General features: G+C 70.0%; 57 protein-coding genes (1 of these 57 only partly in view). 6 read left to right on the top strand and 51 right to left on the bottom strand.

What is annotated here, in order from left to right; all coding sequences use genetic code 11:
• The 9 genes from recA to thyX form a co-directional block, all read right to left on the bottom strand.
• A protein-coding gene (gene recA, locus FHX50_RS00285; RefSeq protein WP_183373489.1) for a recombinase RecA crosses the window boundary here: on the bottom strand, positions 1-310 show its 5' portion. The gene continues 773 nt to the left of window position 1, outside the view; only the first 310 of its 1,083 coding nucleotides appear in the window; the start codon lies at positions 308-310; its stop codon lies beyond the left edge, outside the window.
• Positions 311-535: 225 nt separating this feature from the next.
• Positions 536-763: a DUF3046 domain-containing protein gene (locus FHX50_RS00280; protein WP_183373488.1), complete on the bottom strand. Its 228-nt coding sequence runs from the start codon at positions 761-763 to the stop codon at positions 536-538.
• Positions 764-766: 3 nt separating this feature from the next.
• Positions 767-1,087 carry a helix-turn-helix domain-containing protein gene (locus FHX50_RS00275; RefSeq protein ID WP_183373487.1) on the bottom strand — a complete coding sequence of 107 codons (321 nt, stop codon included), beginning with the start codon at positions 1,085-1,087 and terminating at the stop codon, positions 767-769.
• A gap of 262 nt (positions 1,088-1,349) precedes the next feature.
• Positions 1,350-1,862 (bottom strand): CinA family protein, encoded by a 513-nt coding sequence (locus FHX50_RS00270; RefSeq protein WP_183373486.1) that lies wholly within the window; start codon positions 1,860-1,862, stop codon positions 1,350-1,352.
• A gap of 4 nt (positions 1,863-1,866) precedes the next feature.
• Complete coding sequence (gene pgsA, locus FHX50_RS00265) at positions 1,867-2,499, bottom strand: CDP-diacylglycerol--glycerol-3-phosphate 3-phosphatidyltransferase (protein ID WP_246370618.1); 633 nt, start codon at positions 2,497-2,499, stop codon at positions 1,867-1,869.
• A 9-nt stretch (positions 2,500-2,508) separates the two neighbouring features.
• Complete coding sequence (locus FHX50_RS00260; protein ID WP_183373485.1) at positions 2,509-5,382, bottom strand: FtsK/SpoIIIE family DNA translocase; 2,874 nt, start codon at positions 5,380-5,382, stop codon at positions 2,509-2,511.
• 81 nt (positions 5,383-5,463) lie between these two features.
• Positions 5,464-7,158, bottom strand: a complete 1,695-nt coding sequence (locus FHX50_RS00255; protein ID WP_183373484.1) for an RNase J family beta-CASP ribonuclease — start codon at positions 7,156-7,158, stop codon at positions 5,464-5,466.
• Positions 7,155-8,093, bottom strand: a complete 939-nt coding sequence (dapA, locus tag FHX50_RS00250; protein WP_183373483.1) for a 4-hydroxy-tetrahydrodipicolinate synthase — start codon at positions 8,091-8,093, stop codon at positions 7,155-7,157. The genes FHX50_RS00255 and dapA overlap by 4 nt, the downstream gene beginning before the upstream one ends.
• A gap of 100 nt (positions 8,094-8,193) precedes the next feature.
• A complete protein-coding gene (gene thyX / locus FHX50_RS00245; protein WP_183373482.1) occupies positions 8,194-8,913 on the bottom strand; it encodes an FAD-dependent thymidylate synthase in 720 nt (239 codons plus the stop codon).
• Positions 8,914-9,059: 146 nt separating this feature from the next.
• On the opposite strand from thyX, the gene FHX50_RS00240 reads away from it, so the two are divergent.
• Together FHX50_RS00240 and FHX50_RS00235 are read left to right on the top strand one after the other, a co-directional pair.
• Positions 9,060-9,797 (top strand): AzlC family ABC transporter permease, encoded by a 738-nt coding sequence (locus FHX50_RS00240; protein WP_183373481.1) that lies wholly within the window; start codon positions 9,060-9,062, stop codon positions 9,795-9,797.
• Positions 9,794-10,114, top strand: coding sequence for an AzlD domain-containing protein (locus FHX50_RS00235; protein WP_183373480.1), 321 nt, complete (start codon positions 9,794-9,796; stop codon positions 10,112-10,114). The genes FHX50_RS00240 and FHX50_RS00235 overlap by 4 nt, the downstream gene beginning before the upstream one ends.
• Positions 10,115-10,170: 56 nt before the next feature.
• On the opposite strand, the gene FHX50_RS00230 is transcribed toward FHX50_RS00235, so the two are convergent.
• The 6 genes from FHX50_RS00230 to FHX50_RS00205 form a co-directional block, all read right to left on the bottom strand.
• Entirely contained in the window at positions 10,171-10,575 is a 405-nt protein-coding gene (locus FHX50_RS00230) for a hypothetical protein (RefSeq protein WP_183373479.1), read from the bottom strand.
• Positions 10,576-10,583: 8 nt separating this feature from the next.
• Positions 10,584-11,348, bottom strand: a complete 765-nt coding sequence (gene dapB / locus FHX50_RS00225) for a 4-hydroxy-tetrahydrodipicolinate reductase (protein WP_183373478.1) — start codon at positions 11,346-11,348, stop codon at positions 10,584-10,586.
• Positions 11,345-12,712, bottom strand: a complete 1,368-nt coding sequence (locus tag FHX50_RS00220) for an insulinase family protein (protein ID WP_183373477.1) — start codon at positions 12,710-12,712, stop codon at positions 11,345-11,347. Before FHX50_RS00220 ends, dapB begins: the two co-directional genes overlap by 4 nt.
• A gap of 140 nt (positions 12,713-12,852) precedes the next feature.
• Positions 12,853-15,084: a polyribonucleotide nucleotidyltransferase gene (locus tag FHX50_RS00215; protein ID WP_183373476.1), complete on the bottom strand. Its 2,232-nt coding sequence runs from the start codon at positions 15,082-15,084 to the stop codon at positions 12,853-12,855.
• A gap of 200 nt (positions 15,085-15,284) precedes the next feature.
• Positions 15,285-15,554 carry a 30S ribosomal protein S15 gene (gene rpsO / locus FHX50_RS00210; protein ID WP_183373475.1) on the bottom strand — a complete coding sequence of 90 codons (270 nt, stop codon included), beginning with the start codon at positions 15,552-15,554 and terminating at the stop codon, positions 15,285-15,287.
• 107 nt (positions 15,555-15,661) lie between these two features.
• Positions 15,662-16,657 (bottom strand): bifunctional riboflavin kinase/FAD synthetase, encoded by a 996-nt coding sequence (locus FHX50_RS00205; protein ID WP_183373474.1) that lies wholly within the window; start codon positions 16,655-16,657, stop codon positions 15,662-15,664.
• A gap of 213 nt (positions 16,658-16,870) precedes the next feature.
• On the opposite strand from FHX50_RS00205, the gene FHX50_RS00200 reads away from it, so the two are divergent.
• Positions 16,871-18,469 carry a L,D-transpeptidase family protein gene (locus tag FHX50_RS00200; protein ID WP_183373473.1) on the top strand — a complete coding sequence of 533 codons (1,599 nt, stop codon included), beginning with the start codon at positions 16,871-16,873 and terminating at the stop codon, positions 18,467-18,469.
• Positions 18,470-18,566: 97 nt separating this feature from the next.
• Here FHX50_RS00200 and truB read toward each other — a convergent pair whose 3' ends face one another.
• From truB to FHX50_RS00165, 7 genes are all read right to left on the bottom strand, one after another.
• The gene (truB, locus tag FHX50_RS00195) at positions 18,567-19,499 is read right to left on the bottom strand and encodes a tRNA pseudouridine(55) synthase TruB (protein ID WP_343064014.1); all 933 of its coding nucleotides are present in this window, start codon (positions 19,497-19,499) and stop codon (positions 18,567-18,569) included.
• A complete protein-coding gene (gene rbfA, locus FHX50_RS00190) occupies positions 19,496-20,026 on the bottom strand; it encodes a 30S ribosome-binding factor RbfA (protein WP_183373472.1) in 531 nt (176 codons plus the stop codon). Before rbfA ends, truB begins: the two co-directional genes overlap by 4 nt.
• A complete protein-coding gene (locus FHX50_RS00185; protein ID WP_183373471.1) occupies positions 20,023-21,312 on the bottom strand; it encodes a TRM11 family SAM-dependent methyltransferase in 1,290 nt (429 codons plus the stop codon). Before FHX50_RS00185 ends, rbfA begins: the two co-directional genes overlap by 4 nt.
• A gap of 92 nt (positions 21,313-21,404) precedes the next feature.
• Entirely contained in the window at positions 21,405-24,329 is a 2,925-nt protein-coding gene (gene infB, locus FHX50_RS00180; protein ID WP_183373470.1) for a translation initiation factor IF-2, read from the bottom strand.
• A 79-nt stretch (positions 24,330-24,408) separates the two neighbouring features.
• Positions 24,409-24,750 carry a YlxR family protein gene (locus FHX50_RS00175; RefSeq protein ID WP_183373469.1) on the bottom strand — a complete coding sequence of 114 codons (342 nt, stop codon included), beginning with the start codon at positions 24,748-24,750 and terminating at the stop codon, positions 24,409-24,411.
• A gap of 133 nt (positions 24,751-24,883) precedes the next feature.
• Entirely contained in the window at positions 24,884-25,957 is a 1,074-nt protein-coding gene (gene nusA, locus FHX50_RS00170; protein WP_183373468.1) for a transcription termination factor NusA, read from the bottom strand.
• Between the two features lie 42 nt (positions 25,958-25,999).
• The gene (locus FHX50_RS00165; RefSeq protein ID WP_183373467.1) at positions 26,000-26,542 is read right to left on the bottom strand and encodes an LSm family protein; all 543 of its coding nucleotides are present in this window, start codon (positions 26,540-26,542) and stop codon (positions 26,000-26,002) included.
• 158 nt (positions 26,543-26,700) lie between these two features.
• Between FHX50_RS00165 and FHX50_RS00160 the strand changes: the two genes are divergently transcribed.
• Positions 26,701-27,750 carry a DUF4439 domain-containing protein gene (locus FHX50_RS00160; protein WP_183373466.1) on the top strand — a complete coding sequence of 350 codons (1,050 nt, stop codon included), beginning with the start codon at positions 26,701-26,703 and terminating at the stop codon, positions 27,748-27,750.
• Between the two features lie 36 nt (positions 27,751-27,786).
• On the opposite strand, the gene FHX50_RS00155 is transcribed toward FHX50_RS00160, so the two are convergent.
• Positions 27,787-29,568 carry a proline--tRNA ligase gene (locus FHX50_RS00155; protein ID WP_183373465.1) on the bottom strand — a complete coding sequence of 594 codons (1,782 nt, stop codon included), beginning with the start codon at positions 29,566-29,568 and terminating at the stop codon, positions 27,787-27,789.
• A gap of 119 nt (positions 29,569-29,687) precedes the next feature.
• Here FHX50_RS00155 and FHX50_RS00150 point away from each other — a divergent pair, with 119 nt between their 5' ends.
• Positions 29,688-30,425 carry a GTP pyrophosphokinase gene (locus tag FHX50_RS00150; protein ID WP_183373464.1) on the top strand — a complete coding sequence of 246 codons (738 nt, stop codon included), beginning with the start codon at positions 29,688-29,690 and terminating at the stop codon, positions 30,423-30,425.
• Here the strand turns inward: FHX50_RS00150 and FHX50_RS00145 are convergent.
• The 11 genes from FHX50_RS00145 to rpsB form a co-directional block, all read right to left on the bottom strand.
• Positions 30,422-31,249 (bottom strand): GNAT family N-acetyltransferase, encoded by an 828-nt coding sequence (locus tag FHX50_RS00145; protein WP_239376314.1) that lies wholly within the window; start codon positions 31,247-31,249, stop codon positions 30,422-30,424. The genes FHX50_RS00150 and FHX50_RS00145 overlap by 4 nt on opposite strands.
• Before the next feature lie 81 nt (positions 31,250-31,330).
• Positions 31,331-32,488 carry a flavodoxin-dependent (E)-4-hydroxy-3-methylbut-2-enyl-diphosphate synthase gene (gene ispG / locus FHX50_RS00140; RefSeq protein ID WP_183373463.1) on the bottom strand — a complete coding sequence of 386 codons (1,158 nt, stop codon included), beginning with the start codon at positions 32,486-32,488 and terminating at the stop codon, positions 31,331-31,333.
• A 36-nt stretch (positions 32,489-32,524) separates the two neighbouring features.
• The gene (locus FHX50_RS00135) at positions 32,525-33,868 is read right to left on the bottom strand and encodes a M50 family metallopeptidase (RefSeq protein WP_183373462.1); all 1,344 of its coding nucleotides are present in this window, start codon (positions 33,866-33,868) and stop codon (positions 32,525-32,527) included.
• Complete coding sequence (gene dxr / locus FHX50_RS00130) at positions 33,865-35,061, bottom strand: 1-deoxy-D-xylulose-5-phosphate reductoisomerase (RefSeq protein WP_183373461.1); 1,197 nt, start codon at positions 35,059-35,061, stop codon at positions 33,865-33,867. The genes FHX50_RS00135 and dxr overlap by 4 nt, the downstream gene beginning before the upstream one ends.
• Positions 35,058-35,606, bottom strand: coding sequence for a hypothetical protein (locus FHX50_RS00125; protein WP_183373460.1), 549 nt, complete (start codon positions 35,604-35,606; stop codon positions 35,058-35,060). The genes dxr and FHX50_RS00125 overlap by 4 nt, the downstream gene beginning before the upstream one ends.
• Positions 35,607-36,818: a dual-specificity RNA methyltransferase RlmN gene (rlmN, locus tag FHX50_RS00120; RefSeq protein WP_239376344.1), complete on the bottom strand. Its 1,212-nt coding sequence runs from the start codon at positions 36,816-36,818 to the stop codon at positions 35,607-35,609.
• 124 nt (positions 36,819-36,942) lie between these two features.
• Positions 36,943-37,818 (bottom strand): phosphatidate cytidylyltransferase, encoded by an 876-nt coding sequence (locus FHX50_RS00115; protein ID WP_183373458.1) that lies wholly within the window; start codon positions 37,816-37,818, stop codon positions 36,943-36,945.
• Between the two features lie 61 nt (positions 37,819-37,879).
• Positions 37,880-38,446, bottom strand: a complete 567-nt coding sequence (gene frr, locus FHX50_RS00110) for a ribosome recycling factor (RefSeq protein WP_183373457.1) — start codon at positions 38,444-38,446, stop codon at positions 37,880-37,882.
• 38 nt (positions 38,447-38,484) lie between these two features.
• Positions 38,485-39,249 carry a UMP kinase gene (gene pyrH / locus FHX50_RS00105; RefSeq protein WP_183373456.1) on the bottom strand — a complete coding sequence of 255 codons (765 nt, stop codon included), beginning with the start codon at positions 39,247-39,249 and terminating at the stop codon, positions 38,485-38,487.
• 228 nt (positions 39,250-39,477) lie between these two features.
• Complete coding sequence (gene tsf, locus FHX50_RS00100; RefSeq protein WP_183373455.1) at positions 39,478-40,302, bottom strand: translation elongation factor Ts; 825 nt, start codon at positions 40,300-40,302, stop codon at positions 39,478-39,480.
• Between the two features lie 3 nt (positions 40,303-40,305).
• A complete protein-coding gene (gene rpsB / locus FHX50_RS00095) occupies positions 40,306-41,199 on the bottom strand; it encodes a 30S ribosomal protein S2 (protein WP_183373454.1) in 894 nt (297 codons plus the stop codon).
• Positions 41,200-41,529: 330 nt separating this feature from the next.
• Between rpsB and FHX50_RS00090 the strand changes: the two genes are divergently transcribed.
• Positions 41,530-42,162, top strand: coding sequence for a M23 family metallopeptidase (locus FHX50_RS00090; protein ID WP_183373453.1), 633 nt, complete (start codon positions 41,530-41,532; stop codon positions 42,160-42,162).
• Here the strand turns inward: FHX50_RS00090 and FHX50_RS00085 are convergent.
• The 17 genes from FHX50_RS00085 to ffh form a co-directional block, all read right to left on the bottom strand.
• Positions 42,110-43,051, bottom strand: a complete 942-nt coding sequence (locus FHX50_RS00085) for a tyrosine recombinase XerC (RefSeq protein ID WP_183373452.1) — start codon at positions 43,049-43,051, stop codon at positions 42,110-42,112. The genes FHX50_RS00090 and FHX50_RS00085 overlap by 53 nt on opposite strands.
• Complete coding sequence (locus FHX50_RS00080) at positions 43,048-43,581, bottom strand: DUF2087 domain-containing protein (RefSeq protein WP_183373451.1); 534 nt, start codon at positions 43,579-43,581, stop codon at positions 43,048-43,050. Before FHX50_RS00080 ends, FHX50_RS00085 begins: the two co-directional genes overlap by 4 nt.
• Positions 43,582-43,590: 9 nt before the next feature.
• Positions 43,591-44,790, bottom strand: a complete 1,200-nt coding sequence (gene dprA, locus FHX50_RS00075; RefSeq protein WP_183373450.1) for a DNA-processing protein DprA — start codon at positions 44,788-44,790, stop codon at positions 43,591-43,593.
• Positions 44,790-46,325: a YifB family Mg chelatase-like AAA ATPase gene (locus FHX50_RS00070; protein ID WP_183373449.1), complete on the bottom strand. Its 1,536-nt coding sequence runs from the start codon at positions 46,323-46,325 to the stop codon at positions 44,790-44,792. The genes dprA and FHX50_RS00070 overlap by 1 nt, the downstream gene beginning before the upstream one ends.
• Entirely contained in the window at positions 46,322-46,720 is a 399-nt protein-coding gene (locus FHX50_RS00065; RefSeq protein ID WP_239376328.1) for a YraN family protein, read from the bottom strand. The genes FHX50_RS00070 and FHX50_RS00065 overlap by 4 nt, the downstream gene beginning before the upstream one ends.
• Positions 46,721-46,824: 104 nt before the next feature.
• Positions 46,825-47,127: a DUF2469 domain-containing protein gene (locus tag FHX50_RS11950; RefSeq protein WP_183373448.1), complete on the bottom strand. Its 303-nt coding sequence runs from the start codon at positions 47,125-47,127 to the stop codon at positions 46,825-46,827.
• 10 nt (positions 47,128-47,137) lie between these two features.
• A complete protein-coding gene (locus FHX50_RS00055; RefSeq protein ID WP_183373447.1) occupies positions 47,138-47,833 on the bottom strand; it encodes a ribonuclease HII in 696 nt (231 codons plus the stop codon).
• 1 nt (position 47,834) lies between these two features.
• Positions 47,835-48,635: a signal peptidase I gene (gene lepB / locus FHX50_RS00050; protein ID WP_183373446.1), complete on the bottom strand. Its 801-nt coding sequence runs from the start codon at positions 48,633-48,635 to the stop codon at positions 47,835-47,837.
• Between the two features lie 5 nt (positions 48,636-48,640).
• Positions 48,641-49,180: a signal peptidase I gene (gene lepB / locus FHX50_RS00045; RefSeq protein ID WP_311199377.1), complete on the bottom strand. Its 540-nt coding sequence runs from the start codon at positions 49,178-49,180 to the stop codon at positions 48,641-48,643.
• Between the two features lie 41 nt (positions 49,181-49,221).
• Positions 49,222-49,572 carry a 50S ribosomal protein L19 gene (gene rplS / locus FHX50_RS00040; RefSeq protein ID WP_183373445.1) on the bottom strand — a complete coding sequence of 117 codons (351 nt, stop codon included), beginning with the start codon at positions 49,570-49,572 and terminating at the stop codon, positions 49,222-49,224.
• A gap of 295 nt (positions 49,573-49,867) precedes the next feature.
• Positions 49,868-50,596: a tRNA (guanosine(37)-N1)-methyltransferase TrmD gene (gene trmD, locus FHX50_RS00035; RefSeq protein WP_183373444.1), complete on the bottom strand. Its 729-nt coding sequence runs from the start codon at positions 50,594-50,596 to the stop codon at positions 49,868-49,870.
• Position 50,597: 1 nt separating this feature from the next.
• Positions 50,598-51,179: a ribosome maturation factor RimM gene (rimM, locus tag FHX50_RS00030; protein ID WP_183373443.1), complete on the bottom strand. Its 582-nt coding sequence runs from the start codon at positions 51,177-51,179 to the stop codon at positions 50,598-50,600.
• A 15-nt stretch (positions 51,180-51,194) separates the two neighbouring features.
• Positions 51,195-52,070: a hypothetical protein gene (locus FHX50_RS00025; RefSeq protein ID WP_183373442.1), complete on the bottom strand. Its 876-nt coding sequence runs from the start codon at positions 52,068-52,070 to the stop codon at positions 51,195-51,197.
• A gap of 96 nt (positions 52,071-52,166) precedes the next feature.
• The gene (locus FHX50_RS00020; protein ID WP_183373441.1) at positions 52,167-52,409 is read right to left on the bottom strand and encodes an RNA-binding protein; all 243 of its coding nucleotides are present in this window, start codon (positions 52,407-52,409) and stop codon (positions 52,167-52,169) included.
• A gap of 2 nt (positions 52,410-52,411) precedes the next feature.
• Positions 52,412-52,888, bottom strand: coding sequence for a 30S ribosomal protein S16 (gene rpsP / locus FHX50_RS00015; RefSeq protein ID WP_183373440.1), 477 nt, complete (start codon positions 52,886-52,888; stop codon positions 52,412-52,414).
• A 427-nt stretch (positions 52,889-53,315) separates the two neighbouring features.
• Positions 53,316-54,431 carry an amidohydrolase family protein gene (locus FHX50_RS00010; protein ID WP_343064013.1) on the bottom strand — a complete coding sequence of 372 codons (1,116 nt, stop codon included), beginning with the start codon at positions 54,429-54,431 and terminating at the stop codon, positions 53,316-53,318.
• The coding region (gene ffh / locus FHX50_RS00005) for a signal recognition particle protein (protein WP_183373439.1) at positions 54,428-55,830 on the bottom strand (1,403 nt) is incomplete at its 5' end. The genes ffh and FHX50_RS00010, both read right to left, overlap by 4 nt.

Here is a 55,830-nt window from a genome sequence, read left to right as displayed (position 1 = left end):
CGGGGTCGAGGGCGTGCTCGGCGTCCACGAAAGCGGCGATGCCGCCGTTGCGTTGGGCATTGGCGACGGCGTGGAGGGCAACGGTGGTCTTACCGCTGGACTCCGGGCCGTAGACCTCCACGATGCGGCCGCGGGGCAGACCACCGATGCCGAGCGCGACATCCAGAGCGACCGAGCCGGTGGGCACGACCTCGACCGGCGGACGGGTGTCATCGCCCAGGCGCATGACCGAGCCCTTGCCGAACTGGCGGTCGATCTGTGCGAGCGCTGCATCCAGCGACTTGTCTCGGTCCTTCGGGGCTGCTGCCATGACAGGTTCCTTTCCTCACGTCTCTTCGTGGTTCGGTCCCACTCTAGAGAGGGGGTGCGACATTTAAAGTCCGGCAGCCGTCCGGTGCGCAAGTGCAGGCGTGGACAACCGCTGGACCCAGCATAGACGAACAGGCGTTCGAGATCGAGTCGAACACCGAAGCGCTTCGAACAGGATGAGACGCGCGCCTCATCGGATGCCGCCAGTGCCCCGGCGCCGCCCATCTCAGCGGCGCGGCCGCGCTTCGATCGGCACTTCCCACCGGTCGCGGTCGGGCACATCCATCGCATCGCACAGCGAGGTCCAGACCTTGCGCACGGGTGCGCCCTGCTCGATCGCTTCACGGGCGGTGACGGAGCCGAGGTCCGGCAGCACCATCTCCTCGACATAGGTGCGGGCCAGAGCGGGCCCGAAGACATGCTCGGCGAGCTCGGTGAATTCGCTGAGCTTCACGGATCAGCGGGTGCCCACCAGGGCGCGGTCCTCGCGGCCGCCCTCGGAGCAGTCCAGATCGGCCGGGACGGTGTCCGGCACGAGGATCCCCTCCTGCAGGGCGACCCGTTCGGCCACTTCGCGCAGGATCAGGGACAGGGGGTAGCCCAGTGCCTGGGTGATGGATGCCAGGAGCTCCGACGAGGCCTCCTTCTGGCCGCGCTCGATCTCGCTGAGGTAGCCCAAGGAGACGCGTGCATCTGCGGAGACCTGGCGCAGAGTCCTCCTCTGGTGGAGCCGGGCAGCGCGCAGCACATCGCCCAGTTCGCGGCGGAAGAGCACCATGTCTCGTCGTCCTTTCCTCTCCTCGTCCGGCGACGTGCTCGGGGGGAGTGCAAGAAGGCTCCTGCGGCCGGCACCGGATGCGCTGAGGCGGCGCTCTTCGCGCTGCACGCCTGCGACATCGGCCCGACTGCGGTTCATGTGGGAGGTGTTCATGCCTCTCACAACGGATGGGGAGCCGGATTTGTTCCCATGATTCTACGGGTCACACTCGGGGAAAAGCGCCGTTGCGGACAACTGGCAGGACGCACGTCACCACAGTCCGTCACATCTCCACAACCCGCAGCGCCAGATCCAGCGCCCGCTGCGCCACAGCGGCCCGGACCGCGGGGCGGTCCCCGTCGGCCCGCACCTCCTCCACCACCAGCTCCTCCCCCGCGCTCACGGCGATGAACGCGGTGCCGGCGGGCACGCCGTAGTCGTCGGGGCCCGGGCCCGCGGCACCCGTGGTGGCGATCGCGATGTCGCAGTCGTAGAGGCGGCGGGCCGCGAGCGCCATCGCGCGCGCGACGGACCCGCGCACTGCCCCGTGCTCCTCGAGGTCGGCGAGGTCGAGGCCGAGCACGCGGTGCTTCGCCTCGAACGAATAGGTGCAGGCGCCGCCGGCCATGCAGGCGGAGGCGCCGGGAACGTCGATCAGGCGGGAGGCCAGCATCCCGCCGGTGAGGGACTCCGCAGTCGCGATCCACAGACCGCGCTGCTGGGCGGCGGCGAGGAGGCGGCCGGCGGCGCCGTGGCCGACGGGGTCGATCGCGCCGCCTGCTGCGGGCCCGGCCATCGGCTCAGGCTCCGGAGGCGAGGGCTTCGCGGCGCAGACGGATGCCGTCCTTCACGTTGAGCCAGCCCGACCACATCGTGAGGACGAACGCGATGGCGACCAGGACGATGCCCACCCACTTCAGCTGCGGCATCAGCAGTTCGAACGGGGCGAGGCAGAACGCGATGGCGATGGACTGCATCATGGTCTTCGCCTTGCCGGCGAAGTTCGCGGGCAGCGCGCCGTGCTTGAGGATCGTGAAGCGCATGATGGTGATGCCCCATTCGCGCAGCAGGATCAGCAGCGTCATCCACCACGGGATGTAGTCCCAGATGCTGAGGATGATGAAAGCGGCGCCGGTGATCAGCTTGTCCGCGATCGGGTCCATCAGCTTGCCGAAGTCCGTGATGAGGTTGCGCGAGCGCGCCAGGTGCCCGTCCACGAAGTCGGTGATCATGGCGAGGGCGAAGATCCCCAGCACCGCCCACCGCATCGGGGCGTTCTCGTGGTAGACGACAGCGGCGATGACGAAGAGGGGCACCATGACGATCCGCAGCATCGTCAGGATGTTCGCGATGTTCCACAGCGGTGCCTGCGGCGCCGCCTGGTCCCCTGCCCCGGGTGCGCCCTCGGGGATGGGTGCGCTGCTGCTCATCATGGTCCTTCCTCAGCGTCCGGTCAGCTGCCAGGCGTCATCGGAGCCGCCCTCGTCGTCGTCATAGTAGTCCTCGGCGACCGGCACCGAGTCCATCATCTCCTCCGGTGACCCGGTTCCCATGGCGGCACCGGCCGGTTCGGCGGAGTCCTCGTACAGGTCGGTGTCCTCGCCCTTGATGCGGGCGATCGCACGGCCGAGGTCCTCCGGGCGCACCAGGACGTCGCGGGCCTTCGACCCCTCGGAGGGGCCGACGATCTCGCGGGACTCCAGCAGGTCCATCAGACGGCCCGCCTTCGCGAACCCGACCCGCAGCTTGCGCTGCAGCATCGAGGTGGAGCCGAACTGGGTGGTGACCACCAGCTCCGTGGCCTGCAGCAGCACCTCGAGGTCGTCGCCGATGTCATCGTCGATCTGCTTCTTCGCCGCGACCTGGGCGACGTCCTCGCGGTACGTCGGCTTCATCTGCGACTTCACATGGTCCACGACCTTGTGGATCTCCGACTCGTTCACCCACGCGCCCTGCACACGCATCGGCTTCGCCTTGCCCATCGGGTGGAACAGGGCATCGCCCTGCCCGATCAGCTTCTCCGCGCCCGGGCTGTCGAGGATCACGCGGGAGTCCTGCAGTGACGAGGTGGAGAACGCGAGCCTGCTGGGCACATTCGCCTTGATGATGCCGGTGACGACATCGACCGACGGACGCTGCGTGGCCAGCACCAGGTGGATGCCGGCGGCGCGCGCCAGCTGCGTGATCCGCTGGATGGAGCCCTCCACGTCGCGCGGCGCCACCATCATCAGGTCCGCCAGCTCATCCACGACCACCAGCAGGTACGGGTAGGGCGCGACCGTGCGCTCACTGCCCGGCGGCGGCGTCACCTGACCGGCGCGCACCGCCTTGTTGTAGTCGTCGATGTGCTTGAACCCGTAGTGGGCGAGGTCGTCGTACCGGTGGTCCATCTCCTTCACCACCCATTCGAGGGCCTCGGCGGCCTTCTTCGGGTTGGTGATGATCGGAGTGATGAGGTGCGGGATGCCCTCATAGATGGTGAGCTCCACACGCTTGGGGTCCACCAGCACCATGCGCACGTCCTCCGGGGTGGCGCGCATCAGCAGGGAGGTGATCAGCGAGTTGATGAAGCCGGACTTACCGGCACCGGTGGCGCCGGCGACCAGCAGGTGCGGCATCTTCGCGAGGTTCGCGACCACGTAGCCGCCCTCCACGTCCTTGCCGACGCCCATCACCATCGGGTGGGACTGGCCGCGCGCCACACCGGAGCGCAGCACGTCGCCGAGCGCGACGATCTCGCGGTCCGTGTTCGGGATCTCGATGCCGATCGCCTTCTTACCCGGGATCGGCGAAAGGATCCGCACATCGGCGCTGGCGACGGCGTACGCGATGTTGTTGGACAGCGCCGTCACCTTCTCCACCTTCGTGCCCGCGCCGAGCTCCACTTCGTAGCGGGTGACGGTGGGGCCGCGGGAGAAGCCGACGACCTCCGCGTTCACCTTGAACTGCTCGAACACCTCGCCGAGCGCCTCGACCACGCGATCGTTGGCCTCGCTGCGGGACTTCGACGGCGGGCCCTCCGCGAGGAAGTCGGACTCGGGGAGCATGTAGACGATGTCGCCGTCGAGCTCCAGCTGCTCCCCGGCGCGGGGCAGATCCCCGGCCGGCGGCGGGATCAGCTCCGCGTCCTTCTCCTCGGGGGCCGACGGATCCTGCCCGACGGCGGTGCTGCCGCCCTCAGCCGGCTGCTGGCCGGGGAACTGCTTCTGGCGGGCGGTCTCCTCGGCGAGGACGTCGTACACCTCGTCGCCGTCGTCCACGGGGGGCAGCTTCTCGGTCGCCCCGGACCCGTGGGACCCGGAGGCGCCGCCGGCGGGCAGAACAGCCGTGGCGCCCTGGGCATCGGCCTGTGTCACACCGGTCTCGTACGGAGTGTCGCCGCTGTAGCCGAACTCGTCGTGCCCCGCGCCGTCGGACATCACCTCGGTATCGGGCTCCTGGCCGCGCTTGCGGCGGCGCAGCAGCGAGCTGGCGCGCTTGGACGGCTTCGGCTCGTCGTCATCGCGGTCCCCGTCGGCCCCTCCCCCGGCGCGGACAGCGCCGGTGCGACGAGCGATCCGCTCCTCCCGGGTGGGGCGGGCCTCCAGCCCGAACGCGGCGCGCTCATCGGCTTCGTTCTGGCCGTGGCCCACGAGCGCGAGGTACACCTCGTGCAGCTTCGGCACGATCGCATTCAGCGGGGTCGCCGTCATGATCAGGACCGCGAAGAACGCGGCGACGAGCGCGAGGATCACCACCACCCAGGTGGGGACCAGCGCAGCGAGCGGGGCCGCCACCAGGTACCCGAGCACACCGCCGCCGAGGCTGAGGGCGGTGACTCCGTCGGCGGGGGCGGGCAGGCGGGCGCTGACCGAGGCGATTGCGCAGAGGGAGCCGATGAGCACGGCGATGCCGATGCCGATGCGGGTGTTGGCGTGGACGAAGTCGGGGCGGCGGAACATGCGCACCGACCAGCCGCCCAGCAGCAGCGGCAGCACCACGCTCATGATGCCGAACGTGGACGCGGAGACGGTGTGCACGGCGCCGAACACGGGGCCGCGCGCCTGGAACCAGTCCGGGATCGCGATCAGCAGCGCCAGCAGCAGCAGGAACAGCGCGAAGCCGTCGCGCCGCTGCTCATAGGCGACGTCCCAGCGGGCGAAGCCGATGCCGCGGATGAAGCCGCCGACGGCGCGGGCCACGCCGAGGTAGCCCGCTCGGGCAGCCCGAATGGGAAGGGGGAGCGTCGAGGAACCGTCCTGCTTCGCGGTTCGCGATGAGCCCTTGCGAGCAGAGCCTTTCGACGCACGTGCGGGGGAAGACGTCCGTGCAGCCATGCCCCCAATCTACCCCGACGCCCCCGCCGCGCCTCGAAGCGGGGCGCCGGACGGGGGCGGGGATGTCGGGAAGTTCTCGGCTCAGGCCTTCACAACCACCGGGATGATCATGGGGCGGCGGCGCAGACGCTGCGAGGCGAAGCGGCCCACCACGCGGCGCATCGCCTGCTGCAGCTGCACGGTGTCGTGTCCCTTCTCCTCCTCGATGGCACGCACCAGCGCCTTCTTGATCTGCGGCTTGAGCTTCTCGAACACGTCGTCGTCCTCCGCGATGCCGCGGGCGTGGATTTCCGGGCCGGTCACCAGCTCCCCCGTTTCGGAGGACACCACGGCGAACAGGGAGATGAAGCCCTCTTCGGAGAGGATGCGGCGGTCCTTCAGATCGGACTCGCTGACCTCGCCGACGGAGGAGCCGTCCACGTACACGTAGCCGCATTCGACTTCGCCGACGACCTTCGCCACACCGTCCTTCAGGTCCACGACGCCGCCGTCGCGGGTGAGGATGATGTTCTCGCGCGGCACACCGGAGGAGTGCGCGATGTCGCCGTTGGCGATGAGGTGGCGGACCTCGCCGTGCACCGGCATCACGTTCTTCGGCTGGAGGATGTTGTAGCAGTACAGCAGCTCACCGGCGCTGGCGTGACCGGACACGTGCACCCGCGCGTTCGCCTGGTGCACCACGTTCGCGCCGAGCGCGAGCAGGCCGTTGACCACCCGGAACACGTCGGTCTCGTTGCCGGGGATGAGGGAGGAGGCGAGGATGATGGTGTCGCCCTCCCCCACCTCGATGCGGTGGTTGCGGTTGGCGATGCGGCCCAGCGCCGCCATCGGCTCACCCTGGGAGCCGGTGCACATGAACACGACCTTGTCATCCGGCATGGAGTCGGTCTTCCGGACGTCGATGAGGGTGTTCTTGGGGATGTTCAGGTAGCCCATCTCCGCGGCGATGGTCATGTTGCGGACCATGGAGCGGCCCACGAACGCGACCTTGCGGCCGTGCTTCGCGGCGGCATCGAACACCTGCTGCACGCGGTGCACGTGGCTGGAGAAGGACGCCACCACGACCTTCTTCTCCGACTTCGCGAAGATGCCCTCGAGCACGGGGCCGATCTCCCGCTCCTGCACGGTGAAGCCGGGAACCTCAGCGTTGGTGGAGTCCACGAGGAACAGGTCCACGCCCTCCTCGCCGAGGCGGGCGAAGGCGCGCAGGTCGGTGAGGCGGCCGTCCAGCGGCAGCTGGTCCATCTTGAAGTCACCGGTGTGCAGCACGGTGCCGGCATCGGTGTGGATCGCGACGGCGAGCGCATCGGGGATGGAGTGGTTGACGGCGACGAATTCGCATTCGAACGGGCCGAGGTCCTGGAACTCGCCCTCCTTGACCGCCATGGTCAGCGGCTTGATGCGGTGCTCCTTCAGCTTCGCCTCGATGAAGGCGAGGGTGAGCTGGCTTCCCACGAGGGGGATGTCCGGCTTGAGGCTCAGCAGGTACGGCACGGCGCCGATGTGGTCCTCGTGGCCGTGGGTGAGGACGATCGCGACGATGTCGTCGAGGCGGTCCCGGATGGAGGTGAAGTCCGGGAGGATCAGGTCCACACCGGGCTGCGACTCCTCCGGGAAGAGGACGCCGCAGTCCACGATGAGGAGGCGACCGTCGATCTCGAAGACGGTCATGTTGCGGCCGACTTCGCCGAGGCCGCCCAGCGGGGTGACCCGCAGGGTGCCGGGCTTGAGCTTCGGCGGGGTGCCGAGCTTGGCGTGGAAGGGTGATTCGCTCACTTCTTGTCCCCTCGTTCGAACTGCTTGACGATGCCCGCGAGGGCGCTGCTGGAGGCGGTGATCCGCGCGATCTGCTGCGGGTCCGCGGGAGTCAGCGGCAGGCGCACCGTGGCGTGCGGCAGGATGCCGAAGTGCTCCATGGCGTGCTTCACGGCGACCGCTCCCGGCACCTGGTTCATCAGGGCGTTGACGAACGGGATCCGGGAGGAGTGGATGCGCTGCGCGGTGATGAGGTCGCCGCGGTGGGCCGCGTCGATCTGCATGCGGTCCAGGCGGCCGGTGACATGGGAGCAGACCGAGATGATGCCGGAGGCGCCGACGGACAGCCACGGCAGGTTCAGCGCGTCCTCGCCGGAGTAGATCTCCAGCTTCGTGATCCGCATGAGGTCGGATCCGTCGTGCAGATCGCCGCGGGCGTCCTTGATGCCGCGGATCGTTGGGATCGCGGACAGTTCGATCGCGGTCTCCGGCGTGATCGGGATGCCGGCGCGGCCGGGGATGTCGTACAGCAGAATCGGGAGGTCGGACGCCTCCGCCACGGCGCGGAAGTGCGCCTTCACGCCCCCCTGGGACGGCTTGTTGTAGTACGGGGTGACCACCAGGAGGCTGTCGGCGCAGCCGGTGGCGGCGGTGGCACGGGCCAGGGCGGCCGTGTGGGCGGTGCTGTTGGAGCCGATGCCCGCCATCACCTGTGCGCGGTCCCCGACGGTCTCCTTGACGGTGCGGAGGATCGCGAGCTTCTCCTCATCCGAGGTGGTGGGCGATTCGCCGGTGGTGCCGTTGACCACGAGCAGGTCGTGGCCGATGTCGAGCAGGTGCTCGGTGAGGACTCGCAGCGCGTCGTGGTCGACCGCGCTGGCGTCCTCGGTGAACGGTGTGACCATCGCGACGCCGAGCGTCCCGAGGTCCAGAGAACTGTTTTCTGCGGTGGTCATCTCATCTCCGATGATCGGGGGCCGACGGGCTCTGCGCGACCGGCGGCGCCGGGGCGGTGACGGCCGGGCAGGTGGAACGAAGGGGCCGGTGCCGCCGTGCTCACGGGGCGACGCGCCCGGCGTCGTTGAACGCTTCGTAGGTGATCGGCATCTTCTCGGCGAACAGCTGCTCGATCTTCTCGGCGACCATTTCGATCTCCCGCTGCGGGAACGACGGGAAGTGCGAGTCGTCGCTGGTGGTGCGCAGGCTGATGAAGTTCATCATGGAGCGGGCGTTCATCGTCACATACATCGAGCTGAACAGGCTCAGCGGCAGCACGCCGCGGGCGACCTCGCGGGCCACACCGGCATCGAGCATCCGGCGGTAGGACTCGTAGGCGGCCTCCGCCTGTCGGCGGTGCTCGGCCTGGACGAGTTCGCGCTGCTCATCGGTGCCCTCGTAGAAGTCGTACGCGCCGGGTTTGCCCTTCTGGATGAGGCGGCGGTCATCACCGGGGACGTAGAACACGGGCCGCATCTCCCGGTAGCGGCCGGACTCTTCGTTGTAGGAGGCGATGCGGTGGCGCATGAATTCGCGGAACACGAAGATCGGCGCTTCGACGAAGAAGGTGAAGCTGTTGTGCTCGAACGGGGAGCCGTGGCGGTCGCGCATCAGGTAGCGGATGAGGCCGCGATCGCGCCCCGCATCCTCCTGACCCACGACATCCTTGGACTGCTCTCCCACGGTCGAGACTCGGGCGGCGAACACAACGTCCGAATCGGCGGCGGAGCAGCGGACGAGCTCCACGGTCACATCGGAACGGAACACAATCTCACTCATGCCCTCAGCCTACGGGATGAGCCCGGGCCCGAGGGTCCCGGCGCGTCCTCGCCGGCACGTCCGATGCGTCTCGGATCGCGGCGCATGCGCGCACGGGGCCCCCGCCGTCCCTAAGGTGGGTCCATCATGACGACAGGTTCCCTCCGATGACCGCCGAGGCTGCGCGCACGGTCCGCTCCCGAGGCCGCTCCATCGGCTTCGCGACGGGGCTGTACGCAATCTCCTTCAGTGCGCTCGCAACCTCGTCGGGTCTGAGCGTGCTGCAGGCGGTTGTGCTCAGCGCGGTGCTGTTCTCCGGCGGCAGCCAGTTCGCGTTCGTCGGCGTAGTCGCCTCCGGCGGCTCGGCGGTGTCGGCGATCTCCACCTCCACCCTGCTGGGCATCCGCAACACGGTGTACGGCATCTCCCTCACACCGGTGCTCCCCCGCGGGGGCCTGCGCGGGCTGGCCCGCTCCGTTCTGACGATCGACGAGTCCGCGGCGAACGCGCTGGCCGCCCCGACTCCGGAGCTGCAGCGTGTGGGGTTCTGGTCCGCCGGGATCTGGGTGTACGTGTGGTGGAACGCGTTCACGGTGCTGGGGGCGTTCCTCGGCTCCTGGATGTCGGACCCGGGCGCGTGGGGGCTCGATGGTGCGGCGGCGGCCGCGTTCATCGCCCTGCTGTGGCCGCGCCTGGTGCGCCGGGAAGCGGTGGCGCTGGCGGTCGCGGCGGCGTTCCTGGCGCTGATCCTGGTCCCGCTGATGCCGCCGGGGCTGCCGGTGATCTGTGCGGCGCTGGTGGCGGTGCTGTTCGCGTTCCTGCCCGAGGGGCCGACGGGTGCCGCGCCTGCTGAGGGCTCCTCCGCGGCTGCATCCGTGTCCTCCGACGAGAAGGGGCGGGCATGAGCGGCGGGATGCTGTGGGCGGCGGTGATCGCGGCGTCACTGCTGTCCCTGGGGCAGAAATGGCTGGGCTATCAGATCCCCGCCTCGTTCCTGAACCGTCCGCGGATCTCGCGGATCCTGTCGCTTATGCCGATCGCCCTGCTGGCGGCGCTGGTGGCGACCCAGACGCTGACGTCCGGCACGTCCGTGGTGGTGGATGCCCGCATCGTCGGTGCGGCGGTCGCGGTGGTGCTGCTGTGGCGGCGCGCCCCGTTCCTGCTGGTGATCATCGCAGCGGCAGCGGCGACGGCGCTGACGCGCCTGCTCGGCTGGGGCTGAGCGCGCCGGCGAGCCGAGTCCCCGCGCCGGCTCCGGCCGGACCTGCGCGGCCGGGCTCAGTCGCGGTGGCGCTTCGCCGCTTCCCGCATCGCCATGCGGGCATTGCGGCGGTCCCGCTTCGCCTCGTACGCGAGCGACAGCCGCAGCCACGGCTGCCACGCCTCCGGGTCCGCCTCCACGTCCCGCTTCGCCGCGGGGAAGCTCTTGAGCTCGTCCTCGGTGACGCGGTCGAAGAATCCGTCGGCCCGGGCGGCGCGGGCGAGGCGCTGGGTGTCGAGGCCGAAGCGGACCTCCCGCCACAGCACCCACAGGCTGAGGCCGATCAGCACGATGAGCGCGAGGCCGAGCCCGATGCCCACCGGGGTGTCGGAGGTGAGGAAGCCGTACGCGATCCAGCCCATGCCCCACACGTAGATGAGGCACAGCAGCACCATGACGGCGGCGAAGATCTTCTGTCCCACAGTGCGTCTCAGTCGAGGTCGAGGATGTTCTCCAGGCCCACGGTGAGGCCCGGACGGTCCACGACTTCGCGCACGCTCAGCACGATGCCGGGCATGAAGCTGATGCGGTCGAAGGAGTCGTGGCGGATGGTGAACTGCTCACCGGTGTTGCCGAACAGGATCTCTTCGTGCGCGGTAAGGCCGCGCAGCCGCACCGCGTGCACGGGAATGCCGTCGATGCGGGCGCCGCGGGCGCCGTGCGGGTCCTTCTCGGTGGCATCGGGGGCCTGGCCCCTGCCGGCCGCCTCGCGGCCGCGGGCGATGGCCTCAGCGGTGTGGATGGCGGTGCCGGACGGGGCGTCCACTTTGTTCGGGTGGTGCAGTTCGATGATCTCGGCGGATTCGTAGAAGCGGGCGGCCTTCTGGGCGAACGTCATCGCGAGGACGGCGCCGATCGCGAAGTTCGGGGCGATGATGACGCCGGTGCCGGGGCTCTTCTCCAGTGCGGCGGTGACGTCGGCGCGGGACTCGTCGGTCCAGCCGGTGACGCCGACGACCACGTGGATGCCGTGCTCCACGGCCCACAGCACGTTCTGCTTCGTGGCATCGGGGACGGTGAGATCCACCAGGACGTCCACGCGCTTCTGCCCGTTCTCGTCGAGGAGGTCCTCGATGCTGTCCTCGCGGGTGATGCCGGCGACGAACTCGATGCCGTCGGCCTCCTCCAGGGCCCTGACGGCTTCGCTGCCCATGCGCCCGTTGGCGCCGATCACTGCTGCGCGGATGGTGCTCATCGCTGGTTCTCCTCGGAGGTGGTGGTGGGGATGGCCTGGGTGGGGGTGCGTTCGGGACCGACGTCCACGCGGGTGCCGACGGCGTCCGCCATCTCGGCGGCGAGCTGCTGCACCTGGGGGCGCTCGACCGCATTGAAAGCGTCGAGCGCTTCGTCGACGCTGCGGAACTGGCCCTGGAGCAGTTCAGAGGTGGCCAGGCGCGCCATCCGCGACTGGGTGTCCTCCAGCCCGAGCGCCATCGAGCCGGTGATCTGGCCGAGGGCGCGGCGCAGCTCGTCGTCGGTGATGCCGTGCTCGGCCATGCGTTCCACTTCGGCGACGAGGAGGTCGGCGACGGCGTCTGCGCTCTTGGCGCGGCACGCTGCGTACATTCCGGCCATGCCGGCGTCGCGGAACGCCGAATGGTACGAGTACACGGAATAGGCGAGGCCGCGGCGTTCGCGCACTTCCTGGAACAGGCGGGAGCTCATGCCGCCGCCGAGGATGCTCATCAGCACGGTCATCGCCTGCCGGCGGTCGTCGACCGCGGTGATGGACGGCCCGCCGATGAAGACGTGGGTCTGTTCGGTGTCGCGGCGCAGCTCCCGCATCGACCGCTTCTCGGGCGGCATGCGGTGCGCGGTGGTGGAGCGCATCGGGGTGGGCAGGGCCCCGTCGGCCAGCGACCAGCCGCCGGCGGAGACGGCGGCGAGGACGAGCTCGCGCACCTGCACGTGGTCGACGTCGCCGACCGCGGTGACCAGCAGGCGCTCGGGGGCGTAGTGCTCGCGGTAGTGGTCGCGGACGTTTTCCAGGCCGACGGCCATGACGGTCTCGGGGGTGCCGCCGACGGGGCGGCCCAGGGCCGTGTCCGGTCCGAGGACATCAGCCATCACGGCTTCGAAGCCGACGTCAGTGGGATCGTCCTCCGCCATGGCGAGCTCTTCGAGGATCACTTCGCGCTCGGTGAGGAAGGCGTCCTCGTCCAGCAGCGGGGAGGTGACCATATCAGCGAGGACGCTGATGGCCATGGGGAGATCGGCGGAGCGCACGCGAGCGTAGTAGCAGGTGTGCTCCTTCGCGGTGGCGGCATTGGTCTCCCCGCCGACCTCATCGAACGCGGTGGCGATCTCCAGGGCGGTGCGGCTCGGCGTTCCCTTGAACAGGAGGTGTTCGAGGACGTGGGTGGAGCCGGCGTGCTCGGGGGTCTCGTCGCGGGAGCCGACGGGCAGCCAGAAGCCGACGGAGGCGGAGCGGACCGACGGGTCGCGTTCGGTGATGAGGCGGATGCCGCCGGGAAGGATGGAGCGGCGGATCAGGGAACCGGTGGAGTCCTCGAGGGTCTGCTCCAGCCCGGGCTCGGTCAGTGAGAGTGGAATCGGCACCCATCCACTCTAGCGGGGCGCTGACCACCGCGATGCCCAGGCGCCTCTGCCCACGAGCAGCGCGGAAACGGGGCAGCCCCGCTGGCCGAGCGGTGGGCTCGATCAGCGGGGCTGCTCATGCTGTCCTCAGCAGGCGGGGATCAGTTCTCCTCGCCGCTGTCCTCAGCGGAGTCCTCGCCCTCGTCGTCCTTGACGACGTCGAGGGAGATCTTGCCGCGGGCATCGATCTCGCGGATCTCCACTTCGATCTTCTGGCCGACGGAGACGACGTCCTCCACGTTGTTCACGCGCTGGCCGCCGTTGAGGTCGCGCAGCTTGCTGACGTGCAGCAGGCCGTCCTTGCCCGGGGTCAGCGACACGAACGCGCCGAAGTCGACCACGCGGACCACGGTGCCGAGGTAGCGCTCACCGGTCTCGGGGACCATCGGGTTGGCGATGGCGTTGACGGCGGCGCGGGCCGCTTCGGCGGAGGGGCCGTCGGTGGCGCCGATGTAGACGGTGCCGTCGTCCTCGATGGTGATGTCGGCGCCGGTGTCGTCCTGGATCTGGTTGATCATCTGACCCTTCGGGCCGATGACCGCACCGATCTTGTCCACCGGGATGGTGACGGCGAGGACGCGCGGAGCGTACGGGCTCATCTCGTCCGGCTGGTCGATGGCCTCGTTCAGCACGTTCAGGATGTGCAGGCGGGCCTCGCGAGCCTGCGACAGTGCCGAGGCGAGGACGCTCGCGGGGATGCCGTCGAGCTTGGTGTCCAGCTGGATCGCGGTGATGAACTCGCTCGTGCCGGCGACCTTGAAGTCCATGTCACCGAAGGCGTCCTCGGCGCCGAGGATGTCGGTGAGGGCCGAGTACTTGGTCTCGCCGTCCACCTCAGCGGAGACGAGGCCCATGGCGATGCCGGCGACGGGTGCGCGCAGCGGCACACCGGCGTTCATCAGGGACAGGGTGGAGGCGCACACGGAGCCCATGGAGGTGGAGCCGTTGGAGCCGAGCGCCTCGGACACCTGGCGGATCGCGTACGGGAACTCCTCACGGCCCGGCAGCACCGGGGTGATGGCGCGCTCGGCGAGCATGCCGTGGCCGATCTCGCGGCGCTTCGGGGAGCCGACGCGGCCGGTCTCACCGGTGGAGTACGGCGGGAAGTTGTAGTGGTGGATGTAGCGCTTGCGGTCGACCGGCGAGAGGCCGTCGATCTGCTGCTCCATCTTCAGCATGTTCAGCGTGGTGACGCCGAGGATCTGGGTCTCGCCGCGCTCGAACAGGGCGGAGCCGTGGACGCGCGGCAGCACCTCGACCTCAGCGGAGAGCTGACGGATGTCGCGGGGGCCGCGGCCGTCGATGCGGACGCCCTCGGTGAGGATCTTGGTGCGCACGACCTCCTTGGTGAGCGCACGGAAGGCACCGGTGACCTCCTTCTCGCGGTCCTCGAGCTGCTCGGCGAGCTCCTCCTGCACCTCGGCGAGGAGCTCTTCGGTCTTCTGCTCGCGCTCGAGCTTGTCGGCGATGCTCATGACCTCGGTGAGGCGGTCCTTCGCGGTGCGCTCGACGATCTCGTAGGCGTCGTCCTGGAAGTCCAGGAACAGCGGGAACTCGCGGACCGGCTTCGCGGCCTGCTCGGCGAGCGACTGCTGCGCCTCGCAGAGGGTGCGGATGAACACCTTGGCGGCGTCCAGGCCCTCGGTGACGACGGACTCCGTCGGCGCCACGGCGCCCTGGTCCTTGATGAGGGTCCAGGCGTTGTCGGTGGCTTCGGCCTCGACCATCATGATCGCGACGTCGTCACCGACGATGCGGCCGGCGACGACCATGGAGAACACGGCCTCGTCGAGCTGCTCGAAGGTCGGGAAGGCGATCCACTGACCGCCCTCGGCGTTCGGCATGAGCGCGATGCGCACGGCGCCGATCGGGCCGGAGAACGGCAGGCCGGAGATCTGGGTGGAAGCGGAGGCGCCGTTGATGCCGAGGACGTCGTAGGCGTCGTTCGGGTTGCAGGCCATGACGGTCAGCACGATCTGCACCTCGTTGCGCAGCCCCTTGACGAAGGCGGGGCGCAGCGGGCGGTCGGTGAGGCGGCAGGCGAGGATCGCGTCGGTGCCGGGGCGGCCTTCGCGGCGGAAGAACGAGCCGGGGATGCGGCCCGCTGCGTACATGCGCTCTTCGACGTCCACCGTCAGCGGGAAGAAGTCGAAGTGCTCCTTCGGCTGGTTGGAGACGGCGGTCGCCGAGAACACCATCGTGTCGTCGTCGAGGAACACCGAGACGGCGCCGGCGGCCTGCTTGGCGAGGCGGCCGGTCTCGAAGCGCACCTGGCGCTGGCCGTAGTCACCGTTGTCGATGACGGCGAGAGTGGACTTCACATCGTGGTCCATGGAACTTCTCCTTCATGGGCCCCGGTCCGGTCATCAACAATCACACGCGCGGTCTGCTCGGGCCGCCGCTGGGCGGTTCTGAACGCGGATGTCACTGCCGAAGACCGACTCCGTCGGGCCCCCTTCGTTGGTGTGTTTCGGGTGCGAGTATAGGGGAACAGAATCGCCGCCCACCTGGAGAGGTGAGCGGCGATCGGTGATCAGCGGCGGATGCCCAGGCGCTGGATCAGAGCACGGTAGCGCTCGATGTCCATGGCCTGAAGGTACTTCAGGAGGCGCTTGCGCTGGCCGACCAGCAGCATGAGGCCGCGGCGGCTGTGGTGATCGTGCTTATGGGTCTTCAGATGCTCCGTCATGTACTTGATGCGGTGCGTCAGCAGAGCGACCTGGACCTCGGGGGAACCGGTGTCACCCTCGGTGCGACCGAATTCCTTGACAATGGCTTGCTTGGTTGCAGAATCGAAGGCCACTGGCTCTCCTTCTATACGTGTTGCTGCACGGCGCTCCGAGGCATGTTCTCTCGGGCTCTACGATCCGTGGCCGATCTGACGGCCTTCCCACAGTACCAGCAGGGGGCTCAGCGGGCCCCGGTCCACTCCCCCAGAGTGCGGCGAGTCACCTCGACGTCCTGCCGCATCTGCACCACCAGCTCATCGATGGAGGAGAAGGCCAGGGTGGGGCGGAGGCGTTCGATGAAGTCCACCCGCACCCGCTTGTCGTACAGGTCGAGGTCGTGGGAGCCGTGCACGTAGGTCTCCACGATGGTGTGCAGGGGCCCGTCCTCGAAGGTGGGGTTGGTGCCGATGGAGATGGTGGCCGGCGCCAGGCGCATCTGCGCGTCCGGGTGGTCCGCCCGGGTGGGCACCTCGACGCTCAGGAGGCCGGCGTAGACCCCGTCGGCGGGGACGAGGCCGTCGGGCCGCGCGCTGAAGTTCGCGGTGGGGAAGCCGAGTTCGCGTCCCCGCTTGAAGCCGTGCTGGATGACGTCGGCCACCGCGTGGGGGCGGCCGAGCATGCCGGCGGCGCTGCCGACGTCACCGGAGGTGATGGCGGCGCGGATCACGGAGGAGGAGACGCGGCCGCAGGAAGCGGAGATGCCGAGCTCATCGACGACCAGAACCTCGAAGCCGAGCTTCTCCCCCAGCTCCTGCATGGTGCCGAGGTCGCCTTCGTTGGCGCGACCGAAGCGGGAATCGCGCCCGATCACCACCGCCTTCGCGTTCAGCAGCTCCACGAGGAAGATCCGCACGAAGTCCTCCGCGCTGTGCTGGGCGAAGCCGCGGGTGAACTCGAGGTCGAGCACGCTGATGCCGAGGTCGCGGATGAGGTCGTCGCGCCGGGCGTAGCCGGTGATGAGCGGCGGCACCACCGAGCCGGTCATGACGTGCCGGGGGTGCGGGTTGAAGGTCATGGCGATGGGGCGCAGGCCGCGTGCGGCGGCGGCGTCCTGGAGCTGGCGGAGCACCGCTTGGTGGCCGAGGTGGACGCCGTCGAAGTTGCCGATGGTGACGGCGCTGGGCTCGACGGATGCGGGCACGTCAGCTGCGCTGGCCCACAGCTCTCCTCTGCTCAACCATCTGCCTTCCTGCCGCGGTCCGAAGTTCTGCCTCCCCCACCCTAAACCCTGTGCACCGGCCCCCGGCGCGCCGCGCGCACCGTCTCCGGCTGTGAGGGCACCGATGATGTAACACACGCATCAATAGCACCTCCGCCTGGCAGGCGGGTACGATAGCGCCCATGTGCGCGGACACGCCCGCGCATCGAAGAGAACGTAAGGACGATAGACATGTCGACTGCGACGCAGACCAGGTCACGCCGCATCATCCTCTGGGTGATCGCTGCTCTGGCCGTGCTCGCTCTCGTAGCTACCGGCGGTTCCATGGCGTACGCCAAGCAGTTCGAGGGGAAGGCCCTTCCCGGCACGACCGTGATGGGCAAGGACGTCTCCGGGATGACCCAGGCGGAGATCACGAAGCTCCTCTCCGGCCAGGACACCGGCGTCAAGGCCACCATCGTGGCCGAGGGTGAGAGCACTGCCGTTCCGATCGAGGACCTCGGCGTCACCCTGGATCCGCAGGCCACCGCGGCCGCTGCTGTGCAGCGCGACGCTTCGGTGGGCAATGTGGTCTTCGGCGGCGACCACGCCGTCAAGCCGGTCCTGACGATGGACCGCAAGGTCACCACCGACTACGCCTCCGGCCTGGTTCCCGAGGGCCGCGAGAGCGCGAAGAACGCCGAGGTCACCTACGACCCCGAGAACGGCTCCTTCTCCGTGACCGAGGCCCAGGCGGGCCTCGGTGTGGATCCGGAGCAGTTCGTGCAGACGGTCCGCAAGGGCGCCTCCGGCATGAAGGACTTCACCATCACGCAGGAGTTCACCCGCATGGAGCCGGCTCTGAGCACTGAGAAGGCCGAGGCCGCGGTGAAGCGGACCGAGGCGATGCTGGACAAGCCGATGACGGTCACCGGCCCGAACGGCCGCACCTTCGAGATCTCCAAGCAGGACCGCCTCCACTTCGTGACCGTTGCACCGAACGCTGACGGCACCGACTTCGAGACGCAGGTCAACGCCGACGAGGCCGCCGCCTACGTCCAGACCATGGCGAACGAGATCGAGGTGTCGCCGAAGAACGGTGTGACCGGCGTGGACGGTGACGGCAAGGTCATCAAGGTCCTCAACGAGAAGGTGGACGGCACCTCCGTCACCAACGTGGATGAGGTCAGCTCCGAGTTCGTCACCGCGATGCAGAAGGGCACGGAGTTCTCCGCGACCTTCACCACGAAGAAGGTGCCGGCGAAGGACACCACCACCGTGATCGAGGCGGAGAAGAAGGACGAGAAGAAGTCCGACGACGCTGAGAAGAAGAAGGCCGACGAGAAGAAGAAGGCCGACGAGAAGAAGGCTGCGGACAAGAAGTCCGACGACGCGAAGCCGGAGGACAAGGAGTCCACGGACGACAAGCCCGCTCTGCCGGCGCACGCGCCGAAGGAGGCGACCAGCGGTGACAAGTGGATCGACATCAACCTGTCGAACAAGACCATCACCGCGTACCAGGGCACCCAGAAGGTGTACGGTCCGATCTCCATGGTGGACGGCAAGCCCGGCAATGAGACCGCCACCGGCGAGTTCACCACCTACCTGCGCTACGACAAGCAGGACATGACCAACGAGTACAAGTATCCGAAGGGCCACCCGAAGTACTACTACACGAAGGACGTCCCCTACGTGCAGTACTTCAAGGGCGGCTACGCGATCCACGGCGCACCGTGGCGCTCCAGCTTCGGCTACGCCGGCTCACATGGCTGCATCAACCTGCCCGTGCAGGACGCGAAGTGGTTCTACGACTGGGCCCCGATGGGCACCAAGGTGGTGTCCCACCGCTGATGCACGACTGCGTGCCGCGCTGATCGGCACCGAGCACCCAGCATGACGAAGCGGGCTGGCCCTGATCAGGGGCCAGCCCGCTTCGCTGTTCTCAGCCTCAGGCGGGGAACACGGTGGCCGGTCTGAGGCGCCCGCGGTGCGGCTCCACGATCGCCACGAGGTCCTCCCCGGGACCGACCGCAGCGCTGAGCTCCCCCGCATCCTCAGGGCTGCTCGCCTCTGGTGCGTGGATCATCTGCCCGAACCGGAGGGAGCGCGCATCCGCCTCCCCCACCGGCACCACCGGCAGCAGGCCGCCGGCGACCTCACCGAGGCCGCGCAGCACCACTGGGGAGGCCGACGGGTCCTCCGCCGCCTTGGGCGCGTCCCGCTCCGGCACCGTGCCGGCGTCCTGCACGCTCCACTTGCCGACGTGGGTGCGGCGCAGAGCCGTCAGGTGCCCGCCCACCCCGAGGGCCTCGCCGAGGTCGCGGGCCAGTGCACGGATGTAGGTGCCGGAGGAGCAGTCGATGACGGCGTCGATGTCGCAGAACCCGTCGGCCTGCCGACGGGTCCCCGTCACCTCGAAGCGGGCCACGCGGATGGGGCGGGCCTCCAGCTGGACGTCGTCGCCGGCGCGGACGCGGGCGTAGGACCGCTGCCCGTTCACCTTGATGGCGGACACGGCGCTGGGGACCTGGAGGATGTCTCCGGTCAGGTCCTCGACGGCAGCGGCGATCTGGTCGTCGCTGATGCCGTCGGCCGGGCGGCGCGGACCCGTTTCGTCGCCCTCGGCGTCGTCGGTGATGGTGGCGACGCCGAGGCGGATGGTCGCCTCATACGTCTTGTCGAGGCCGACGGCGTAGGTGAGCAGTTTGGTGCCCTGGCCGACGCCGATCACCAGCAGCCCGGTCGCCATCGGGTCCAGCGTGCCGGCGTGGCCCACCTTGCGGGTGCCGAGGTGGTAGCGCAGGCGCGCGACCACGTCATGGCTGGTGAGGCCGGCGGGTTTGTCGACCAGCGCGATGCCGACGGGGCCGGGGGCGTTCACGCGCGCTCGCCGTCCTCGCCTTCGCTGACCGCAGCGCCACTGTCCGCTGCGGCGTCGTCATCAGCAGCCTCGGCGCCGATGTCGTCGATGTCGCCGGCGCCGTCGGCGTCGGCGTCGTCACGGTACGGGTTCTCCCCACCCGCGTACTCCTTGCCCTCCTTGTAGCGGGCCAGTTCGGCGTCGCGGGAGCGCGCCACCACCAGGAGGTCGTCGATGGTCTTCGCGGTCTCCGGGATGGCGTCCTCGAAGAACTTCAGCGACGGTGTGAGGCGGATGCCGAGGCCCTTGCCGACCTCGGTGCGGAGCATGCCGGTGGAGGACTTCAGCGCCGCGGCGGTGGCCCGGCGCTCCTCCTCCCCACCGAACACCGTGTAGAACACGGAGGCCTGCTGGCCGTCACCGGACACGCGGACGTCGGTGATGGTGACCCAGCCCAGGCGGGGGTCCTTCACCTTGGAGTCCAGGGCGGTGGCGACGATCTTCTTGATGCTGTCGGCGATGCGCCGGGAGCGAGGGTTGCCGGTCATGATGGGGTCCCTTTCGTCGAGGAAGCGGGGTGGCTGCGCTTCACAGCCACGATGATGTCACGGTCGATGGAGCGGTCCACGCGGTGGCGGAACTGGCCGTCCTCCGTCAGCAGGCGCAGACCGCCCTGCTGGAGCACTTCCGCCATCGCGGGGTACGGCGCGGTGCGGCGGTTGACGGCGAGGACGAGGCTGGCGCCGTCGGTCATGGCGCGGCTCCACGCGGGCAGGGCGGATTCCACGAGCTGCAGCGGGGAGCGGGACAGGGCGGCGTTCTTCGTCTGCTTGCCCGCCTTCGGCGGCCGGGTCTGCTTCCCCGCCTGCGCGCGGGCGCCATGCTGGACCCCGTACGGGAGGTCGGCGACGATCGCGTTGGCGCTGCGGGGGCGGATGAATGCGCCGAGCCCGGTGGTGTCCGCGGTGAACAGGGTGAGCGACTGGCCGCGGCCGGCCCTCTGCTCCTCCTTGCTGCGGGCGAGGTCGGCGCGGAACACGGACCCGAGCTGCTGGCCGTTGACGGTGAGCCGCTCCGCGGATGTGGTGTGCTTCAGGCGGTTCTCCCGCATCCACGTGGTGAGGAACGCGCGGAACAGTTCGGCGTCCTTCTTGTCGAGGTCGACGCCGACGGCGTCCAGCCCCCACATGAGTGCCTGGTTGAGGGTGGTGCCGCGCCCGGCGACGGGGTCGAGGACGGTGAACGGGCGGGAGGTGTCCTCGATCAGGTGCGCGTCGGCACTGGCGGCGATGGCGCAGCTGAGCATGAGCGCAGTGAACTGCTCGTTGGTCTTCCCCTGATACTTCAGGGTGGTGAGCAGGGTGGAGTCGAACCGGTCGACAGCTGGTGTCCGCACCGGCAGCAGCAGCGGCAGCTCGGGCATCTCGTCGACGTAGAGGCGCTCCTCGCCAGCTGCGCCGTCTGCCGGGCCCACCGCGGGGCCGGCGGCCTCCCGGTCGGGGCCGACGGGTTCCGGGGCCGGCATGGTGCCGACTTCGTCGAACACGCCGAAGATGTGGGGGGATCGGGCGAGAGCGGTGAGGACCCGGGCGCGCGCTGCCGCGTCGATCCCCTCCCCCGCGGCGCCGCCGATGTCGGCATCGAGCGCCCAGTCGGCGAGCTCGATCCGCAGGGTCGGCATGCCGGCGATGGACTCCTCGAGGACATCCTCAAGGGCTCCGGGCACGGTGTTCGCCAGAACGAAGCGGAGCTCGGCGGCGGCAAGGGCCGCAGCCTGCTGGCCGTAGACGCGGTTGGCGGATGGGGCGAGCAGTCCGTGCAGAACGGTGGTCATGGTGTCCTCACTACCGATGGGTGGGAAGCGACGAGGCCCCGCCCGCGCCCATTCGGACGCGGTCGGGGCCTCATCATCTCAGCGTGCGCTGATCAGTCCTTCTTGTTGGTCTTGTGCGCTTCGCGGGGCTTCTCCACCATCTCGTACGTGGTGATGATGTCGCCCTCCTGGATGTCGTTGAACGACCCCAGGTTGATGCCGCACTCGAAGCCCTCGCGGACTTCGGTGACGTCATCCTTGAAGCGGCGCAGGCCGGCGATCTCGAGGCTCTCGGTGACCACAACGCCCTTGCGGGTGATGCGGGCCTTGGAGCCGCGGTTGATCGTACCGGAGGTGACCATCGAGCCGGCGATGTTGCCGAACTTGGAGGAGCGGAAGATCTCGCGGATCTCGGCGGATCCGCGGTCCTTCTCCTCGTACTCCGGCTTGAGCATGCCCAGCAGGGCGCTCTCCACCTCTTCGATGGCGCGGTAGATGACCGAGTAGTACTTGATCTCCACGCCCTCGCGGTCGGCGTATTCGGCGTTCTGGCCCTCGGCGCGGACGTTGAAGCCGATGATCACGGCATCGGACGCCATGGCGAGGTTGATGTTGTTCATCGTGATCGCGCCGACGCCGCGGTCGATGACGCGCAGCTGGACGTCGTCGCCGACCTCGATGCCGAGCAGTGCCTCTTCCAGCGCCTCGACGGAACCGGAGGCGTCGCCCTTGAGGATGAGGTTGAGGGTCTCGACCTTGCCCTGCTCCATGGCCTCCTTGATGTCCTCGAGGGACATGCGCTTGCGGGCCTTGGACAGCTGGGCGGCGCGCTTGGCCGCTTCGCGCTTCTCAGCGATCTGGCGGGCCTGACGCTCGTCCGCGGGCACGATGAACGTGTCACCGGCGCCGGGCACGGAGCTGAGGCCCAGCACCTGCACCGGACGGGACGGCAGGGCCTCCTCGACCGCGTCGCCGTTCTCATCGAGCATGGCGCGGACACGGCCGTGGCCGGTGCCGCAGACGATCGCATCGCCGACGCGCAGCGTGCCCTGCTCCACCAGGACGGTGGCGACGGGGCCGCGGCCGCGGTCGAGGTTCGCCTCGATGGCGACACCGCGAGCGTCCTTGTCCGGGTTGGCGCGCAGATCCAGGGCAGCATCGGCGGTCAGCAGGACGGCCTCCAGCAGCTCGTCGATGTGCAGGCCCTCGCGAGCGGAGACGTCCACGAACATGGTGTCGCCGCCGTACTCCTCAGCCACGAGGTTGTACTCGGTGAGCTGGGCGCGGATCTTGTCCGGGTTCGCCTCCGGCTTGTCGATCTTGTTGACCGCGACCACGATCGGCACATCCGCAGCCTGGGCGTGGTTGAGCGCCTCGATGGTCTGCGGCATGACGCCGTCATCGGCCGCGACCACAAGGATCGCGATGTCGGTGACCTTCGCACCGCGGGCTCGCATGGCGGTGAACGCCTCGTGGCCCGGGGTGTCGACGAACGTGATGGGGCGGTCCTCGCCCTCGTGGTCCACGTGCACCTGGTACGCACCGATGTGCTGGGTGATGCCGCCGGCCTCGCCGGATCCGACGTTCGCACGGCGGATCGAGTCGAGCAGGCGGGTCTTGCCGTGGTCCACGTGGCCCATGACGGTGACGACCGGCGGGCGGGGCAGACGATCCTCGTCGTCCTCCTCGTCCAGCTCACCCTCAAGGTCGATGTCGAACTGCTCGAGCAGTTCGCGCTCCTCGTCCTCCGGGGAGACGATCTCGATCTTGTAGCCGAGCTCCTCACCGAGCAGCTGGAACGTGTCCTCATCCAGGGACTGGGTGGCCGTGGCCATCTCGCCCATGGCGAAGAGGACGGTGATCAGCGATGCCGGGTTGACGTCGATGCGGTCGGCGAAGTCGGTCAGCGAGGCGCCGCGGCGCAGACGGATCGGCGTGGAGCCGTCACCGCGCGGAATCTGCACGCCGCCCGGTGCCGGAGCCTGCATCTGCTCGTACTCGCGGCGCTTGGCGCGCTTCGACTTGCGGGAGCGGGCGGGCTTGCCGCCGCGTCCGAACGCGCCCTGCGTGCCGCCACGGCGACCGCGGCCGGGACCGCCGCCACCGGGACGGGGACCGAAGCCGCCGCCACCGGGGCCTGCGCCGGGTGCGCCGCCCTGACCGCCGCGACCACGGCCGCGACCGCCGCCACCGCCGGAGCGGGGCTTCTCAGCAGCAGCGGACCGTGCCGGCATCATGGTCGGCGACGGACGGGGACCGCCCGGGCGCGGACCGCCGGGACGGGGACCACCCTGGCCGGCGCCCTGCGGTGCGCCCTGGCCTGCGCCCTGGCCGTCACGGCGCGGGGGACGCGGGCCACCGGGGCGGGGCATGCCCTGCGAGGACGCGAACGGATTGTTGCCGGGACGGCCTCCGCCGTCGCGGCGCGGGGGACGCGGGCCGCCCGGGCGGGGCATGCCCTGCGAGGACGCGAACGGGTTGTTGCCGGGGCGACCGCCACCGGCGGCGCCGCCGCGCTGCGGGCGCTGGCCGCCGCCCGGCTTCGGGCCGGGGCGGGATGCCGCGCCGGGCTTCGGAGCGGACGCCGGGGTCGGGGGCTTCGGGCCGCCGGGCTTCGGCGCGCTGGCCGGGCTGGCGTCAGCGGCCGGCTTCGCAGCGGGCTTCTGGCCGGGCTTCGGGGCGCTGGACGGCGCGGCCGACGGGGTCGGCTTGTCGCCAGCGGGCTTCTGGTCAGCGACCGGGGCGCCATCGGCCTTCGCCGGTGCTGCCTTCTGGCCGGGCTTGGGTGCGCCGGGCTTGGGGGCACCGGGCTTCTGGCCGGGCTTCGGGGCGCCGGGCTTCTGGCCGGGCTTGGGGGTGCCGCCGGCGGTGGCGCCGTCGGACTTCGGGAATGCGCCGCGAACGCGGCGCGCGACCGGGGGTTCAACGGTCGACGAGGCGGAGCGAACGAATTCGCCGAGGTCCTCAAGCTTCTTGAGGACGTCCTTGCTCGTCACACCAAGCTCTTTGGCGAGCTCGTGAACGCGAACTTTAGCCACAATTCTCCTGTCTCGGTCCGGCCGGCCGAGTCAGGGCGGCGCGGACCACTAGCTCCTGTGGGTGCTCATTGGTGAGTACTCATCGGATTTCCATTGGTGTTCTACCCGCTTCCAAAGGTGGTTCGGTTCCTTGCGAAGGGTTCACTCGGGCGCGCAGCTGCGCTTCGAGTCCGGTGATGTCCACCCGGCCCTTGAAGGCCCGGCTGAAACCACCGCGCTTGAGCGCCGCGGCGATGCACTGCTGGTCCGGATGGATCCACGCGCCCCGTCCGGGGGCGGTGCGGGTCTCATCGAGGCGGACCGCAGGCGGCTCCCCCTCAGCGGAGGGGCCGCGCACAACGCGCACGAGCTGATCTCGGATGTCCTGGGTGCGACATCCGACGCAGGTGCGGATCGGCCGATTCGATGCCTCATCGGTCATTGAATTCCGCTCCGTTCCCACGTCCAGCCTGTCCAGTCTACCCGAGTGGCCCCGGGAACGGGGTGCGGTGAGCGCCCGGGTGAGGGATCACACCCGCACCCGGCCGCCCCCGCGGGGTGCGCGTTGGCCGAGGTCAGGCGCCCAGGTCGCCCTCATCCTCGGGGCCGACGGAGGCCTCCGGAGCGATGGTCTCGGCGGGATCCGTCGGCTCCCCCGCAGCGCCGCCGGCGCGCTCAGCGGCCAGCTGCTCCTCGGTGCGGATGTCGATCCGCCAGCCGGTGAGCTTCGCGGCGAGGCGGGCGTTCTGCCCGGCCTTGCCGATCGCGAGCGACAGCTGCCCCTCTGACACGACCGCGAGCACCTGCTTCGCGGCCTCATCGGTGACGACCACGCTGCTGACGCGGGCCGGGGAGAGGGCGTTGCCGACGAACACCGCCGGGTCCTCATCGAACTCGACGATGTCGATCTTCTCGCCCTCGAGCTCCGCCATCACGGAGCGGACGCGCTGACCCATCGGTCCGATCGCGGCGCCCTTCGGATTCACACCGTCCACATCGGAGGACACGGCGATCTTCGTGCGGTGCCCGGCTTCGCGGGCGAGGGCGCGGATCTCCACAGTGCCGTCGCCGATCTCGGGCACCTCCAGTTCGAAGAGGCGGCGCACCAGGTTCGGGTGGGTGCGGCTCAGCGTGATGGCGGGGCCCTTCGCGCCGCGGCGGATGTCCGAGACGTAGGCGCGGATCCGCTTGCCGTGCGGATAGTGCTCGCCCGGCACCTGCTCGTGCGGGGGCAGGATGCCCTCCACGGTCTGCAGGTCCACGTACACCAGGCGCGGGTCGCGCCCCTGCTGGATCACACCGGAGACGATCTCCTCGGCGCGGCCGGCGAAGTCGCCGAGCACGGCCTCGTCCTCGAGCTCGCGGATGCGCTGCAGGATCACCTGACGGGCGGTGGCGGCGGCCACTCGACCGAAGCCCTCGGGGGTGTCGTCCCACTCTTCGATGATCTCGCCGGTCTGGTCGCGGTCCTCAGCGATGACCGTCACGGCGCCGGAGGACTCGTCGATCTCGATGCGGGCGTTCGGCGCCGGGTGCGGGGTGTGCTGGTAGGCCACCTGGAGGGCCTGTGCGATTGCGTCCAGCAGAACGGGCATGGGGATTTCGCGTTCGCGCTCCAGAGCGCGCAGTGCTCCCAGATCGATGTCCATGGTGGCCTCCTCAGGCGGTGCGGATGGATGGTGGCGGTGTGCTCAGCGGAATTCGAGCTGGATCTCGGCGGTCTCGACCTCGGTGATCGGCACGCGGTGCTCACCGGGCTTCAGCTTCTCGGCGGCGGGGGCCGCCGCTCCCTTCTTCTTCCGCTTCGGGTCGTGCGGCGGCTTCTGCACGTCGAGGACGAGCTCGTCGTCGACCACGTCGGTGAGGCGGCCGTAGAAGGTGCGTCCGTCGGTGAGGGAGCCGGAGAGCAGGCGGCTGCGGGAGCGCTTGAAGGCGCGCACGCTGTCCAGGGGGCGGAACACGCCGGGGGTGGTGACGTCGAGCGTCGAGGGGACGTCGCCGATGAGGCTGAGGTCGTCGTCCAGCAGCTGCGAGATCTCTTCGGAGACGTCGGTGACGGTGTCGAGGTCGGCGCTGCCGATCTCGTCCTCCGGCAGGTCCACGGTGACGACCAGGCGGACCGTGCCGCCGACGCGCTGCGCGAGGACGGATTCGCAGACGAGGCCGTGCCTGTGGATGATCGGAGTGAACGCGTCCATGAGGACTGAATCGTCCGGCTTCGGTGGAATGGCCACGGGGTCCGCGTCCTCCTCGTATTCGTCTGACAATCCCCGCACTGCGTGAGTGCAGGAGCTCGACACTACTCTATTACTGTTGAAGGGCGCCCGCCCCAGCCGGGGCCCAGTGGCGCACCCCTCCCCCGCACCGCCGACCCGGACAAGGACCACCACCGATGAGCGCTGCCACGCCCTCCCCCGGCCCCATCAGCCGACGGATGCTGGCCCTGCGAGCACTCACCCTCACCGGGGCCGTCGCCGCCGGCGTCACGCTCAGCGGCTGCGCCAACGGCGCCCGCCTGCGCCTGGGGCAGCCCGCCCAGTACACCCCGCCGCCTCCGGGCATCGACGAACAGTACCGCACCGACATCCTCACCGCGCTCGTCACCGCCGCCCCCGTCACCGACTCCTTCGCCGCCGCGGCCACGGGCGATGCCCAGAAGCTCAGCGCGCTCATCGCCGCAGCGATGCAGGACCAGCAGCGGGCGTTCGCCACGGCAGCGGAACTGGAGGACGGCACCTACCCGTCGGCCGCCTCCCCCGCCGATGCCGCAGCGGGCGCCGCCGAGGTGGCCGAGCAGCTGCGCGCCCTGCGCGACCTCATGCTGGAGGCCACCGTGCAGGTCTCCGCATCACTCGCGCGCATCACCGCATCCGCGGGCGTGTTCTCGATCTGGGCGCTGAGCCGTCTCGCCGCCGTCACCGGAGATTCGGCGCTCGCGCCCCCGGCACCGCCCTCCGCCGCCGACCTCGCGCCGACGCGTCCGGTCCCCACCGAGGACCCCGCCTACATCGACCCGCAGGACGGGCTCGCCCAGCTGATGCAGGACGCGCAGCGCGACGAATGGTTCGGCGCGTACGCCCTTGAAGTGGTGGCAGCGCGCGCGCCGAAGGACCAGCGCGCAGCCCACGCGAAGCGCGCCGCCGTCCACCGGAGCCGCGCCGAGTCGTACACACCGGCGATCACCGCGCTGAAGGCGGAGCCGGCCCGCCGCGAAGCCGCCTACCCGCTAACCGCCGAGCAGCGGACCGATGAGGGCCTGGCCGCGCTCGCGCAGGAGATCTCCACGACCTCGATCGCCCACGCGGTGCGGCTCAGCTCCGCCGCCACGTTCGATCAGCGCGCCGCGTTCATCGCCGCGTGGGCGGAGGAGACACCGGTGTTCGCGCAGCGGGCCGCCTCGGTCGACTCCCTGCCGTGGCTGGAGGAGCCGGCCGAGGGCTGATGCCCGCCGCGCGGGGCCGCCTGCTGGGGGGGGGGCTCAGCCCTCGCGCACCTGCTGCAGGACGCGGGCGACCACCTCGTCCGGGGACACCTCGTCGATGCTGCCGCTGGCGCGGTCGCGCACCTCCACAACGCCGTCCGCGAGGGACCGTCCGATCACCACGGAGGTGGGGATGCCGAGCAGTTCGGAGTCCTTGAACTTCACACCCGGGGACACCTTCGGGCGGTCGTCGAACAGAACGTCCAGGCCCTCCGCTTCGAGGGCGGCGACGATCTCCTCCGCCTTCTCGAACACCTCGGTGCCCTTGCCGGTTGCGAGCACGTGCACGTCCATCGGGGCGATGCTGCGCGGCCAGGCGAGGCCCTTCTCGTCGTGGTGCTTCTCGGCGATGGCGGCGACCGCGCGGGTCACACCGATGCCGTAGGAGCCCATCGTGACGGTCTTCTGCTTGCCGTTCTGGTCCAGCACCTGCAGGTCGAGCGCTTCGGCGTACTTGCGGCCCAGTTCGAAGATGTGCCCCATCTCCATGCCGCGGGTGAGGCGCAGCGGGCCGGAGCCGTCCGGCGCCTGGTCGCCGTCGCGGACCTCTGCTGCTTCGATGAACCCGTCGGCCTGGAAGTCGCGGCCGGCGACCAGTCCGATGGTGTGCTCGTCCGCGCTGTTCGCCCCGGCGACCCACACGGTGCCGGCCTGAACGCGCGGATCCACCAGCACGCGGATCCCGTTGGCGCCGGCGTCGGTGTCGAGGCCGAAGCCGACGGGACCGATGTAGCCCTTCGCGAACTGCGGATGCCTGGTGAAGTCGTCCTCGGTGAAGGGACGGAACTCGCGCGGTGCGAGCGCCACTTCGAGGCGCTTCTCATCGGCCTCGCGATCACCGGGGATCATCACCAGCAGCGGCTCCTCCGCCCCATCGGCGTCGATGGTGATGTAGGCGAGCGCCTTGAGGGTGTCGCTCTTCTCCCAGGCGCGGCCGTCCTCGCGGGGCTGCGCCTCGTTGAGGTGGTCCACGAGGGAGGCGATGGTGGAGGCCCCCGGGGTGCGGGCGGTGCGGGCGGCGGGCAGCTCGGCGATCTGCTCCGCGGTCAGCGGCTCCGGCGCGACCGTGGTGACGGCCTCGACGTTCGCGGCGTAGCCGCCGTCGGACATCACCAGGGTGTCCTCACCGATCTCAGTGGGGTGGAGGAACTCCTCCGACTGGGAGCCGCCCATCGCACCCGCATCCGCCTTCGCGATCACGACCTCCAGGCCGAGGCGCTCGAACACCCGCTTGTACGCCTCGCGCATCTGCGCGTAGGAGCGGTGCAGGCCCTCGTCGTCGATGTCGAACGAGTAGGCGTCCTTCATCACGAATTCGCGCACCCGCAGCAGGCCGGCGCGGGGACGCAGCTCGTCGCGGTACTTGTGCTGGATCTGGTACAGCGACAGCGGCAGGTCCTTGTAGGAGCTGCAGAGGTCCTTCACCGCGAGGGTGAACATCTCCTCGTGCGTGGGAGCGAGCAGCATGTCCGCGCCCTTGCGGTCCTGCAGGCGGAACAGGTTGTCGCCGTACTCGGCCCAGCGATCGGTCGCTTCGTAGGGTTCGCGGGGCAGCAGGCCCGGGAACAGGAGCTCCTGGCTGCCGGCGGCGTCCATCTCTTCGCGGACGATCTGCTCGACTTTGCGCAGCACCTTCAGCCCCAGCGGAAGCCACGTGTAGATGCCCGGCGCTGCGCGGCGGATGTAGCCCGCTCGGACGAGGAGCTGGTGGCTGGCGACCTCGGCATCGGCCGGGTTGTCGCGCAGTGTGCGCAGGAACGCCGTGGACATTCGGAGCATCTGTTGAGCCTCCTGGGCGAAGATGGATGGTCGGTGCGGCCAGTGTATCGGGCTCCTGAGAGCCCCCGCACACGCCATCCGCCGCCCGCTGCTCCCCTGCCCGACGAGGTTCGCCCACCATGCCCACCGCCCAGTCCGTCGACGACACCCCGCCCATCGCCCCGATGAGCGCGAAGGCCGCCCTGGTCAGCGCTCTCGCGGCCGACGGCACCGCGGAGAACGAGGCGATGCGCACCGTGCGGCGCCGGCTCGGCGAAGTGCTGCTGCCGTACCACTTCGGTCTGCGGGAGATGCTCACGAAGGTGCAGATCCTCAACGAGGAGATGACCGCCCGCGGCGAGCACAACCCGATCGAGCACATCAAGCACCGGGTGAAGAGCATCGACTCGATCCTCGACAAGATGATCCGCACCGACTGCGCCCACACCCTGGAGGGCCTGCGCGACGGCGTGCGGGACATCGCGGGCCTGCGCATCACCTGCATCTACACCGAGGACTGCTACCGGATGGCGCAGCTGCTGTCCTCCCAGCCCGATGTGACCGTGGTGGAGGAGAAGGACTACATCGCAGAGCCGAAGGAATCGGGCTACCGCTCCCTCCACCTCATCGTGGAGGTGCCGGTGTTCCTGTCCACCGGGACGGTGCACGTGCCGGTGGAGATCCAGATCCGCACCATCGCGATGGACTTCTGGTCCAGTGTGGAGCATGAGCTCGCGTACAAGTTCTCCGGTCAGCTGCCGCAGCATCTGCGGGACGAGCTGCGGCAGATCGCGCAGTCCTCCCGTGACCTGGATGCGCAGATGACCCAGATCCGCGCCGACGCCCACCGTGCGCAGAACCCGAGCGACTCGGTCTAGAACAGCAGGGAGGCGAACTCCCCCACCTGCCGGAACCCCGCCTGCGTGTAGGCGCGGCGGGCTGCGCTGTTGAAGTCGTTGACGTACAGCGTCACCTGCGGGGTGCTGTGCTGCAGCTGGAACAGCTGCACGGCCCGCGCCATCGCCGCTGAGCCGAGGCCCTTCCCCCGTTCAGCGGGGGCGGTCCACACCCCGTGGATCTGCGCGACGGGACCGAAGATGGCCCCCACATCCGCTTTGAAGACGATGTCGTCGCCGCGGCGCACCACCGCGGTGCGGCGCTCGGCGATCAGCTGCTCGACCCGGTCCCGGTAGGAGCGGCCGCCGTCCCATGCGGTGGGGTCGGTGCCGACCTCCTCCTTGAACATCGCGACGGCGGCGGGGAACACGAGGTCCGCTTCCTCGGGGCGGGCGAAGCGCAGTTCGTCGGACGGGGCGACGCTGGGCCGCTGGTCGGCGAGCATCATCAGCTGCGTCCACCGGAACTCCCGCGGCCGGCCCAGGGAGGACCGCACCAGGGGCCACAGCCGCGCCACGTCCCGGCTCGGCCCCACCACGCTCGCGTATTCGCGGCGGGCCCGACGCGCCCTCTCCGCCAGCAGTTCGAGGTCCCCCTGGGACACCTCCCCCATGACGGACAGGCTGATGCCGTGCCACAGCAGCGCGGTCAGGTCACCGCGGTGGAAGAGTCCGGAGAACTCACGGGACAGCATGCGGGTGCCGGTGATGTCGACGAGTCGACTGCCGGCGAGGGCGTTGTCGATCGGGTCCTGTTCCAGCAGGGCGATCGCGGCGGGTGCGGTGGCCGTGGTGAGCGGCCGCACGGCGGAGGTCTGCCGACGGAACAGGTCGACGACCGATCGGTCGATGGAGCGGCTGATGAGGACCCCCGGGTGCTCGGGTCCTCAGGCGCCGACGGAGACGTCGGGCGTGCCCGACGGGGCGTCCATCTCCGCGGCGATGCGCTTCGCCTCTTCGAGGAGGACCGGCACGATCTCCGCCTCGGGGACGGTCTTGATGACCTTGCCCTTGACGAAGATCTGCCCCTTGCCGTTGCCGGAGGCCACGCCGAGGTCCGCTTCGCGGGCCTCACCGGGACCGTTGACCACGCAGCCCATGACGGCGACGCGCAGCGGTGCCTCCAGGCCCTTGAGGCCTTCGGTGACCTCGTCGGCGAGGGTGTAGACGTCCACCTGGGCACGGCCGCAGGAGGGGCAGGAGACGATGTCGAGCTTGCGGGGCTTCAGGTTGAGCGACTCGAGGATCTGGTTGCCCACCTTCACCTCCTCCACCGGCGGGGCCGACAGGGACACGCGGATGGTGTCGCCGATGCCCTCACCGAGCAGGATGCCGAACGCGACGGACGACTTGATGGTGCCCTGGAACGCGGGGCCGGCCTCGGTGACGCCGAGGTGCAGCGGCCAGTCGCCCTCTGCGGACAGCTGACGGTACGCGTCCACCATGATGACGGGGTCGTTGTGCTTCACGGAGATGGCGAAGTCGTGGAAGCCGTGCTCCTCGAACAGGGACGCCTCCCACTTCGCGGATGCGACGAGCGCTTCGGGGGTGACGCGGTCGCCCTTCATCATGCGCGGGTCGATGGAGCCGGCATTGACGCCGATGCGCAGCGCGGTGCCGTGGTCACTGGCGGCCTTCGCGATCTCCTTGACCTGGTCGTCGAAGCGGCGGATGTTGCCGGGGTTGACGCGCACACCGGCGCAGCCGGCTTCGATCGCGGCGAACACGTACTTCGGCTGGAAGTGGATGTCGGCGATGACGGGGATCTGTGCCTTCGCGGCGATGGCGGGCAGGGCGTCCGCGTCCTCCTGGCGGGGGCACGCCACGCGCACGATGTCGCAGCCGGCGGCGGTGAGCTCGGCGATCTGCTGCAGGGTCGCGTTGATGTCGTGCGTGGGGGTGGTGGTCATCGACTGCACGGTGACGGGTGCGTCGCCGCCCACGTGGATGTCGCCGAGTCGCACCTTCCGCGTGGGCCTGCGCGGGGAGATGACGGGGGTCTCTCGGACGGACGGAATGCCAAGGTTCACAGACGGAGTACTCACGTCGTCATTATCGCGCAGACCGCCTGGAGAGTCAGCTCAGGGCCCGAACATTCGGATGGGCTTCACGATATCCGCATACAGCAGCAGCACGCTCATGCCGATGAACGCGAGCGCGACCACATTCGTCACCGGCAGCATGCGCGACATGTCCACCGGTCCCGGGTCGGGGCGGCCCCGCAGTCGCGCCGCCTGCCGCCGAGCTCCTTCGATGAGGGCGCCGAGCACGTGCCCGCCGTCCAGCGGCATCAGTGGGATCAGGTTGAACACGAACAGCGCCATGTTCAGCGACGCCAGCATCGAGATGAGGGTGAAGGCGCGCTCCTTCGCCTCGAACCCGGGGGCGTCGGCCGAGACGACCTCACCGGCGAGGCGGGACACGCCCACCACACCAAGGGGGCCGTTGGGGTCGCGGGGCTGGTCGGAGAACACGGTGACGCCGATGTCCCACAGCCGCATCGGCAGGGTCAGCACCACCTTCGCGGTGCCGGCGAAGGTGTCCCACACCATGCCGGGCAGGGAGGTGATGGGCTGGCGCACCATCGCCTGGGTGCCGGAGACGCCGAGGAAACCGGCCTTCTCGGTGCGGGGCGCGCCGTCCTCACCGATGATGGGGCGCCCGTCGGCGTCCAGCGACACCACGTCGTTGGACAGGGGCGTGACGGTGAGCGTCATCGGCGCGCCGTCGCGCACGAGCTCCACTTCGATCTCCTGGTCGGGGTGGGCGCGGACGATCCGGGAGAGGTCCTGGAAGTCGCCGACGGGTTCGCCGGCGATGGCGGTGATCTCGTCCCCGGGGCGAATGCCGGCGGCCGCGGCGGGCGCTGGCGGCATGCCCGCGCAGTCGGCGTCGGGCGGCGCGGTGGCGGGCACCACGCACTGCGACACGGACTTCACCTCGGCGGTGGTGGTGGGCAGGCCGAAGCCGATCAGCAGCACGGCGAGGAGCAGCACGCTGAGCACAAGGTTCATGAACGGCCCGCCGAGCATGACGGCGAGCTTCTTCGGCACGCTGAGGTTGACGAAGGTGCGGTGCTGCTCCTCGGGGCTGTACTGGGAGGACTCCCATTCCTTGGCCTCGTCGGACATCTGCTGAAAAAAGCCGGTGGAGTCCTCGCGGATGGTGCCGGGGGCGTCCCCCTTGTGCGGCGGGTACATGCCGATCATGCGGATGTAGCCGCCCAGCGGGATCGCTTTGATGCCGTATTCGGTTTCGCCGCGGCGGCGCGACCAGACGGTGGGGCCGAACCCGATCATGTACTGCGTGACCCGCACCCCGAACCTCTTCGCGGGCACGAGGTGGCCGATTTCGTGCAGGGCGATGGAGACGGCGAGCCCGATGCCGATGAGGAGGATGCCGAGCGCGTACAGCAGGGCGCTCATCGGCTGGCGGCTTCGGTCTGATCGATCAGCTCGTGCGCCCGGGTCCGCGCCCATGTCTCGGCGGCCTGCACGTCCTCCACGCCGGTGGGGTCTGTGCGGGGCGAGGCGGGGTCGTCGAGGACGTCCCGGATGAGGTCGACGATCTGCAGGAAGCCGATGCGGCCCTCGTGGAAGGCATCGACGAACTCTTCGTTGGCGGCGTTGAACTGCGCCATGCGGGTGCCGCCGTCGCGGTGCGCCGCGCGGGCGATGCGGATCGCGGGGAACGTGTCCTCGTCCAGCGGTTCGAACGTCCAGGACTGCGCGGTGGTGAAGTCGAGCTCGGTGGCGAGGCCTTCGAGCCGGTCGGGGTGGGCGAGGGCCCAGCCGATGGCGAGCCGCATGTCCGGCGGGGAGGCCTGCGCGATGGTGGATCCGTCGGTCGCAGTCACCATGGAGTGGACGATGGACTGGGGGTGCACCACGGTGTCCACGCGGTCCTCGGGGAGGTCGAACAGCCAGCATGCTTCGATGACTTCGAGGGCCTTGTTGACGAGGGTGGCGGAGTTGGTGGTGATGACGCGGCCCATGTCCCAGGTGGGGTGGGCGAGGGCGTCGGCGGGGGTGACGTCCCCGAGCTCGGCGCGGGTGCGGCCGCGGAAGGGTCCGCCGGAGGCGGTGATGACGAGCCGGCGGATGTGCTCGGGCCGCATCCCGGCGAGGCATTCGGCGATGGCGGTGTGTTCGGAGTCCACGGGCAGCAGCTGCCCGTCGGCGGCGCGCTCGCGCACGAGGGACCCGCCGGCGATGAGGGTCTCCTTGTTGGCGAGGGCGAGCCGGGCGCCGGAGTCGAGGGCGGCGAGGGAGGGTGCGAGGCCGACGGATCCCGTCATCGCGTTGAGCACGACGTCGTCGCTGCCGAGGTCGCCGGCGGCGTCGATGACGGCGCCGGGGCCGGCGGTGAACTCCAGGGCCGACGGGTCCTCCCCCAGCTCGTGCAGTGCCCGCTGCACGTCGTCGACGCGGGCGTCATCGGCGACGGCGACGGTGCGCGGCTGCAGGCGGGCGATCTGCTCGGCGAGCAGCTGCGGCCTCGACCCGGTCGCGGCGAGGGCGTGCACCCGCGCCAGGTCCGGGTAGCGGGTGATGACGTCCACGGCCTGGGTGCCGATGGAGCCGGTGGAGCCGAGGATCGTGAGGCGGGCGCTGGTCACGGGACGGACGCCATGAGGCGGGCGACGTGGTCGAGGTAGACGTCGACGACGGCTTCGGAGTACCCGTCGGCGCCCTTGCGGCGGCGGAACGCGGCGCGGCGCACATCGTCGACGCTCATGGGATGGCTCTCGGTGAAGTAGGCGAGCAGCTGGTCGCAGAGGGCGTCGACGTCGGCGCGGTCGTAGGAGGGCTCACCGGCGGGGCCGGGGGCGAAGCGCTCACCGGCGGGGCGGCGCAGGCGCTCCTCGAGGACGTCGGCGCGCTCCAGCAGACCGGCGATCCAGGCGTCCTCGCCGTGGGCGTCGATCGATTCGTCGCGCTTCTTCAGCGCGAACGCGTCGGCGAGGCGGTCGAGGGCTTCGTCGACGATGCCCATGTTGTAGCCGCCGCGCTCAGCGGCGAAGTCGACCGTGGCGATGGTGTCGGGGTCGAAGTCGCCGGTGCCGGTCTCGTAGGCGGCGCGGGCGCGCTCCAGGAAGTCGTCGACTTCGCGGATGCTGTAACCCTGGCTGAACCGCCCGACCTTCTCGAATGACGTGCTCACTTAGGTCCTCTCCTTCGGCTGCTCGGACACTGTAGCGGACGCGACCTGCTCCACCCGGGCGACGCGGGCTTCGCGGTCCTCTCGGCGGGAGTCGGATTCGACGACGGTGGCGGCGAGCTGGCCGCAGGCGCCGTCGATGTCGCTGCCGCGGGTGTCGCGGACGGTGGTGGAGATGCCGTGGCTGCGCAGCGTCTCCACGAACCGCTTCGCGACCTGGGGGTCGGAGGCGGTCCATTTGGATCCCGGCACCGGGTTCAGCGGGATCGGGTTGACGTGGATCCAGCCGGCGCCGCCCTTGTCGATGAGGCGGCGGGCGAGCAGTTCGGCGCGCTCCGCCTGGTCGTTGATGTCGCGGATGAGCGCGTATTCGATGGAGACGCGGCGGCCGGTCGCCTGGAAGTACTCGTAGGCGGCGGAGAGGATGTCGTCGACGTCGAACCGCTGGTTGATGGGGACGAGTTCGTTGCGCAGCTCGTCGTCCGGGGCGTGCAGGGACACGGCGAGGGTCACGGGGATCTCTTCGCGCACCAGCTTGCGGACCGCGGCGGCGAGGCCGACGGTGGACACCGTGATGTTGCGGGCGCTCATGCCGAAGCCCTCGGGCGCGGGCGCGTTGAGGCGCTTGCAGACGGTGGCGACGGGCCGGTAGTTCGCCAGCGGCTCCCCCATGCCCATGAACACGATGTTCGAGACGCGGCCGGGCCCGCCGGGGATCTCCCCGTCGGCGAGCATGCGGTTGGCGATGCGGACCTGTTCGAGGATCTCCGCGGCGGAGAGATTGCGGGTGAGGCCGAGCTGGCCGGTGGCGCAGAACGGGCAGTTCATGCCGCAGCCCGCTTCGGAGGAGATGCAGAGGGTGACGCGGTTGGAGTAGCGCATCAGCACGGACTCGACCATGGAGCCGTCGAACAGCTTCCAGAGGAACTTCTGGGTGGCGCCGTGGTCCGCGGCCTGCTGGCTGACCTTGGTCAGCAGCGTCGGGAAGAAGTGCTCTGCGAGCTCCTCCCGGCGGTCCTTCGGCAGGTCGGTCATCCGTTCCGGGTCGGTGGTGTAGTGCTCGAAGTAGTGGGTGGACAGCTGCTTGGCGCGGAACGCCGGCAGACCCAGTTCCTTCACCGCGTCCTGCCGTTCGGCGAGGGTGAGGTCCGCGAGATGCGCAGGCGGTTTGCCGCGGCGGGTGGGGCGCAGCTGCAGCTGGCCGGGGGCGAGCATGACCTTCTCGCCCTTCACGACCTCGCGGGAGAGGTCCTTGGGGACGGCGAGGCCGCTGCCGGTGGGGCGCGCTCCGGTGCCGGGCGCTGCGTCAGTGCGGGGGTTCGCAGGACGGTCGGGGGTGTCAGCCATTCACGGCCTCCAGGATCCACAGCAGGATGAACAGGGTCGGGACGGCGAGCAGGATCGAGTCGAGACGGTCCATGATGCCGCCGTGGCCGGGCAGGAGGTCGCCCATGTCCTTGATGCCGAGGTCGCGCTTCAGCAGGGACTCGGTGAGGTCGCCGATGGTGGAGATCACCACGATGAGGGCGCCGAAGACGCCGCCGAAGAGGGCGCCGAGCTCCTCAGGCAGCAGCAGTGCCCCCACAGCGGTGCCGCCGGCGACGCCGAAGAGGAGGGAGCCGGCCATGCCCTCCCAGGTCTTCTTCGGGCTGATGGTCGGCGCCATCGGGTGGCGGCCGAACAGGACACCGGCGATGTAGCCGCCGGTGTCGGAGGCGATGGGGATCAGCAGGGCGAGCATCAGCTTGTGGCTGGCGCTCGGCTGCTGGGCGAGCAGGAGGGTGAAGCTGCCGAGGAACGGCACCCAGATGAGGGTGAAGATCCCCGCCACCACGTCCCGGATCGCCATCAGCCCGGTCGCCTCCACGGCGCGCCACAGGATCAGGACGACAGCGCCAGCGGCGGTGGAGATCAGCATGCCGTCGGCCCCGTACACGGTGGTGCACACGACGATGCCGACGGCCGCCACCAGCAGCGGCGCCGCGGGGACCCGCAGGTTGGCGCTGCCGAGCGCGTGGGACACCTCGAGGGTGGCCAGCACCGCCGCGATCGCGACGAGGGCGGGCAGCAGCGCCGGCACCAGGTAGAACACGCCCAGCAGGATGGCGCAGAGCACCACGCCCACGCCGATGGCGGCGGGCAGATTCCGTCCGGCGCTGCGCTTGCGGCGCGCCGACGGGGCCGGGGCAGCCGGGGCTGCGGGCGCTGTGGTCACGGGCGGGTGGCTCCTCGAAGCAGACGGTGCCGCCGCGCACGGGGCGCGGCGGCGGGACGGATCAGACGGTGAGGAGCTCCTGCTCCTTGGCCTCGAGGGCCTGGTCGACGATCTCGGAGTACTTCTTGGTGAGTGCGTCGAGCTCCTTCTCGCCGCGCACGCCTTCGTCCTCGCCGATCTCCTTGTCCTTGACGAGCTGCTCCATGGCCTTCTTCGCGTTGCCGCGGGTGCCGCGGATGGCGATGCGGCCGTCCTCGGCCTTGGTGCGGGCCAGCTTCGTGTACTCCTTGCGGCGCTCCTCGGTGAGGGCGGGCAGGACCACGCGCAGGTTGTCGCCGTTGTTGGTGGGGTTCACGCCGAGGTCGGAGTCGCGCAGGGCGGTCTCCACATTGCTCATCGCGCCCTTGTCGTACGGGGTGACGATGATGGTGCGGGCCTCGGGGAACTGGAGGGAGGCGAGCTGGTTCAGCGGGGTGGGAGCGCCGTAGTAGTCCACGGTGATGCCTTCGAACATCGCCGAGCTGGCGCGACCGGTGCGGATGGTGGAGAACTCGTCGCGGGTGACCTCGACGGACTTCTTCATCCGCTCTTCGGCGTCCTTGAGGATTGCGGGGATTCCTTCGCTCATGATGCGTTCCTTCTGTGTTGGGGTGGTCGATGCGGGTCTCAGGCGCCGGTGACGACGGTGCCGATGCGTTCGCCGTTCATCGCGCGGGTGATGGCGCCGGGAGTGTCGAGGCCGAACACCATCATCTGCTGCTTGTTGTCCATGCAGAGGCTGAAGGCGGTGGCGTCCACGACCCGCAGGCCGCGCTGCAGGGCGTCCTCGTAGGTGAGGTGGTCCAGGCGCTCCGCGGTGGGGTCCTTCTTCGGGTCCGCGGTGTAGACGCCGTCCACGCCGTTCTTCGCCATCAGGACCTCTTCGCAGCCGATCTCCAGTGCGCGCTGCACAGCGACCGTGTCGGTGGAGAAGTACGGCATGCCGGCGCCGGCGCCGAAGATGACCACGCGGCCCTTCTCGAGGTGGCGCACGGCCCGCAGCGGCAGGTACGGCTCCGCGACCTGGCCCATGGTGATAGCGGTCTGCACGCGGGTGGAGGTGCCGGCCTGCTCCAGGAAGTCCTGGAGTGCGAGGCAGTTCATGACGGTGCCGAGCATGCCCATGTAGTCGGCGCGGCGGCGGTCCATGCCGCGCTGGGACAGTTCGGCACCGCGGAAGAAGTTGCCGCCGCCCACGACGATCGCGCATTCCACACCGGAGGCGACCGCTTCGGAGATCTCGCGGGCGATGCGGGAGACCACGTCCGGGTCCACGCCGACCCTGCCACCGCCGAAGGCCTCACCGGACAGTTTGAGCAGGACGCGACGCCTGCCCTCCTGGGCCCGGATGACGGGCATGGTCGAGGTGATCGGATCGGGGTCCTGGCTCATGTCTGTCCTTCCGCTGTCGCCACGGGACGGCCCGGCGGGGCATGCCGACGGGCGCTGCGGTCAATCCTACCGGTCACAGGTGGAGTCTTCCTGCCCGGCGCGGCCCGGTGTGCGGCCCGGCACCCGTCGGCCCCTCCCACGCGGGCCGACGGATGCCCCGCGTGACGCGCGAAGGGCGCCTCCCTCAGCGGGGAGACGCCCTTCAGCGTTCAGCGGACGCCGTGCGGGTCAGTTGCCCACGCGGAAGCGCACGAAGCCGGTGATGGTGCCACCAGCGGCCTCGACGACCTTGCCGACGGACTGCTTCGGGTCCTTGGCGAACGCCTGGTCGAGCAGCACGTTCTCCTTGAAGAAGCCGTTGAGGCGGCCCTCGACGATCATCGGCAGCGCCTTCTCCGGCTTGCCCTCGCCCTTGGCGGTCTCCTCGGCGATGCGGCGCTCGTTGGCGACGACGTCCTCGGGGACCTCCTCACGGGTGAGGTAGGTCGGGGAGTAGGCGGCGATGTGCATCGCGACGTCGCGGGCGACCTCGGCGCCGGCGGCGTCGGAGGCCACGAGGACGCCCACCTGCGGCGGGAGGTCCTTGTTGGTGCGGTGCATGTAGTTGGTGACGACCTCGCCCTTGACGCGGCCGATGCGACGCACCTCGATCTTCTCGCCCATGGTGGCGGCGGCGTTGGTGAGGTTCTCACCGAACGCGGTGTCCTGCAGCTCCTCCGGGGTGGAGGCGCCGGACTCGACGGCCGCGGCCACAGCCTCATCGCCCAGTGCGACGAACTTGGCGTTCTTGGCGACGAAGTCGGTCTCGGAGTTGATCTCCACGAGGGTCCCCTCCTGGCCGCCGTCGACGTCGCGGATGTCAGCGGCGACGAGGCCCTCGGAGGCCGAGCGGCCCTCGCGCTTGGAGATGCCCTTCAGGCCCTTGATGCGGATGGCCTCGATGGCCTTCTGCTTGTCGCCCTCGGACTCGTCGAGAGCCTTCTTGACGTCGAGCATGCCCGCGCCGGTGAGCTCGCGGATCTCCTTGATGTCAGCTGCGGTGTAGTTCGCCATGGATCAGTTCTCTTCCTTCTCGGAGGACTCTGCCTTCTCGCCCTCGGCCTGCTCGGCCGCGGGTGCCTCGTCAGCCTTCGGTGCTTCCTCGGCCTTGGCCTGGTCCTGCTGGACCTCGGACTGCTTGAGCAGCTCCTGCTCCCACTCGGCGAGCGGCTCGGCGTCAACAGCGGAGACGTTCTTCTCGCCCTTGTCCTCGGACTTCGCGTGGCGCTGCTGGAGGCCAGCGGCGACGGCGTCGGCGATGACGCGGGTCAGGAGGGTGACGGCGCGGATGGCGTCGTCGTTGCCCGGGATCGGGTACTGGACCTCGTCCGGGTCGGCGTTGGTGTCGAGGATGGCGACGACCGGGATGTTGAGCTTCTGCGCCTCATCGACGGCGAGGTGCTCCTTCTTGGTGTCGACGATCCACACAGCGGAGGGTGCCTTGGCCATGTCGCGGACACCGCCGAGGGTCTTCTCCAGCTTGTCCTTCTCACGGCGCATCATGAGCAGTTCCTTCTTGGTGTAGCCGGAGCCGGCCACATCCTCGAAGTCCATCTGCTCGAGCTCCTTCAGACGGTTCACGCGCGTGGACACGGTCTGGAGGTTGGTGAGCATGCCGCCGAGCCAGCGCTGGTTCACGTAGGGCATGCCGACGCGGGTGGCCTGCTCCTGCACGGTCTCCTGCGCCTGCTTCTTGGTGCCGACGAAGAGGATGGTGCCGCCGTGGGCGACGGTCTCCTTCACGAAGTCGTAGGCCTGGTCGATGTAGGTGAGCGACTGCATCAGGTCGATGATGTAGATGCCGTTGCGCTCAGTGAAGATGAAGCGCTTCATCTTGGGGTTCCAGCGACGGGTCTGGTGACCGAAGTGGACGCCGCTCTCCAGGAGCTGGCGCATGGTAACGACTGCCATGGTCGTCTCTCTTTCTACGCTTCTGGGCCCGCGGGCGCAGAAGCGGCTCTTCTCGGTTGATTCGACGCTGCCGGTCGGCAGCGCTCGGCCTGGTGCCCGGCGCCCTGCCCGCTCCCCCGAGGATGCGGGTGAGACCGGTGGGAAGGTCGCCTGGATGGACACGCGATAGTCACCCGTCTGCGACGAGTGCCGCAGTCATGGTAGCCCACGGCCTCAGCCGCCCAACAGGGCCCGCGGGGCGATTGTGACGCACACGTGTGTGGACGTTCACCTGTCCACACCCGGGTGTTCACCGTTGCCCCGCCGTGCGGCCCGACGCACCCTCGAAGCATGTCTGCTGCACGCGCTCTCACCCTGTTCCTCACGCTCCTGCTGAGCCTTGCCGTGCCCGCTGCTCCAGCAGTCGGCGGCGAGGCCGACGGGATCTGGGCGTGGCCGCTCGGCCCCGACCACGACGTGGTCTCACTCTTCGACCGTCCGGACACCGTCTACTCCGCAGGTCACCGCGGCATCGACATCACCGCCTCCTCCCCCACCGTCACCGCGGTGGACGACGGCGTGATCGCCTTCGCCGGACCGGTGGCCGGCAAACCCGTGGTGACGGTCCGCCACGCGAACGGCCTGGTCTCCACGTATGAACCGGTTCTCACGCAGCGCCGCGCCGGGGAGGCGGTCCGACGGGGCGATGTGATCGGCGAGCTGGACGGCTCCGGCGGCTTCTCCCATTGCGGTGACGTGCCGTGCCTGCATCTGGGGGCGAAGCGGACGGGGGTGCCGCGGGAACTAGAGTACCTGGATCCGCTGCCGCTGCTGGGGGTGCGCGGCCCGAGTGTGCTGCTGCCCCGCTCCAGCGCTGAGGTCCCCGCTCACGCCGCAGCTGCCCCTCCGACGGCACCGCCGCGCGTTCCGGTCAGGCCCGCGGATGCGCCTGGTCGATGGTGGAGCGCAGCCTCTCCGCTGTGACGTGCGTGTAGATCTGCGTGGTCTGCAGGGAGGAGTGGCCGAGGATGTCCTGCACGCTGCGCAGGTCCGCTCCGCCCTCCACGAGGTGGGTGGCGGCGCTGTGCCGCAGGGTGTGCGGGCTGATGCGGCCGCCGGTGCCGGTTCTTTGGCCTGCGTCGGCGACGATGCGGCGCACTTCGCGGTCGGAGATGCGGCCGCCGCGCACGCCGAGGAACACGGCGTCGGCGGGGGTCTTCTGGCTGGCCAGTACCCGTCGGCCGTCCTCCATCCACGTAGCGAGGGCGCGCAGGGCGGGGCGGCCGACGGGGACGACGCGTTCCTTGTTGCCCTTGCCGCGCACTCGGATCGTGTTCTGGCCGCGGTCGATGCTGCGCGGGGTGAGGGCGACGAGTTCGCTGACGCGCAGACCGGTGGAGTAGAGGATCTCGAGGATCGCGGTGGCGCGCTGGGCGAGGGCGCGGTCCTGGTCGCTGATCTCGCCGTCCTCGCCGGCCGATGCCTCCGCGGGCTGGTCGAGGAGGTTCGTCATCTGCCGGGCGGTGAGCACGCTCGGCAGGTGCTGGCCTCGCTTCGGGGTGCGCAGTCGCCGGCCCGGGTCGTGGTCGGCCCGGCCGGTGTCGAGGCGCCACGCGGTGAAGGTTCGGGTGGCGGCCGCGGCGCGGGCGAGCGTGGCCTGAGCCTGGCCCTTCTCGGAGCGCTGCGCGAGCCAGTCCCGCATGGTTGCGAGCTCGACCTCTTCGCCGAGGGCGTTCGCGAAGGTGAGCAGGGAGGTGACGTCGCGGAGGTAGCCGGTGATGGTGTGGGCGGAGCGGCCGCGTTCGAGCCGCAGGTACCGCGCGAAGTCGTGGAGTTCGGCCTGCTGCGCGTCGGTCAGCTTCGGGGCGGTCATGGCCGGGCGTAGGCGGAGCCGTCGGCGCTGCGGCGCAGCCGGCCCTGGTCGATGAGGAAGCGGCGAACGGTGGCGTGATCGATGACGACGGTGCCGAGAACGGCGTTCACTTCGCCTTCGGTCCAGGAGCCGCGGGTGAAGAAGCGCTCCGCGATCCATTCCAGGAGAGCGTCGCGGGCGGCGGGCTTCACCGGCAGGGTCCGCACGAGACCGTCCTCGAACAGGGCGTTGATGTCGGGGCGCTCCAGCGGTGCCGGGCCGCGCGCCGCGATGCGCAGCGTCTGCACGCCCTGCTGAGCCGTCGCGAACGCCGTCAGGTCCAGGGCGGGTTCGCCGTCGGGGTCGGTGACGAGACCGCAGGAGGCGAGCCGCTTCAGGTGCCCGGCGAGCGCCTTCTCCCCCACCAGTGCCGCGAGATCCGCCCTGTTCGCCCCGCCCGCGAGCGCGCCGACGATCTGCAGTCGCTGCGGGTCGTTCAGCGCAGCGAGCAGCTGCGGGGCGAGGGTCGGGGCGGTGGCGGTGCGGTTCATCCCGCCAGTCTAGAGCCGCCGCCGCACCCCACTGCCCGTGAGCTCCACCAGCCCCAGCATCGCAATGCGCTGCAGAGCCGCCTGGACCGCATCCACGCCCAGGCCGCAGTCGCGAGCGGCGGCGCGGCAGGAGATGACGGAGCGCGGCGGGACCGCATCGAGCACCCGCCGGTCCGCGGCGGAGAGCAGATCCAGCTCATCGACCACGCCCGTGCCGTCACTCGCGGGTGATGAGGTCACGAGTTCGGCGAGTTCGTCGGCGTCGGTGATGAGGACGGCTCCGTTCTCCCGGGCGAGACGATGGCAGCCGGCACTGGCGGGACTGGTGACAGGCCCCGGCACCGCCGCGACGGGCCGCGACAGGTCATCAGCCCGGTTCGCAGTGGACAGGGCGCCGGAGCGCAGCGCCGCCTCCACCACCACGGTCGCGGCACTGAGCGCGGCGATGATGCGGTTGCGGGCGAGGAACCGCCACCGGGTGGGCGCGGTGAACATCGGCGCTTCGGACAGGATGAGGGCGTGCCGCTCCACGGCCCGCAGCAGGTCCTCGTTGCCGCGCGGGTAGAACCGGTCCAGGCCGCCGGCGAGGACCGCGCAGGTCAGGGACTGGCCTGCGCTGAGGGCGCCGCGGTGGGCAGCGGCGTCGATGCCGTACGCGCCGCCGGAGACCACGGTGATGCCGCGCTCCGCCGCACCAAGAGCGAGGTCCCCCGCGACCTGGGCACCGTAGGCGGTGGCGGCGCGGGCTCCGACGATCGCGACCGTCGGCCGCGCCGTCAGCAGGTCCGCGGGTGAGGCGCTGCCGCGCATCCACAGTCCGTACGGGGCGTTGACCCCGAGGTCCTCCACGGCTCCCGGCCAGGAGTCGTCCTCCGGGGTGAGGAAGCCGATGCCGGCGCGGTCCGCGTCATCGATCAGGTCCTCCAGCCGCACGGATCCGGCGCGGTCGCACCAGCGAAGGTGGGCGCGCTCCGCAATCTCCAGCGACGGGGCCCGCAGCGCCGAGCGGTCCGCGGCGTCCACCGCGATCTCATCGGCCGACGGGCTCTCGGCCGCGTGCCGGATCGCGTCATGCAGCTGGTGCACGCTCGGCTGCAGAGCGAGCTGGAGAGCCCGGGCGGGCCCGAATTCGGTGATGAGGGCGCGGGCAACGGGGTCGGTGGGTTCGGCGAGCGCGCTCCAGGCGGCGCGGGCGTCTCGGTCGTTCATCAGTGGGTCTCTCCTCGAAGCTGCAGGGCGTGGCCGACATCGGCATCCGTCGGCTGGTTGCGGTCGGCGAGGTCCGCGAGGGTCCAGGCGAGCCGGTGGACGCGGGCGCGCCCGCGCATGGTGAGGGCACCGCGGTCCACGAGGCGGCGCAGCAGGGCCTCCTCGGCGGCGGGCAGCGGCATCAGACGGGAGAGGATGCTGCTGGGCAGTTGGGCGTTCAGGTGGTACCCGGTGCCGGCGAGTCGGGCGGCCTGGCGTTCGCGGGCCGCGCGGACGCGCTGCGCGATCACGGCACTGGGTTCGGCCGGAGGTGCGGTGTCCGCGGCGATGGCGCGCACCGGTGGAACGTCGATCCGCATGTCGATGCGGTCGGCGATGGGTCCGGAGATGCGCGTGAGGTAGCGGCGCTTCGCCATCGGGGAGCAGGTGCAGGCGCCGCCCTTGCCCCAGGCCTGTCCGCACGGGCAGGGGTTCGCGGCGATGACGAGCTGGAAGCGCGCCGGGTAGGTGATGGCGCCGCGGGAACGGTGCAGCCGCACCACGCCTGATTCGAGGGGTTCGCGCAGTGCCTCCATCGCGGTGCGCTGGAACTCGGGGGCTTCGTCGAGGAACAGCACACCGCCGTGGGCGAGGGAGACGGCACCGGGCCGAGCGATCCCGGACCCGCCGCCGATGACGGACGCGGTGGAGGCCGTGTGGTGCGGGCTGATGAACGGCGGGGTGCGGCGCAGGCCCGCGGCGGCGTCGAACTCCCCGGTGAGGGACAGCACCGCCGACAGGTCCAGGGCATCGGCGGTGGCGAGCGGCGGCAGGATGCTCGGCAGGCGGGAAGCGATCATGGTCTTGCCGGCACCGGGCGGGCCGATGAGGGACAGGTGGTGGCCGCCGGCGGCGGCGACCTCCGCGGCGAGCTTCGCCTGCTCCTGCCCGTGCACATCCGCGAAGTCACCGACGGGTGCCTTGGCTGTGCGCGGCGCAGGCGCGGCATGGTCGGTGCGGTCGCTGCGGGTGCGGGTGAACGCCCCGCCGTACAGGGCGATGACGTCGGCGAGGTGCTCCGCTTCGATCACCTCGAGGTCGGGGACGAGGCGGCCCTCCGCGGCGTTCGCTGCTGGGATGACGGCGCGGGTGATGCCGGCCTCGCGCGCGGCCAGGAGGGACGGCAGCACGCCCGGCACCGGGAGGATCGCGCCGTCCAGGCTGAGCTCCCCGATGTGGAGCGTCCGAGAGCGCGGGCCGGACCGCAGTACACCGTGGGCGTCGAGCACAGCGACGGCGACGGGCAGGTCGAACCCGGAGCCGCTCTTCGGCAGCCACCCGGGCGTGAGGTTGATGATGAACTTCGACTGGCTGATCTTCGGGTGCCCGGCATGGTGGCAGGCGGCCCGTACCCGGTCCTGCGCCTGCAGGGTGGCGGTGCCGGCGAGGCCGACGATCTTCATCCCGGGCAGACCCTGAGTCTGCTGCACCTCGACATCGACCACGGTGCCGTCCAGCCCGTTCAGCGCCATCGACAGGGTGCGCGCGACGCTCATGAGCAGACGTCCTGGATGTGGTCGATGCGCGGCTCGGCGTGGACGCTGACGGCGATCGACATGACGTCGATCCGGATCGCGCTGTGCGCGGGCGCCCGGTTCATCAGGTAGTAGCCCGCCATGGTGCGCAGACGCCGCACCTTGTTCTCATCGACCGCGTGGACACCGGCGCCCACATGGGAGGGGCGGCGGGTCTTCACCTCGACGAACACGAGGGTGTCGCCGTCGGAGGCGACGATGTCGATCTCCCCGCGGCGGGTGCGGAAGTTGCGGTCGTGGATGGTCCAGCCGTCCCGCACCAAGCGGCGTACGGCGAGGTCCTCTCCGAGCCGGCCGATCTCCCGCGGGCTCATGGCGGCGATGTGGTCTCCGGTGGCGAATGCTGCGATGCTCATGCACCCCACCGTGCCCGGCCATCGGTCCGCGCGCCGCCCCGTCGGCCTCCCCGGGGACAAGTGGTGGTGTGAACGCCGCCGAGCGCCTGCTCAGCCGCCGGCTGCTACGGCAGGGAGATGTCCGGCTTCGCGAGCTCTTCGACGTTGACGTCCTTGAACGTCACCACGCGCACGGAGCGGACGAACCGCGAGGAGCGGTACACGTCCCACACCCAGGCATCCGCGAGGGTGAGCTCGTAGAACACTTCCCCGCCGGCGGAGCGGACCTGCAGGTCCACCTGGTTGGCGAGGTAGAAGCGGCGATCGGTCTCCACCACGTAGGTGAACAGGCTGACCACATCGCGGTACTCGCGATACAGCGCGAGCTCCATCTCCGCTTCGTACTCTTCGAGATCGTGTGCACTCACGCCGTCAACCCTACGCCAGCTTCCAGGTGGACCTGTGCTCCGGGTGAAGACCGTGCTCAGCGATCGCGGCGCGATGTGCGGCCGATCCGTACCCCTTGTTCGACGCCCACGCATACGCCGGCGCCGTCCGGTCCAGCGCCTCCATGAGGGAGTCCCTCTCCACCTTCGCGAGCACGCTCGCCGCGGCAGCGCTGACGCAGTCCTGATCGGCCTTCACCCGCACGAGCACGGGCACGGGGCCGAGGCCGTCGGTGACGAAGTCCAGGTTGCCGTCCAGGATGATCCCCGCGATCGGCAGCTGGGCATCCGTCTCCTCGAGGCGGCGGCCGACGGATTCCAGTGCCCGCCTCGCCGCCACGCCGAGCGCGGCGCCGATCCCGACCTCGTCGATCTCGACCGCGGCGGCGGACCCGGTCGCCCAGATCAGGTCCTCGTCCGCCCGCAGGGCGGCGCTGACGGCGGCCCGGCGCTTCGCGGTGAGCTGCTTGGAGTCGCGGATGCCGTCCGGCAGGACCTGGGCGCGGGCGGACCCGTCGGCCCGCCGGTGGACGATGAGCGCGAACGCGCCCACCAGGACGGGGCCGGCGAGGGCTCCGCGGCCCACTTCGTCCACACCGATGACGGCGGCGCGGGCCGCGTCGGGGTGGGCGGCGAACAGGTCCGCGGCGAGGCGCTCCTCGTCGACCGCGGTGGGGTCCACGACCATGTCAGGCGGCGGCAGCGAGGTCGCCGCGTCGCAGCGTCACCTGGTCGGCGCGGGCGGACGGCTCCGGCACGCCGCTGAACGACTTCTCGCCGTCGTTCAGCCATGCCCAGGAGCTGATCGGCCACATGATGACGAACGCGCGGCCCACCAGGTGGTCCTCGGGCACGAAGCCGTCGATGCCGCTGGCTTCGCGGTAGGCGGAGTCGGCGGAGCGGTAGCGGTTGTCGCCCATCACCCAGAACTTGCCCTGCGGGACGGTGACGGAGAACTCCGCCTGGCAGGCGCCCGCATCGGGACTGATGTACGGCTCCGTCAGCTCTTCGCCGTTGACCTTCACTGGCCCGTCGGTGGATTCGCACTGCACGGTGTCACCGGGCATGCCGATGACGCGCTTGACGAGGAACCGCTGCGAGGGGTCCGGCATCAGACCCACCACACTGAGGGCCTTCTGCACACCGGCGCGGGCACCTGTCGGCTCCGGGAACTCGCTGCCCACCCAGTCCGACGGGTCCTCGAACACCACCACGTCACCGCGGTTGATGTCCTTGAGGTCGTCGTGGAACTTCGAGACGAGGATCTTGTCCTGCTCCATCAGGGTGGGGCGCATCGACCCGGACGGCACGTAGAACGGCTGCACCACGAATGTTTTGATCAGCACGGCGATCAGCAGCGCGATGCCGAGCGTGAGGGCGTAGTCGAGGATGGTGCGGCCGAGGCCGCGGCGCGCTGCGCGACGGCGGCGGCCGGTCGGCGCGGGATCGGGCTCCGCAGCCGGTGGGGAAGTCTCAGGTGAGGTGCTCATCGGTCTCATCCTAGGTCGGGGGCGCCGCCGAAGCGCCCAGGGGGCAGCACGATCCAGCGCACTTCTCCGCGCACCCGCTCCACGGGCACCATGCCGCCGCCGGGGGCGCCGAGCTGGCTGCGGGAATCAGCGGAGTTCTCACGGTTGTCGCCGAGGACGAACATCCGTCCCGCCGGGACCTTCACGTGGAACTCCTGGGCCGACGGCTTCACCCCCGGCGGCAGGTAGGGTTCGTCCAGTTCGTCGCCGTTGACAGTGATGGCGCCTGACGGGCTGCAGCACTGGACCTCGTCCCCGCCGATCCCGATGACGCGCTTCGTCCAGAAGTGGGTGGACCCGTCGGCCGAGGAGAAGTAGCCGGTGCCGTCGAACACGACGACCTGGCCGCGCTCTGCGGTGCCCCGGGTGCTGCGGTCCACGAGGATGACATCGCCGCGCTGCAGGGTGGGCTGCATCGACTCGGAGGGAATGCGGAACGGTTCGGTGACGAACTGCCGCACCCCGAGCACCGCCAGGAGGGCGAGAATGACGGAAACGGCGACCACTGTCCACAGGGGCCGCCGTTCCGGACGTGACTGAGCGGTGCTCAGCTGTGGTCGCGCTTCTCGCGGATGCGGGCCTTCTTGCCGGTGAGGCCGCGCAGGTAGTACAGCTTCGCGCGGCGCACGTCACCGCGGGTCACGACCTCGATCTTGTCGATCGTCGGTGCGTGCACCGGGAACACGCGCTCCACGCCCACACCGAAGGAGACCTTGCGGACGCGGAAGGTCTCGCGGATGCCGCCGCCCTGACGAGCGAGGACGTAGCCCTGGAACACCTGGATACGAGAGCGGTTGCCCTCGACCACGCGCACGTGGACCTTGACGTTGTCGCCCGCGCGGAACGCCGGGATGTTGTCGCGCAGCTGAGCTGCATCGAGTGCATCGAGCTTCTGCATGATGTCTCTCCTACCCCTCGCCCCAGGTCGACGGGAGATGTCTTCACCCTCGCCGGCACGCGGCCGACGAGCGTCACTCACAATGAGGTGTGTGCTGGGCCTCTGGCTGCCACTCCCATGGCAACGGACCTGCCCGATCGCTCAGTGCCGACCACCCCTGAGGCAGTGGACGGCGCGATGCGCACAGTCCACGATTCTTCCACCAAAGCCCCGCGGGGGCAATGCTGCGCCCCGCCGCTGCGGTGCGAATCCCACCACGGGCCGCCGCCTGCCGCGCGCAGGGGGGCCGACGGGGTCACTCCCCCAGCAGGTCCGGCCGCCGCTCCCGGGTCCGCTGCACGGCCTGCTCGCGCCGCCACTGGGCGATGCGACCGTGATGCCCGCTCATCAGCACCTCCGGCACGTCGCGCACCTGCCCGTCCGGCGACGTCCACGATGCCGGCTTCGTGTAGATCGGGTACTCCAGCAGACCGACCGAATGGGACTCCTCCACGATCGACTCCGGGTTGCCGAGCACGCCGGGCACGAGCCGAACGATCGCTTCGGTCATCGCCAGCACCGCGACCTCGCCGCCGTTGAGGACGTAGTCGCCGAGGGAGTGCAGGCGCGTCTCGATGCCGGTGTCCCGCAGGTATTCGTAGACGCGCTCGTCAATGCCTTCATAGCGACCGCAGGCGAAAATCAGCCACTGCTCACCGCTCAGGGACTGCGCCGCGGCCTGCCGGAACGGCTCACCGGCGGGGTTCGGGAAGATCACGATCGGCTGCGCCTGATCGTCCCCCAGGGCCCGTCGGCCCGCCTCGATGACGTGGGCGAACGCCTCCGCCCACGGCTCCGGCTTCATCACCATGCCGGCGCCGCCGCCGACGGGAGTGTCGTCCACGGTGCGGTGGCGGTCGTGGGTGAAGTCCCGCAGGTTGTGCAGCTGCAGGTCGAGGGCGCCGTCACGGCGTGCCTTCCCGATGAGGGACAGGTCCAGCGGATGCAGGTACTCGGGGAAGATGGTGATGACGTCGATGCGCATGTCAGTCGCGCTCCGAGTCCGCGTTCTCCGGGTCGAACAGACCACCGGGCGGGTCGGCGACGATCCGCCCCTGCTCGAGGTCCACTTCCGGCACGAGCTCCTCCACGAACGGCAACATGACGCGCTGACCGCTGACGGCGCGGACGATGAGGACGTCCTGCGCGGGGTAGTGCTCGAGGTCGAGGACGGTGCCGAGTTCGGTGCCGTCGGCCGTCACCACCGGCAGGCCCTTCAGCTCCGACGGGTACCAGGCGTCAGGATCCTGCTCGAACTCCTCGTCCCGGTCCAGCCGCACCGTGAGGTCAGCGCCGCGGACCTGTTCGGCGGCGGTGCGGTCGCGCAGTTCAGCGAACTTCGCGTACCAGCGGCCCTGCTGGATGCGGGTGGAGGTGACGGTGAGGGTGCGCGGCAGAGCTGTCGTGTCCGCACCGATGACGCCGGCGGGGTCGAGGTCGAGCACGGCCCCGTCGGCGAGGCGGACCTCGGGGATGTCGGTGCGCAGCATGACGGCCACCTCCCCCTTGAGTCCGTGCGCCCGGCCGATGGTGCCGACGGCGACGGTGATGGTGTTCTCGCTGGGCATGGGAGTTCCTGTCTGTCAGCCGGCGAGGTCGCCGGACTCGCTGTCGGTGACGTCGCTGGCGCCGGAGAATCCGGCGGACGAGCAGGCGGAGCCGAACTGGTCCATCGCGTCCCGCAGCCCCGGGGAGTCCATGTCGCCGTCCAGAGCGGCGGTGAACGGCTTCTGGATCTCGCCGATGGCGGCGGCGACGCCCTCATCGTCCACCGCGCGCTTCTGCTGCTCGAGGTAGTCGTTGACCCGCTTCACGGTGTCCATGTCGTCAGCGCTGACGGTGCGCGGGGACAGCCCCACCACGCGGAACATCTCGGACGGCAGCACGTTCGCGGTGCTGAACACACCGAGGGTCTGCGGTTTCGTGCTCAGTTCGGAGCACACGAGCTTCGCGGACTTCTGGCCGCCCTTCGACGGGTCGGCGTCGAACGCGGCGGCCTGCGAATAGCCGGAGCAGGCGGCGGCGACACCGCGGTAAGCGTCGGCGAACGCCCCCATGTCCGCCTTCGAGCCCTTCGGGGCTTCGTCCTGGAACCAGGCCATCAGCGGTTCCACGTCGGTGCGGACGGAGTCGTCGGCGTCCTGGAACACGGTGCGCAGGGTGTCGGCGCCGGAGGCGAAGAACTGGGTGTCGCCATCGGTGGATTCGGCGACGCTGCCGGCGAGCCCGAGGATCTCGTACGCCTTCGGGGACAGGTAGTCGGGGTCGCCGAAGAAGTCGAGGCAGGCCGCCTTCGTGGCGGGGTTCTCAGCGGCGGTGCTGGACGCCGACGGGCTCTGCTGCTCGGCCGGCTTCTGCGCCTGCCCGCCGGGGCCGGTGCAGGCGGCGATGAGCAGCAGGGAACTGAGGGCCGCTGCGGTGGTGGCGGTGGTGCGGCGGAGCGTACGGGTGATGGTCACTGGTCTGCCTTCAGGTGGTGGGGATGAGCGAAGGCGGCAGCGCCCCGGAGGGTGCTGCCGCCTTGGTGCATGAGGGGCACGGTCGCTGCGGCTGGGTCACCGCTTGTCGGTGTCGACGATGTCGACACGGACGTCGTCATCGGACAGCGCCTGGGTGACCGTGCGCAGAGCGCGAGCGGTGCGACCCGAGCGGCCGATCACGCGGCCGAGGTCCTCGGGGTTGACCCGGACCTCCAGCAGCGGGCCGCGGCGCGTGTTCTTCTCCCTGACGCGGACGTCATCGGGGTTGTCCACGATGCCGCTGACCAGGTGCGACAGTGCCTCAGCGCGAGCGGTCATGCTCAGGCCTCGTCCGACGCCTCAGCGGAGGCGTCCTCAGCCGGAGCGTCCTCGGAGCCCTCAGCGGCCTCGGCTTCGGCGGCGACCTTCTCAGCCTCTGCCTTCTCCTTGGCCTTCTTCGCCTCGTCGCGCTTCTCAGCTGCCTGCTTGTCAGCGGCGGCGATGCGCTCCTCAGCGGACTCCTTCTCGGCCTTGGTCTTCAGGGTGCCCTCGGCGCCCTCCTCGCCCTTGAACTTGGCCCAGTCGCCGGTCGCGCGCAGGATGGCTGCGACCTGGTCGGAGGTCTGGGCGCCGACGCCCAGCCAGTACTGTGCACGCTCGGAGTCGACCTCGATCAGCGAGGGCTCCTCGGTGGGACGGTAGACACCGATCTCCTCGATGACGGCGCCGTCGCGCTTCTTGCGCGAATCGACGACGACGACGCGGTAGTGGGGTGCATGGACCTTGCCCATGCGCTTCAGACGAATCTTGACGGCCACGCGGCTGTCTCTCCTTCTTGACGGTGGGTGAATTCGGCGCACCCTGTGGGGTCATGCGGGGCGCACGTCCTTCGGCTGGACGCATCGGCGGCAGGTAGAGGGCTGCCGGCGACACATACAGCAGATGATTATGCCAGGATTCACCGCACCCGGCCAGGGCGATCCCATGTGCCGGTCCGCACAGTCGCATCCTGCCCACCGGCCCCACCATCGACCCCATGCTCCTCTCCGGACTGCTGTCCCTGCGGCGCGGCAGCGCACGGGGACGGCCGGTGGAGCTTCGGTCTCGGCGCGATTGCTGCGAGCATCCTGTGGTTCACGGCGCTCGGCTACGGGGCGCGCCTGCTCGACGTCCTCGTGGGCGTGACGATGCTGGTCATCGCGCTCACACTGATCCTGCGCTGATGCGGATCCTGCGCTGACGGCCTCAGCCGCCGACGACCTCCCCGCGCAGCATGATCGCGTCCAGATCGCGCAGCGCTCGGTGGTCGCGGCGCGGATCCTCCGCGGTCACGATGAGGTTCGCCGGCGCGCCCTCCACCAGCCCGGGCTTGCGGAGGAACTCGTGCGGCGCGAACACAGCCGCATCCAGGATCTGCTCGGCGCTGAGGCCGCACTTGGCGATCTCGTCGAGCTCGTCGTGGATGATGCCGTGGCCGAGCACGCCGCCGCTGTCCGTGCCGCTCAGCAGCTGCACGCCCGCGTCGACGGCGTCGCACGTCCGCTCGAAGCGCTCCCCCCGCAGGCGGCGCATGTGCGCGGCGTACTGCGGGAACTTCCGCTCCCCCTGGTCGGCGTAGTCGGTGAACCGGTCCACGTTCACCAGGGTCGTCACCACGGGGATACCGGCCTCGGCGACCGCGGGGATCGTCTCGTCGGTGAGGCCGGTGGCGTGCTCCAGGCAGTCGAAGCCGGCCTGCAGCATCAGCGGGATGGTCTCCTCATCGAACGTGTGCGCGGTGATGCGGGCACCGGCGGCGTGGGCGGCATCCGCGGCGGCGCGGAAGTCATCCGCGGACCAGCAGGGGGCGAGGTCGCCCTTGTCGCGGTCGATCCAGTCGCCGACGATCTTCACCCAGCCGTCGGAGCGCTCCGCCTGCGTCGTCACCGCGGCCGGCAGGTCCTGGGGGTCGACCTCGTCGGCATAGCCGATGAGGTAGCGGCGGGTGCGGGCCACGTGGCGGCCGCAGCGCACCAGATCGGGCATCAGGTGCCCTGCCTCGCCGGGCGCGGTGGCCTGCAGCGGGGAGTTGTCGATGATGGATCCGGCGTCGCGGATCAGGAGGACACCGGTGTCGCGGTTGCGGCGCATCTGCTCGCGCGCCGTCTCCAGGGTGGTGCCCTCACCGCTGTCGTTGATGCCGATGTGGCAGTGCAGGTCCGCCAGGCCCGGCAGCGCGTATCCGGCCAGGCGCCGGGTGGGGGCGGAACCCGTCGGCCGCTCGAACGTGATCCGGCCGCCCACCACCCACGCCTGGGGGGCCTCCTCACCGGCGGCGGTGAGGATGGGCCCGCTCAGATGGAGCACCTCCGCGGCTGTCACTTGCCGAACATCTTCCGCATCTCAGGGGGCAGGGAGTTCAGCTGCTTCGGATCGAGGCTGGACAGGTCCGGCATCTCGCCGCCGCCCTGACCGCCGAGGCCGAAGGCGGACCCGGCGGGCTGGTTCGCCTGCTTCTGCGCCCACGCCTTCTCCTGGGCGGCGCGCTTCGCCGGGTTGCCGGACTTCGACTTCCGCTTCTTCTGCTGCGGTTGCTGGCGGCCCTTGGACTTCTTGCCGAAGCCCATCCCGGGTCCGCCCGGCATGCCGCCGCCGGCCATCCCCTGGCCCATGGAGCCCATCATCTTCTGCGCCTGCTTGAAGCGCTCCAGCAGCTGGTTCACTTCGGTGACGGTCACACCGGAGCCGGCGGCGATGCGGGCCCGACGGGACCCGTTGATCTGCTTGGGGTTCGCGCGTTCGAACGGGGTCATCGACTGGATGATCGCTTCGATGCGGTTCAGCTGGGAGTCGTCGAACTGGTCGATCTGCTCCTTGTACTGGCGCATGTTCGGCAGCATGCCGAGCATCTTCTTCATCGACCCCATCTTCTTCATCTGCGCCATCAGGCCCAGATAGTCGTTGAAGTCGAAGTCCTCACCCTTGGTGAGCTTGGACGCCATCTGCTCGGTCTGCTTCTGATCGAACGACCTCTCCGCCTGCTCGATGAGGGAGAGCATGTCGCCCATGTCGAGGATGCGGTTGGCCATGCGGTCCGGGTGGAACCGTTCGAAGTCGCCGAGGGCCTCACCGGTGGAGGCGAACAGGATCGGGCGCTCGGTGACGCCGGTGATGGAGAGGGCGGCACCGCCGCGAGCGTCGCCGTCGAGCTTGGAGAGGACCACGCCGGTGAAGCCGACGCCGTCGCGGAACGATTCGGCGACGCGGGCGGCGTCCTGACCGATCATCGCGTCGACCACGAACAGGGTGTCGTCGGGGTTGACGGCGTCGCGGATGTCGCGGGCCTGCTGCATCATCTCCTCGTCCACACCGAGGCGACCCGCGGTGTCGACGATGACGATGTCGTGGTGCTTGTCGCGGGCGATGGCGACACCGTTGCGCGCCACCTGCACCGGGTCGCCCACACCGTTGCCGGGCTGCGGGGCGTACACGGCGACGCCGGCACGGCGACCCACGATCTGCAGCTGGTTGACGGCGTTGGGGCGCTGCAGGTCGGATGCGATCAGCATCGGCGTGTGGCCCTGCTCCTTGAACCACTTCGCGAGCTTGCCGGCGAGGGTGGTCTTACCGGCGCCCTGGAGGCCGGCGAGCATGATGACGGTGGGCGGGTTCTTCGCCAGGCGCAGCTCACCGGTGGCGCCGCCGAGGACTTCGATGAGCTCCTCGTGGACGATCTTGACGACCTGCTGGGCGGGGTTGAGAGCCTTGGAGACCTCTTCAA

This window comes from Helcobacillus massiliensis (assembly GCF_014191425.1).
Taxonomy (GTDB): Bacteria; Actinomycetota; Actinomycetes; order Actinomycetales; family Dermabacteraceae; genus Helcobacillus; species Helcobacillus massiliensis.
This window is presented reverse-complemented; position numbering and strand designations above follow the sequence as displayed.

What these genes read in the sequence shown, in the direction of transcription:
- FHX50_RS00275 (WP_183373487.1), bottom strand. Translation starts at nt 1,087, where the DNA reads ATGGTGCTCTTCCGCCGCGAACTGGGCGATGTGCTGCGCGCTGCCCGG.
- FHX50_RS00270 (WP_183373486.1), bottom strand. Translation starts at nt 1,862, where the DNA reads ATGGCCGGGCCCGCAGCAGGCGGCGCGATCGACCCCGTCGGCCACGGC.
- pgsA (WP_246370618.1), bottom strand. Translation starts at nt 2,499, where the DNA reads ATGATGAGCAGCAGCGCACCCATCCCCGAGGGCGCACCCGGGGCAGGG.
- FHX50_RS00260 (WP_183373485.1), bottom strand. Translation starts at nt 5,382, where the DNA reads ATGGCTGCACGGACGTCTTCCCCCGCACGTGCGTCGAAAGGCTCTGCT.
- dapA (WP_183373483.1), bottom strand. Translation starts at nt 8,093, where the DNA reads ATGACCACCGCAGAAAACAGTTCTCTGGACCTCGGGACGCTCGGCGTC.
- thyX (WP_183373482.1), bottom strand. Translation starts at nt 8,913, where the DNA reads ATGAGTGAGATTGTGTTCCGTTCCGATGTGACCGTGGAGCTCGTCCGC.
- FHX50_RS00240 (WP_183373481.1), top strand. Translation starts at nt 9,060, where the DNA reads ATGACCGCCGAGGCTGCGCGCACGGTCCGCTCCCGAGGCCGCTCCATC.
- FHX50_RS00235 (WP_183373480.1), top strand. Translation starts at nt 9,794, where the DNA reads ATGAGCGGCGGGATGCTGTGGGCGGCGGTGATCGCGGCGTCACTGCTG.
- dapB (WP_183373478.1), bottom strand. Translation starts at nt 11,348, where the DNA reads ATGAGCACCATCCGCGCAGCAGTGATCGGCGCCAACGGGCGCATGGGC.
- FHX50_RS00215 (WP_183373476.1), bottom strand. Translation starts at nt 15,084, where the DNA reads ATGGACCACGATGTGAAGTCCACTCTCGCCGTCATCGACAACGGTGAC.
- FHX50_RS00200 (WP_183373473.1), top strand. Translation starts at nt 16,871, where the DNA reads ATGTCGACTGCGACGCAGACCAGGTCACGCCGCATCATCCTCTGGGTG.
- rbfA (WP_183373472.1), bottom strand. Translation starts at nt 20,026, where the DNA reads ATGACCGGCAACCCTCGCTCCCGGCGCATCGCCGACAGCATCAAGAAG.
- FHX50_RS00185 (WP_183373471.1), bottom strand. Translation starts at nt 21,312, where the DNA reads ATGACCACCGTTCTGCACGGACTGCTCGCCCCATCCGCCAACCGCGTC.
- FHX50_RS00175 (WP_183373469.1), bottom strand. Translation starts at nt 24,750, where the DNA reads ATGACCGATGAGGCATCGAATCGGCCGATCCGCACCTGCGTCGGATGT.
- nusA (WP_183373468.1), bottom strand. Translation starts at nt 25,957, where the DNA reads ATGGACATCGATCTGGGAGCACTGCGCGCTCTGGAGCGCGAACGCGAA.
- FHX50_RS00160 (WP_183373466.1), top strand. Translation starts at nt 26,701, where the DNA reads ATGAGCGCTGCCACGCCCTCCCCCGGCCCCATCAGCCGACGGATGCTG.
- FHX50_RS00155 (WP_183373465.1), bottom strand. Translation starts at nt 29,568, where the DNA reads ATGCTCCGAATGTCCACGGCGTTCCTGCGCACACTGCGCGACAACCCG.
- FHX50_RS00150 (WP_183373464.1), top strand. Translation starts at nt 29,688, where the DNA reads ATGCCCACCGCCCAGTCCGTCGACGACACCCCGCCCATCGCCCCGATG.
- FHX50_RS00135 (WP_183373462.1), bottom strand. Translation starts at nt 33,868, where the DNA reads ATGAGCGCCCTGCTGTACGCGCTCGGCATCCTCCTCATCGGCATCGGG.
- rlmN (WP_239376344.1), bottom strand. Translation starts at nt 36,818, where the DNA reads ATGCTCGCCCCCGGCCAGCTGCAGCTGCGCCCCACCCGCCGCGGCAAA.
- frr (WP_183373457.1), bottom strand. Translation starts at nt 38,446, where the DNA reads ATGAGCGAAGGAATCCCCGCAATCCTCAAGGACGCCGAAGAGCGGATG.
- pyrH (WP_183373456.1), bottom strand. Translation starts at nt 39,249, where the DNA reads ATGAGCCAGGACCCCGATCCGATCACCTCGACCATGCCCGTCATCCGG.
- tsf (WP_183373455.1), bottom strand. Translation starts at nt 40,302, where the DNA reads ATGGCGAACTACACCGCAGCTGACATCAAGGAGATCCGCGAGCTCACC.
- rpsB (WP_183373454.1), bottom strand. Translation starts at nt 41,199, where the DNA reads ATGGCAGTCGTTACCATGCGCCAGCTCCTGGAGAGCGGCGTCCACTTC.
- FHX50_RS00090 (WP_183373453.1), top strand. Translation starts at nt 41,530, where the DNA reads ATGTCTGCTGCACGCGCTCTCACCCTGTTCCTCACGCTCCTGCTGAGC.
- FHX50_RS00085 (WP_183373452.1), bottom strand. Translation starts at nt 43,051, where the DNA reads ATGACCGCCCCGAAGCTGACCGACGCGCAGCAGGCCGAACTCCACGAC.
- FHX50_RS00080 (WP_183373451.1), bottom strand. Translation starts at nt 43,581, where the DNA reads ATGAACCGCACCGCCACCGCCCCGACCCTCGCCCCGCAGCTGCTCGCT.
- dprA (WP_183373450.1), bottom strand. Translation starts at nt 44,790, where the DNA reads ATGAACGACCGAGACGCCCGCGCCGCCTGGAGCGCGCTCGCCGAACCC.
- FHX50_RS00070 (WP_183373449.1), bottom strand. Translation starts at nt 46,325, where the DNA reads ATGAGCGTCGCGCGCACCCTGTCGATGGCGCTGAACGGGCTGGACGGC.
- FHX50_RS00065 (WP_239376328.1), bottom strand. Translation starts at nt 46,720, where the DNA reads ATGAGCATCGCAGCATTCGCCACCGGAGACCACATCGCCGCCATGAGC.
- FHX50_RS00055 (WP_183373447.1), bottom strand. Translation starts at nt 47,833, where the DNA reads ATGGTCGTGGACCCCACCGCGGTCGACGAGGAGCGCCTCGCCGCGGAC.
- lepB (WP_183373446.1), bottom strand. Translation starts at nt 48,635, where the DNA reads ATGAGCACCTCACCTGAGACTTCCCCACCGGCTGCGGAGCCCGATCCC.
- rplS (WP_183373445.1), bottom strand. Translation starts at nt 49,572, where the DNA reads ATGCAGAAGCTCGATGCACTCGATGCAGCTCAGCTGCGCGACAACATC.
- trmD (WP_183373444.1), bottom strand. Translation starts at nt 50,596, where the DNA reads ATGCGCATCGACGTCATCACCATCTTCCCCGAGTACCTGCATCCGCTG.
- rimM (WP_183373443.1), bottom strand. Translation starts at nt 51,179, where the DNA reads ATGCCCAGCGAGAACACCATCACCGTCGCCGTCGGCACCATCGGCCGG.
- FHX50_RS00020 (WP_183373441.1), bottom strand. Translation starts at nt 52,409, where the DNA reads ATGACCGCTCGCGCTGAGGCACTGTCGCACCTGGTCAGCGGCATCGTG.